At 63.2% G+C, this 44,563-nt stretch carries 46 protein-coding genes and 3 pseudogenes; 18 read left to right on the plus strand and 31 right to left on the minus strand.

The window, feature by feature from the left end:
- The first annotated feature begins 134 nt into the window (after positions 1 to 134).
- Positions 135 to 581: a ribose 5-phosphate isomerase B gene (gene rpiB, locus AC0L3C_RS25570; RefSeq protein WP_473409256.1), complete on the plus strand. Its 447-nt coding sequence runs from the start codon at positions 135 to 137 to the stop codon at positions 579 to 581.
- 13 nt (positions 582 to 594) lie between these two features.
- Complete coding sequence (locus AC0L3C_RS25575) at positions 595 to 1,515, plus strand: ribokinase (RefSeq protein WP_473409257.1); 921 nt, start codon at positions 595 to 597, stop codon at positions 1,513 to 1,515.
- A gap of 682 nt (positions 1,516 to 2,197) precedes the next feature.
- On the opposite strand, the gene AC0L3C_RS25580 is transcribed toward AC0L3C_RS25575, so the two are convergent.
- Positions 2,198 to 2,614 carry a hypothetical protein gene (locus AC0L3C_RS25580; protein WP_473249108.1) on the minus strand — a complete coding sequence of 139 codons (417 nt, stop codon included), beginning with the start codon at positions 2,612 to 2,614 and terminating at the stop codon, positions 2,198 to 2,200.
- Between the two features lie 329 nt (positions 2,615 to 2,943).
- On the opposite strand from AC0L3C_RS25580, the gene AC0L3C_RS25585 reads away from it, so the two are divergent.
- The 4 genes from AC0L3C_RS25585 to AC0L3C_RS25600 all read left to right on the plus strand — a co-directional run bounded on the left by AC0L3C_RS25585 (position 2,944) and on the right by AC0L3C_RS25600 (position 5,547).
- Entirely contained in the window at positions 2,944 to 3,153 is a 210-nt protein-coding gene (locus AC0L3C_RS25585) for a hypothetical protein (RefSeq protein WP_204512971.1), read from the plus strand.
- A 131-nt stretch (positions 3,154 to 3,284) separates the two neighbouring features.
- A complete protein-coding gene (locus tag AC0L3C_RS25590; protein WP_473409258.1) occupies positions 3,285 to 4,325 on the plus strand; it encodes a glycosyltransferase family 4 protein in 1,041 nt (346 codons plus the stop codon).
- Between the two features lie 260 nt (positions 4,326 to 4,585).
- A complete protein-coding gene (locus AC0L3C_RS25595; protein ID WP_456766533.1) occupies positions 4,586 to 5,029 on the plus strand; it encodes a low affinity iron permease family protein in 444 nt (147 codons plus the stop codon).
- Between the two features lie 2 nt (positions 5,030 to 5,031).
- Positions 5,032 to 5,547, plus strand: a complete 516-nt coding sequence (locus AC0L3C_RS25600) for a DUF1003 domain-containing protein (protein WP_473295215.1) — start codon at positions 5,032 to 5,034, stop codon at positions 5,545 to 5,547.
- Between the two features lie 106 nt (positions 5,548 to 5,653).
- Here AC0L3C_RS25600 and AC0L3C_RS25605 read toward each other — a convergent pair whose 3' ends face one another.
- Positions 5,654 to 7,006, minus strand: a complete 1,353-nt coding sequence (locus tag AC0L3C_RS25605; protein WP_473409259.1) for a carbohydrate porin — start codon at positions 7,004 to 7,006, stop codon at positions 5,654 to 5,656.
- A gap of 226 nt (positions 7,007 to 7,232) precedes the next feature.
- Here AC0L3C_RS25605 and AC0L3C_RS25610 point away from each other — a divergent pair, with 226 nt between their 5' ends.
- Positions 7,233 to 7,433 carry a hypothetical protein gene (locus AC0L3C_RS25610; protein WP_473249104.1) on the plus strand — a complete coding sequence of 67 codons (201 nt, stop codon included), beginning with the start codon at positions 7,233 to 7,235 and terminating at the stop codon, positions 7,431 to 7,433.
- 15 nt (positions 7,434 to 7,448) lie between these two features.
- On the plus strand, positions 7,449 to 7,871 hold the full coding sequence (locus tag AC0L3C_RS25615) for a hypothetical protein (protein WP_473249103.1): 423 nt from the start codon (positions 7,449 to 7,451) through the stop codon (positions 7,869 to 7,871).
- A 376-nt stretch (positions 7,872 to 8,247) separates the two neighbouring features.
- On the opposite strand, the gene AC0L3C_RS25620 is transcribed toward AC0L3C_RS25615, so the two are convergent.
- Entirely contained in the window at positions 8,248 to 9,351 is a 1,104-nt protein-coding gene (locus tag AC0L3C_RS25620) for a DNA topoisomerase IB (RefSeq protein WP_473249102.1), read from the minus strand.
- Positions 9,352 to 9,610: 259 nt separating this feature from the next.
- Here AC0L3C_RS25620 and AC0L3C_RS25625 point away from each other — a divergent pair, with 259 nt between their 5' ends.
- The gene (locus AC0L3C_RS25625) at positions 9,611 to 10,435 is read left to right on the plus strand and encodes a ribonuclease HII (protein ID WP_473409260.1); all 825 of its coding nucleotides are present in this window, start codon (positions 9,611 to 9,613) and stop codon (positions 10,433 to 10,435) included.
- Positions 10,436 to 10,466: 31 nt separating this feature from the next.
- Here the strand turns inward: AC0L3C_RS25625 and ligD (AC0L3C_RS25630) are convergent, their stop codons facing one another.
- The 8 genes and pseudogenes from ligD (AC0L3C_RS25630) to AC0L3C_RS25665 form a co-directional block, all read right to left on the minus strand.
- Positions 10,467 to 11,414: a non-homologous end-joining DNA ligase gene (gene ligD, locus AC0L3C_RS25630; RefSeq protein WP_473409261.1), complete on the minus strand. Its 948-nt coding sequence runs from the start codon at positions 11,412 to 11,414 to the stop codon at positions 10,467 to 10,469.
- 12 nt (positions 11,415 to 11,426) lie between these two features.
- Positions 11,427 to 11,990, minus strand: coding sequence for an MOSC domain-containing protein (locus AC0L3C_RS25635; RefSeq protein WP_473409262.1), 564 nt, complete (start codon positions 11,988 to 11,990; stop codon positions 11,427 to 11,429).
- The gene (locus tag AC0L3C_RS25640) at positions 11,990 to 13,672 is read right to left on the minus strand and encodes a helix-hairpin-helix domain-containing protein (protein ID WP_473409263.1); all 1,683 of its coding nucleotides are present in this window, start codon (positions 13,670 to 13,672) and stop codon (positions 11,990 to 11,992) included. The genes AC0L3C_RS25635 and AC0L3C_RS25640 overlap by 1 nt, the downstream gene beginning before the upstream one ends.
- Before the next feature lie 480 nt (positions 13,673 to 14,152).
- Positions 14,153 to 14,491, minus strand: coding sequence for a hypothetical protein (locus tag AC0L3C_RS25645; protein ID WP_473409264.1), 339 nt, complete (start codon positions 14,489 to 14,491; stop codon positions 14,153 to 14,155).
- 62 nt (positions 14,492 to 14,553) lie between these two features.
- The gene (locus AC0L3C_RS25650) at positions 14,554 to 14,817 is read right to left on the minus strand and encodes a GlsB/YeaQ/YmgE family stress response membrane protein (RefSeq protein ID WP_473409265.1); all 264 of its coding nucleotides are present in this window, start codon (positions 14,815 to 14,817) and stop codon (positions 14,554 to 14,556) included.
- Between the two features lie 24 nt (positions 14,818 to 14,841).
- The gene (locus tag AC0L3C_RS25655; RefSeq protein WP_473409266.1) at positions 14,842 to 15,300 is read right to left on the minus strand and encodes a YidB family protein; all 459 of its coding nucleotides are present in this window, start codon (positions 15,298 to 15,300) and stop codon (positions 14,842 to 14,844) included.
- A gap of 74 nt (positions 15,301 to 15,374) precedes the next feature.
- Positions 15,375 to 15,994 (minus strand): annotated as a pseudogene (locus tag AC0L3C_RS25660) (hypothetical protein).
- A gap of 30 nt (positions 15,995 to 16,024) precedes the next feature.
- Entirely contained in the window at positions 16,025 to 16,345 is a 321-nt protein-coding gene (locus AC0L3C_RS25665; protein WP_473409267.1) for a hypothetical protein, read from the minus strand.
- A 385-nt stretch (positions 16,346 to 16,730) separates the two neighbouring features.
- On the opposite strand from AC0L3C_RS25665, the gene AC0L3C_RS25670 reads away from it, so the two are divergent.
- Positions 16,731 to 16,913, plus strand: a complete 183-nt coding sequence (locus tag AC0L3C_RS25670) for a DUF3606 domain-containing protein (protein ID WP_456654279.1) — start codon at positions 16,731 to 16,733, stop codon at positions 16,911 to 16,913.
- A 38-nt stretch (positions 16,914 to 16,951) separates the two neighbouring features.
- Here AC0L3C_RS25670 and AC0L3C_RS25675 read toward each other — a convergent pair whose 3' ends face one another.
- Positions 16,952 to 17,851: a 3'-5' exonuclease gene (locus AC0L3C_RS25675; RefSeq protein ID WP_473409268.1), complete on the minus strand. Its 900-nt coding sequence runs from the start codon at positions 17,849 to 17,851 to the stop codon at positions 16,952 to 16,954.
- Positions 17,852 to 18,153: 302 nt separating this feature from the next.
- Here AC0L3C_RS25675 and AC0L3C_RS25680 point away from each other — a divergent pair, with 302 nt between their 5' ends.
- A complete protein-coding gene (locus AC0L3C_RS25680; protein ID WP_354161648.1) occupies positions 18,154 to 18,315 on the plus strand; it encodes a hypothetical protein in 162 nt (53 codons plus the stop codon).
- A 219-nt stretch (positions 18,316 to 18,534) separates the two neighbouring features.
- On the opposite strand, the gene AC0L3C_RS25685 is transcribed toward AC0L3C_RS25680, so the two are convergent.
- The 4 genes from AC0L3C_RS25685 to ligD (AC0L3C_RS25700) all read right to left on the minus strand — a co-directional run bounded on the left by AC0L3C_RS25685 (position 18,535) and on the right by ligD (AC0L3C_RS25700) (position 23,929).
- Positions 18,535 to 18,789: a hypothetical protein gene (locus AC0L3C_RS25685; RefSeq protein WP_473409269.1), complete on the minus strand. Its 255-nt coding sequence runs from the start codon at positions 18,787 to 18,789 to the stop codon at positions 18,535 to 18,537.
- Between the two features lie 582 nt (positions 18,790 to 19,371).
- Positions 19,372 to 21,342 carry a methyl-accepting chemotaxis protein gene (locus AC0L3C_RS25690; protein ID WP_473409270.1) on the minus strand — a complete coding sequence of 657 codons (1,971 nt, stop codon included), beginning with the start codon at positions 21,340 to 21,342 and terminating at the stop codon, positions 19,372 to 19,374.
- A 266-nt stretch (positions 21,343 to 21,608) separates the two neighbouring features.
- Complete coding sequence (locus tag AC0L3C_RS25695; protein WP_473409271.1) at positions 21,609 to 22,106, minus strand: hypothetical protein; 498 nt, start codon at positions 22,104 to 22,106, stop codon at positions 21,609 to 21,611.
- Between the two features lie 5 nt (positions 22,107 to 22,111).
- Positions 22,112 to 23,929: a DNA ligase D gene (gene ligD, locus AC0L3C_RS25700; protein ID WP_473250459.1), complete on the minus strand. Its 1,818-nt coding sequence runs from the start codon at positions 23,927 to 23,929 to the stop codon at positions 22,112 to 22,114.
- Positions 23,930 to 24,427: 498 nt separating this feature from the next.
- On the opposite strand from ligD (AC0L3C_RS25700), the gene AC0L3C_RS25705 reads away from it, so the two are divergent.
- Positions 24,428 to 24,892 carry a hypothetical protein gene (locus tag AC0L3C_RS25705; RefSeq protein WP_473409272.1) on the plus strand — a complete coding sequence of 155 codons (465 nt, stop codon included), beginning with the start codon at positions 24,428 to 24,430 and terminating at the stop codon, positions 24,890 to 24,892.
- A 33-nt stretch (positions 24,893 to 24,925) separates the two neighbouring features.
- On the opposite strand, the gene AC0L3C_RS25710 is transcribed toward AC0L3C_RS25705, so the two are convergent.
- Complete coding sequence (locus tag AC0L3C_RS25710; protein ID WP_473409273.1) at positions 24,926 to 25,153, minus strand: hypothetical protein; 228 nt, start codon at positions 25,151 to 25,153, stop codon at positions 24,926 to 24,928.
- 23 nt (positions 25,154 to 25,176) lie between these two features.
- Positions 25,177 to 25,389 (minus strand): hypothetical protein, encoded by a 213-nt coding sequence (locus AC0L3C_RS25715; RefSeq protein WP_473250460.1) that lies wholly within the window; start codon positions 25,387 to 25,389, stop codon positions 25,177 to 25,179.
- 180 nt (positions 25,390 to 25,569) lie between these two features.
- On the opposite strand from AC0L3C_RS25715, the pseudogene ku reads away from it, so the two are divergent.
- The 5 genes and pseudogenes from ku to ccoG all read left to right on the plus strand — a co-directional run bounded on the left by ku (position 25,570) and on the right by ccoG (position 30,368).
- A pseudogene (gene ku, locus AC0L3C_RS25720) lies at positions 25,570 to 26,493 on the plus strand (non-homologous end joining protein Ku).
- A 272-nt stretch (positions 26,494 to 26,765) separates the two neighbouring features.
- Positions 26,766 to 28,103, plus strand: coding sequence for a hypothetical protein (locus AC0L3C_RS25725; RefSeq protein WP_473409274.1), 1,338 nt, complete (start codon positions 26,766 to 26,768; stop codon positions 28,101 to 28,103).
- A 10-nt stretch (positions 28,104 to 28,113) separates the two neighbouring features.
- Positions 28,114 to 28,623, plus strand: coding sequence for a DUF2249 domain-containing protein (locus AC0L3C_RS25730; protein WP_473409275.1), 510 nt, complete (start codon positions 28,114 to 28,116; stop codon positions 28,621 to 28,623).
- Entirely contained in the window at positions 28,620 to 28,934 is a 315-nt protein-coding gene (locus tag AC0L3C_RS25735) for a metal-sulfur cluster assembly factor (RefSeq protein WP_473409276.1), read from the plus strand. Before AC0L3C_RS25730 ends, AC0L3C_RS25735 begins: the two co-directional genes overlap by 4 nt.
- 9 nt (positions 28,935 to 28,943) lie before the next feature.
- Positions 28,944 to 30,368: a cytochrome c oxidase accessory protein CcoG gene (gene ccoG / locus AC0L3C_RS25740; protein WP_473409277.1), complete on the plus strand. Its 1,425-nt coding sequence runs from the start codon at positions 28,944 to 28,946 to the stop codon at positions 30,366 to 30,368.
- A gap of 341 nt (positions 30,369 to 30,709) precedes the next feature.
- Here ccoG and AC0L3C_RS25745 read toward each other — a convergent pair whose 3' ends face one another.
- The 10 genes and pseudogenes from AC0L3C_RS25745 to AC0L3C_RS25790 form a co-directional block, all read right to left on the minus strand.
- On the minus strand, positions 30,710 to 30,973 hold the full coding sequence (locus AC0L3C_RS25745) for a hypothetical protein (RefSeq protein WP_473317913.1): 264 nt from the start codon (positions 30,971 to 30,973) through the stop codon (positions 30,710 to 30,712).
- A gap of 100 nt (positions 30,974 to 31,073) precedes the next feature.
- Positions 31,074 to 31,304 carry a hexameric tyrosine-coordinated heme protein gene (locus AC0L3C_RS25750; RefSeq protein WP_473409278.1) on the minus strand — a complete coding sequence of 77 codons (231 nt, stop codon included), beginning with the start codon at positions 31,302 to 31,304 and terminating at the stop codon, positions 31,074 to 31,076.
- Positions 31,305 to 31,334: 30 nt separating this feature from the next.
- A pseudogene (locus AC0L3C_RS25755) lies at positions 31,335 to 31,673 on the minus strand (c-type cytochrome); the annotation flags it as partial.
- Between the two features lie 87 nt (positions 31,674 to 31,760).
- Complete coding sequence (locus tag AC0L3C_RS25760) at positions 31,761 to 32,756, minus strand: FAD:protein FMN transferase (protein ID WP_473409279.1); 996 nt, start codon at positions 32,754 to 32,756, stop codon at positions 31,761 to 31,763.
- Positions 32,753 to 33,325: a nitrous oxide reductase accessory protein NosL gene (locus tag AC0L3C_RS25765; protein ID WP_473409280.1), complete on the minus strand. Its 573-nt coding sequence runs from the start codon at positions 33,323 to 33,325 to the stop codon at positions 32,753 to 32,755. Before AC0L3C_RS25765 ends, AC0L3C_RS25760 begins: the two co-directional genes overlap by 4 nt.
- The gene (locus AC0L3C_RS25770) at positions 33,322 to 34,149 is read right to left on the minus strand and encodes an ABC transporter permease subunit (RefSeq protein ID WP_473409281.1); all 828 of its coding nucleotides are present in this window, start codon (positions 34,147 to 34,149) and stop codon (positions 33,322 to 33,324) included. The genes AC0L3C_RS25765 and AC0L3C_RS25770 overlap by 4 nt, the downstream gene beginning before the upstream one ends.
- Positions 34,146 to 35,066, minus strand: coding sequence for an ABC transporter ATP-binding protein (locus AC0L3C_RS25775; RefSeq protein ID WP_473409282.1), 921 nt, complete (start codon positions 35,064 to 35,066; stop codon positions 34,146 to 34,148). The genes AC0L3C_RS25770 and AC0L3C_RS25775 overlap by 4 nt, the downstream gene beginning before the upstream one ends.
- Positions 35,063 to 36,403: a nitrous oxide reductase family maturation protein NosD gene (locus AC0L3C_RS25780; RefSeq protein WP_473409291.1), complete on the minus strand. Its 1,341-nt coding sequence runs from the start codon at positions 36,401 to 36,403 to the stop codon at positions 35,063 to 35,065. Before AC0L3C_RS25780 ends, AC0L3C_RS25775 begins: the two co-directional genes overlap by 4 nt.
- Positions 36,404 to 36,435: 32 nt before the next feature.
- Positions 36,436 to 38,382: a TAT-dependent nitrous-oxide reductase gene (gene nosZ, locus AC0L3C_RS25785; RefSeq protein ID WP_473409283.1), complete on the minus strand. Its 1,947-nt coding sequence runs from the start codon at positions 38,380 to 38,382 to the stop codon at positions 36,436 to 36,438.
- Between the two features lie 23 nt (positions 38,383 to 38,405).
- Entirely contained in the window at positions 38,406 to 40,664 is a 2,259-nt protein-coding gene (locus AC0L3C_RS25790; protein WP_473409284.1) for a 4Fe-4S binding protein, read from the minus strand.
- A gap of 255 nt (positions 40,665 to 40,919) precedes the next feature.
- On the opposite strand from AC0L3C_RS25790, the gene AC0L3C_RS25795 reads away from it, so the two are divergent.
- The gene (locus tag AC0L3C_RS25795; RefSeq protein WP_473409285.1) at positions 40,920 to 41,795 is read left to right on the plus strand and encodes a ferritin-like domain-containing protein; all 876 of its coding nucleotides are present in this window, start codon (positions 40,920 to 40,922) and stop codon (positions 41,793 to 41,795) included.
- 142 nt (positions 41,796 to 41,937) lie between these two features.
- Here the strand turns inward: AC0L3C_RS25795 and AC0L3C_RS25800 are convergent, their stop codons facing one another.
- The 3 genes from AC0L3C_RS25800 to AC0L3C_RS25810 form a co-directional block, all read right to left on the minus strand.
- Entirely contained in the window at positions 41,938 to 43,332 is a 1,395-nt protein-coding gene (locus tag AC0L3C_RS25800; protein ID WP_473409286.1) for a cytochrome P450, read from the minus strand.
- Positions 43,314 to 43,625 carry a hypothetical protein gene (locus tag AC0L3C_RS25805; RefSeq protein ID WP_473409287.1) on the minus strand — a complete coding sequence of 104 codons (312 nt, stop codon included), beginning with the start codon at positions 43,623 to 43,625 and terminating at the stop codon, positions 43,314 to 43,316. The genes AC0L3C_RS25800 and AC0L3C_RS25805 overlap by 19 nt, the downstream gene beginning before the upstream one ends.
- 166 nt (positions 43,626 to 43,791) lie before the next feature.
- Entirely contained in the window at positions 43,792 to 44,325 is a 534-nt protein-coding gene (locus AC0L3C_RS25810; RefSeq protein ID WP_473409288.1) for a cytochrome b, read from the minus strand.
- Between the last annotated feature and the right edge of the window lie 238 nt (positions 44,326 to 44,563).

The raw sequence follows: 44,563 nt of genomic DNA on the forward strand, positions 1-44,563 counted from the left end.
CCCCCCCCCCCACCCCCCACCCACCCCCCCCCGCCCGCCCCCCCCCCCCCCCCCCCCCCCCACCCCCCCCCCCCCCCCCCCCCCCCCCCCCCCCCCCCCCCCCACGACCCATGCAAAATCAAGAAGGGCATCACATGCGTCTCGTCATCGGATCCGACCACGCCGGCTGGCCGCTCAAGCAGACCGTCATCGACCACATCCGCAACCTCGGCCATCACGTCCTCGACGTGGGTTCCTATGACGACAAGCCGGTGGATTTCCCCGACATCGCGCGCGCCGTGGCGCAGAAGGTGACATCGGGCGAAGCCGCGCGCGGCATCATGGTCTGTGGCACCGGCGTCGGCGCCTCGATCGCCGCCAACAAGATGAAGGGCATCCGCGCCGCGGTCTGCCACGACATCCATTCAGCCCATCAGAGCGTTGAGCATGACGACGTCAACGTGATGTGCATCGGTGCGCAGATCGTCGGCGCGTGGCTTGCCGTCGATCTCGTCTCGTCCTATCTCTCGGCCGAATTCTCCACCGACGAGGATTTCCGCCGCCGCGTCGAGAAACTGCGAGTCATGGACGAGCAAGGGTGACGGCTTCTCCGCCATGATCCTAGTGTTCGGATCGCTTAACATCGATCTGGTCGCCCATGTCCCGGTCATTCCGGGCCCCGGCCGCACCGTGCTCGCGCCCTCCTATCGAACCCATTTCGGCGGCAAGGGCGCCAATCAGGCCGTGGCTGCCGCGCGCATTGCCGGGTCGGGACGCGTCCGAATGGCCGGCCGTATCGGACGCGACGGATTCGGCGACAGAGCGGTAGAGAATCTCCGAGCAAACGGCGTCGACACGGATCTCGTCGTCAGATCGGACCAGCCGACCGGCTGTGCCTTCATCACGGTCGATCAGACCGGTGAAAATGCAATCACGGTGGCAAGCGGCGCCAACATGACCGCGAGCGCCGATGACCTCCCCATCGCGCTATTCGGCCGTGACACAATCCTGGTGCTTCAAATGGAAGTGCCTTTCGCAGAAGCGCTGGCGGCCGCACGCAAGACGAAATCCGTGTCCGGTACTGTCATCTGGAATCTCGCACCCGTGCCGGAGTTGATGACCCGCGAGATGGTGGTCGAGCTTCTCTCGGTGACCGATTATCTCCTCGTCAACGAGCATGAGGCTCTGGATGCAGCCAGGGCCATCGGCTTCGCCCCGTCGCCGGATTACGACGCCGCAGCCGCCGAACTTGCCAGGGCCGGTGACCTCAACTGCATCGTAACCGCTGGCGCGCTAGGCGCACTCGCCTTCACCGCCGATGGCAAGCGTCTCCGCGCGCCTGCTCCCTGCATCACCCCCATCGATACAACCGGGGCCGGCGATGCCTTCGTCGGCGCCTTCGCGTCTATGGTAAGTGAGATAGTGCCGTTGCAAAAGTCTTTGGAAATTGGATGCGAGGCTGCCGCATTAAATTGCCTTAAAGAGGGCGCGCAGGACGGAATGCCGGTCAGAGGTGCGGTAAAGTCGATCGCCTGACCATCAGAGATCGTTCACGCACGATGGCTGGCAGCAGGATTCTTGGCTTGCGGGGGATCGCCTTCGCCGACGAGAGCACCTGTCGTTTGAAGCCGTTCTGAACAAGGGGCCGTTGAGAACACACGGCGTCCAGATTTCGGTCAGCTCGATATCGCCATGGGTCCGAGCTAGATGATCGTCCCGACGGCATTCGTTCGCGGTCCAGACCAGCAGATGTTCTCGCCCAGCCCCCGCCGCACTCTCGGAGCCAGCTTCAATCAGGGACGAGAATAGCTCGGATGGGATCAGGTGGATTTGGTGCAGATTGAGGAGGGAGGCTGGCGACGGCTCGATAGCGTTGCCGGACGAACGCGCCGGCTTGGACGTTGCCTTTGACGCGATCTGATCCGGCGACGGCTTGCTGATGTGGTGGTCGAGATCGTGGCTACAGCCAATCCTTTCGCTAGGCCAACAGATCCTGTGTCGACGGCATCAGGCGGCCCGGGCGAGCAATCACCGCTCCCGAGCGGAATGGCGAAGGACTCCGAAACAAGCCCACGAGCAGGGCCTTAAGCTAGGGGTAGTGGGACGCCCGTCAGCCGCCCTTGGTCGACACGAACCCTTTCTCGGCGAGTGGTGGTAAGCGCTTGACCGAGGAAAAGCCGCGCCCTCGACGAGCGCGGCTTGTTGCTGTCGGGGCCTGTCACCAGCGGTGATGGTGCCAGCGGTGCCGCACGACCGGATATGATCCGCGGTAATAGGCGTAAGCAGGCCGCACGGCTCGGCGGTACCGGTAGCCGTAAGACACGGGCGCCGTGTAGTAGGTCGTGGTGGCGTAACCACCACCCCAGCGATAGGGCTCGTCGTAGCCGTAGTCGTAGGCGTAGGGTCCGCTGTAATAGCCCGCTCCATAATAGCGGGGGCCACCGTAGTAGCCGTAGCCAGGTCCCCATCCATAAGCCGACGAGGCAAGTCCACCGATTACGGCGCCGGCCAACAGACCGCCGGCGATGCCCGGTCCCCAGCCACCTCGCCAGTGGGCTTCGGCAGGAGAGGTGGTGGCCACCGAGGACAGACCAAGAGCGCCGACCATCAGCGCCGACATCGCGATCTTCTTCATCGAGATTCCTTTCACATTGCTCGCGCCCTACCGATAACGGGAAAAAGAGGCAATGGTTGCAGCTGCCCGGGCGGCGCGGGCAATGGAATCCTCGCCGCCGGAGACGGCGCGCGATGCGCCAGTACGGAGCCCGCCGCCGTGACCGCGACGGCCGCCCCGCTTGCATCCAGAAGGTCCGGCCGAAGCCAACGCCTGCAGCTCGGTCGGACCGCGCGAAAGAGCCGAGCAAAGGCTCCTTCTCGAGCGGCTAAGCCAGCGGGAATAACCGGAAACTTTCCGGAGTGCCTTGAGTTGGGAGCGACTGGGTTCGGTCTCCGGAGGGAGTGAGTATGGTCGACGAAGTCGTCTTGAAGAACGCCATGGAGACCGCCTGGACGGTGTACCGGGCGCAGCACCCCGAGGTCGATCCGCACGACAGCCGGCGCTGCCTGCTGGAGCGCCACCTCCACAGCAGGTCGGAAGCGCGAGAGAGCGATACCGAAGAACTCGCTGGCTTCGGGATAGCCTATCTGCAGCGGCTTCCTCGAGACGAATGTTGACGGCCATGAAGACGCTTGCAGCGCGAGTGGCCCGCGGAAGCACGAGGCCTGATTGGACGCTGCTCGCGATTTCGGCCCTCATTTCCGCGACGATCGTGACTGTCCTGCGGTTCGTGTTCGGAGCCTAGCCGATGCGGATTGCGCAGCTTGCTCCGTTGGCCGAGAGCGTACCTCCAAAGCTTTACGGCGGCACTGAGCGTGTGATCGCCTGGCTCGTGGACGAACTGGTCGAACTCGGACACGACGTCACCCTGTTCGCCAGCGGGGATTCCAAGACGAAGGGAAAGCTCCACGGCGTGTGGCCGCGCGCGCTGCGCCTGGGGCGGAAGGGTGCCGATCCGAATGCCGCCTGCGCGCTTCTGATCGAGGCCATCGCCGAGCGCGCAGGCGACTTCGACGTGATCCACTCCCACATCGACTGGTTGCCCCTTCCGGTGCTGAGCCGAACCGGCGTGCCTTTTCTGACCACGATGCACGGCAGGCTAGACCTTCCTTGTCTGCCCGAGGTAATCGGCATCTTTGCAGACGCTCCATTCGTCTCCATTTCCGCCGACCAGCGTCGGCCACTTCCGGAGGCGAACTGGATCGCGACGATCCAGCACGGACTGCCGAAGGATCTGTTTCGGCCGTCCTACGAACCGGGTTCCTACCTGGCCTTTCTGGGGAGGCTGACGGCTGACAAGGGACCGGAGGACGCCATACGCATCGCGCGCGCGGCGCGAATGCCGCTGCGAATTGCCGCCAAGATTCCTCGGTCGGAGACGGCCTACTTCAAGAACAAGCTCGAGCCGAACATCGATGGCCAGACGGTTCAACTCGTCGGCGAGGTCGACGACGCGAAGAAGCAGCCTTTCCTCGCAGACGCAGCGGGCCTGCTATTTCCGATCGATTGGCCCGAGCCGTTCGGTCTGGTGATGATCGAGGCGATGGCGTGCGGGACGCCCGTGATCGCTTATCGATCAGGGTCGGTGCCTGAAGTTGTGGAGGACGGCGTCACCGGCTTCATCGTCGACGGTCAGGAGCAGGCGATCAGGGCGGTGAAAGAACTGGGCCGACTGGACAGACGAGTGGTCCGCGCCCGGTTCGAAGAGCGCTTCGCCGCAAGCCGGATGGCGCATGAATACGAGACCCGATATCGCAACCTGATCGCTCGTGGAGGACGCTGCGGGTGAGAGATCCGCGGCTGGCTTGTGGCACTGGCGTGAATGGAATCCTTGGCCATGCCGTTTTCGAATCAGGAGCAAGTTGAATTCTAGAGTTGAGGTCGGCATCCGAACGGGCGTGGCTTGGACGTACTCTGCGATCGCTCTCAATACGTGCTCTCGGGAGCTCCCGCGCAAAGCATGCCTCGGTTTGCTGCCAATGTATGTCGGTTCCTGAGGCGGAACTTTCGCCCCGAAACAACATTGTGGTTGGTGGCAAAGGCTGAGTCATGAAAAACGAACCATCCCGGATCTCAAAATTCTTCGGTGATTTGGCTAACAAGACCTCGCTTGCGGCTGGGCGCGCCTCGACCTTCCTGTTAGCTGCGGGTGTGGTGGTCGTGTGGGGCATAAGCGGCCCGCTCTTCCAGTTCTCGGACACTTGGCAGTTGGTCATTAATACTGGGACCACAATCGTAACTTTCCTTATGGTATTTCTGATTCAGAACTCTCAAAACCGTGACAGCGCCGCCATTCAGGTAAAGCTGGACGAACTCATTCGCGTGAGTGCGGCGCGCAATAGTCTCGTGGGAATTGAGCACCTCACAGACGATGAGATTGAGGAGCTTCGCTCAAAATGTGAAGCGCGTGCCAAGGCCGAAAAAGCCGGAGATGAGACACTCGACCGGACCCGACAGTCAGCGCGGCGAGCCGCCGAGCAGATCGCCAGCTGACGATGTCAACGCCGACATCATCGAAAAGACCGGTAGAAAATATCGACGCCATCCTGCGGCTTGAAAAGCAGGATGAGGAAAAGATCGCTCTTCATCATCGTGTTTTTCATGCAATCGGATCGTTTGCGGGCACTCCGCAGTTCGTGGTGCTGCAGTGCGGGGCGGTGGTGTGTTGGATTGCCTTCGGCCGGGTATTCCCCGATCGCGCGCTTGATCCATTCCCGTTCCCGCTGCTCGGGACATTCCTCGCGCTGGAGGCGGTACTTCTCACCTCCTGTGTCCTCATTCGCCAAAATGCGACCGACCGCATTTTGGAGAAGCGAGATCGTCTAGAACTTCAGATTAATCTGCTCTCTGAACGGGAGGCGACGCGGTCTTTGAGAATATTGCAGAAGCTTGCCAGGCGGCTGAATGTCGATGACGAGGATTGCCAACAAGACGAATTGGCGCAGGAGACGTCTGTTGATCAACTTGCCCGAGGCTTGCGCGAGCGCGAGCAGGCTGAAAAGGCTCAATGAGATGTCCGCCCGGAGGACGACATGGGGGGCGCTCTGATGCCACCTGCGCCATCGTGTTCATCTGCACGAGCTCTTCCTGAGCAGAGTCCGTGCGATGCGCACGGTGCTAGAATTTGAGCGTCGTCCTGAGGCCGAATACCGACGCATTTTTGAGGGCCTTGCCGGCGAATGGCGTCGCCTGCCCGGTGGCGCCCCCGCCCGGGTGGATGATGTATTGGAAGTTTGGCTGCAACGACCAGCCCTCCTTTATCTGGTATTGGTAGACCGTCGTCAGCAACCCCTCGAAGTTTCGCGAGGGCCAGTTGGGATTCACCAGCATGCGGTAGTCGGCGTCGAGCGCCTGCGCCCGTTTGGACAGATGGGCATAGCCCGCGGCGATCCCGAACTTGTCATCGGGCCGGCCATCACGAAGCCCAATGAACTCGACGCCGGCATCAGCGTAGAGATCGATCAGGTTGCGATCAGCGGGCGCGCCGGCGGCCCTTGCGAACACACCGATCCCGCGATTGTCGCTGTGAGGCACGCGGTAGATCTGTTGCTCGAAGACCGCCCAACCACCGATGTCTCCTGCGAGCAATAGCGGCTCGCCGCTGCTACCGGGAGCGGCGAGCGAGCTGCCGTTCGACGCGAGCTGTTGATCCGCGAAAGAGCCAAAGTGCCGCCAGCCGCCGAACTTGATCTGGCCGGTCAGGTTGGGATCGCCCTTCTTGTTGTTCCAGGCGTACTGGATCTGACCCAGTAACAACGGCGGATCGTTGACGCGGAAATTCACGCCGTAGCGATTGCGCTCCTGCGGGTCGCCCGATCCGGGGCCGGCTTGGTCGCCGTCGAAGATCCCGCCCAGAACGGAAAGCTGGTCGGTCACGTTGACCAGTAGCCTTGCGCCCATAGCCGCCAAAGGTGGCGAAGGTCCGCCGCTGGGAAGATCAAGCGACGTGATCGCGGGCCAACCCATTGAGGCGTTGGTGAACACGTCTGTATATCTGGTGTTGAAGAATTCGCTGTCGGCGGCGAGCTGACCCACTTTCAGCGAGATCCTCTTCGCGCCCCACTGCTTCTCGAAATACGCTTCGTAGAGACGCGTTGAGGGAAGGGCCTCGATTCCGCTGACGACGAAGAAGTTCTGAAGATTGCTCCGGGACAGGCCGTCGCCATGGATCTGGAACATGTTGGCGTGAAAAGTGAGTTTGTCGATGCCGACGAGCTTCTGCAGATCGACATCCACTGCGAGGTTGAGACGGCCTTCGTAGATAGCTCCCTGTTTCAGGCCGCCGGAAGCGTTACCAAACGCCTCGCCTATGTAAGTGGCCGCGAACTTCACGCCGTACTTCTGCAGCGGATTGGGCAGAATGCCGAGCGTCTTTTCCTCCACGGTGCTCTCACCCGTGTCCGGATCGGCCGGCTTGTCGTCGTCGGTCTTCTTATCCTCCTGGGCCGCGGCGCCGGCTGCCAGGAGCATGACTACCGACATCGAAAGAACGACCTGCCTATAGGCTCGGTGGGGTCTCGACACGCGACTTCCTGATCTCGAAGATAGCCTTACGAATTGCCTGATCTTGCAAGGCAAGTCCACCGTGGAGGCAATTTCCAAAAGGTCGGTCAGACCAGCTGGCCTATCGCAATCATTTTTGAATCGCGGCACGCGAAATGTTGGCTATGATAGGTTTTCCCTTCTGGGGGCATTCATGTTCGATCCGTCAACTAGTGCGCTATTGCGCGCGGTCTTAAACGAAGTTTCCGAGAGCGTTTCGCACCGCGAGATCGGAGCGCGTACCCATGTCGCCTCAAAGATACTGGAGGCTGCTACCAAAGGTGAGGTATCACTAGACGAACTCAGGCAGGTAGGCCGTGATGCCCTTTCGCGTGCACCCACGATGTGGCGCTGATCGGTCGAGGCGGGCGTGAATTTCCAGGTCACGGTGCTGAAGATCCTGGTGAGCTATCCGGACGGCTTCGCCGTCATGGAAGACCTCAAGCGCGACATGGCCATCCTGGCGACCAGTGGCCGTGAGTGGGCGAATCGGACCAAGCGCCTCGCCGCGCGGGTACCCGATCTCGATATCTTTTCTCAAGGCTTAGTCGAACGCATCAGCGGGGGCTGGAAGATTACGGCAAAGGGTCGGGCAGTGCTTGAATTCATGGAAGCCCGCCCGGAGGCATCCGAGCCGGCCCAACAGGCCGCAGCCGATGAGGCTCCCAAATTGGTATCCGACACAGCGCCCGTTCCTCCGCTGCGACAGCCCGCCGACCGTGCCAAGCGGCGGCGCGAACGCCGTGAACGTCGTCGGGAGGCGCGCGAACACGCGAGAGCAAACACCTCTTGAGGTAGATCGAAGTCCAAGAAGAAGCCGCAGCCTAGGCGCGGCGGCTGAAATAGTCCCAAACTGTCCATTACGCCTCCCCAGCCCCAAGCGCACCGCCCTTACGTTGCTTGCGGCCAGGCCGATGCGACCTAAGAACGGTTTTGCTTCGGGTATCGGGACGGGGACTTGTGCACGGGTCCATCTACCCAGCCGGCAGAGCCGCGAATGGCAAGGACGGAAGCGGAACCGAACGGTAAACGACCGTCCCGCCGGCCCGCACCACGCCCAGCATCCCGGCTTTGAATGGAAGGCCCCTTTTTGCCGACGAGAGCCCCAGCCGAGGTGTGCCTGGAGACATCGAGGAGGACGCAGGCGTCCGGAGACCGGCTAGGCCCGGCTAGGCGGGCTCCGTCAGAGAATCGAGACGTTTCCGGAGAAATGCCAGCACCACGATCTCGTCGGAAGTGAGCTTGGCGTACTGGCGCTTGAACTTCTGCGCGATCTTGGTCTCAATCATCTTCACGAGGTCACCTGACAGGTAGGCGTTCAGGACTTCCGGGTGCACGTAGCACTTGCGGCAGATGGCCGGTGTGTTGCCGAGCTGCTTCGAGACGCTTTCGATCGCGGTGACGACGTTGCGCTTCGCCTCGGCCTGGCTGTCGTACTTCTTGAATTCGGCAAGCGCCAACGCCGCCAGAACGGTTCCCGCCCAAGTCCGAAAATCCTTGGCGCTGAAGTCCTCGCCCGTGATGTCTTTGATGTAGGCGTTGACGTCGCCGGAATCGACGGTGCGGGGCTGTCCGTCGTCGTCCAGGTACTTGAAGAGCTCATGTCCCGGGATCTCCGCGCAGCGCTTCACGATCGCGGCTATCCGCTTGTCCTCGACGCGAAGCTTCCATTGTTTGCCCGACTTGCCCGTGAAGTCGAAACGAAGGACGCCGCGCCCGACCGCGACGTGCTTGCGGCGCATGGTGGTGAGCCCGTAGGACTTGTTTTTCTCAGCGTACTCGGCGTTGCCGACCCGGATCAACGTCTTTTCCAGAAGACTAACGATCGTGGCCAGCACCTTCTCGCGGGGCAGTCCGTCCCGCTTCATGTCGGCAGCGACCCGTTCCCGCAGCGCGGGCAGCGCGGCAGCGAACAGGACGATATGCTCATACTTGTTCTGGTCTCGGAGCTCGCGCCACTTCGGATGGTAGCGATACTGCTTGCGACCCCGCGCATCGAGCCCGGTTGCCTGGATGTGGCCGTTCGACGACGGGCAGATCCACACGGACTCGTAGGCCGGCGGGATGCCGATTGATTTGATGCGTCGGATGACGGCGGCATCGGTGATGCGCTTGCCGTCCTTGTCGTAGTAGCTGAAAGTGGTTCCAGTCCGCTTGCGCGTGTACCCCGGCGCGGAGTCGCTGACGTAGCGGAGGCCTTCTTCCGCGATGGTGGCCGCGACCTCGGCGGTGCGGTCCAGAACCTCTTCTTCGTTGCTGGCTTGGCGGAGCATGGGCCGGCCCCCTCGGAAGCACCCGGGAATCGAGGCTCCACTCTTTCTCAAGGGATGAAGACACCGGTTGGTTCCGCTCTGAGGTCGAACGCGAGGTCTGGATCAGTGGCCCTCCAGAATAGCGAGACCTCAGATGGCGAGCCGGTCCGGTTCCTTTCGACAAGGCGCTGCGCAGTCGATGACGGCATGGTCTAGCTTCAGACAATCGCCACAAATTTCACCGACACGCTTCCCACAGTCAGTCTTCACGAAGGCCACTATGCCCCAGTATTCGCTCGATGCGTTGCGCCGGCGCTATGTCATCGAGAAAAGACCGCTCGAGGCCGGCGTCGAGCAGATCTTGCGGGCCGACACCCGCGCGGGAGCCCGTGCAATCCTGGCTTCAATCGACAAGCGGCGCTCCGAAAATAGGTCGGAAGGGCAGCGCCTCCGCAAGATGCTCCGCTTCGAGACCTCTCTCTGGGAAAGCGGCCATCATGCGGTGGCAGGCGTGGACGAGGCGGGAATGAGCCCTCTCGCCGGGCCAGTTTCCGCTGCCGCCGTGATCCTGAAGCCCGGGACGCGGATAGTTGGAATCGACGACTCGAAAAAACTCGACGCCGCCGCTCGCGAAGAACTCGCGAAGGAAATCAAGGAAAAGGCAGAGAGTTGGTGTGTAGCATTCGTCGAGGTCGAGGAGATCGACGAAATCAACATCTATTGGGCAGGCATCCAAGCGATGCAACGTGCGGTCCGGGGGCTCGGGTTGGCACCGCAGCACTTGCTGATCGACGCGAAGCGGTTGAAGGAAATCGACATCCCTCAGCAGCCCATCATTAAAGGTGACGCCAAGTCCGCCAGCATTGCGGCCGCCTCCATCCTCGCGAAAGTCGAGCGCGATACGGTCATGCGGACACTCGAGGTGCGTCACCCCGGCTACGGCTTCGCGGATCACAAGGGCTACCCGGTGCCGGCTCATTATGAGGCGCTCGCCAGGCTTGGTGCATGCGCAGCTCACCGGAGGTCGTTTGGACCTGTACGCAAAGCCCTCGGATTGCCGCCCCTGCCGCCGTGGCCTTCGGCATCCGAGCGCGCCGCCAGCTGAACTCCAGGTCGTACTCTGCGTCTGGGGAGCATTATTTTCGCGACCACTTCTTTTCGCGAACGACGTCCTTGGCATTTTTGTCGGACCTCAGGCCGAGATAGACCGGCTGGCGCAGCTCGCCCTTGCTGGTCCACTCTGCGAATTTCACTTCCGCAACCAAGGAAGGACGCACCCAGGTCGTAAACCGCTCGTTTTTCACCTTGCCAGGGAAGGGCGACTTGGCTGTCTTCAGCCTCACGAGCTTGCGGTGAAGCTCTTCGAGAACTTGGTGGCTGAAGCCGGTGCCGACGTGGCCAATGTACCGCCATGCATCGCCGTCGCGTACCGCCAGCACGAGGGCGCCGAAGAAGGGCCGGGTTCGCCTCGGCGCGGTGAAGCCGGCGATCACTACCTCCTGCCGCTGCGCGGTCTTCACCTTCAGCCAATCGGCGGTCCGGCGTCCGGACGCGTACGGGCTGTCGGCGCGCTTGGCCATGATGCCTTCGAGATGTCTGAGCTCGGCTTCTGCAAAGAACCTTGTGCCGTTGCCCTTCCGGTGGTTGCTGAACGCGATCAGCTTATGGCGCGGCAGGAGGGCCTTGAGCCGCTTCTTCCGTTCGAGGAGCGGCAGCGCGCGCAGGTCCTCGCCGTCCGCGAACATGAGGTCGAACGCGCAGTACAAAAGCTTAGCCTCGTGGCGCAGGGCGTTTTGAAGCAACTGGAAATGGGATACGCCGTCTTTCCCGATCGCGACGAGCTCGCCATCGATCACGGCGTCCGCCTTCACTCCCTCAAGTGCTTTCGCGACCTCGACATAGGAGTGGCTGATGATCTTCCCGTTGCGGCTGTAGAGCGCGACCCGACCACGCCGGATTTCCGCGACCATGCGGAAACCATCGAATTTGTCCTCGAAGACCCAATTGGGATCGTCGAACGGCGCATCCGTGAGCGTGGCCAACATGGGCTGCAGTCGATAAGGCAGGGTCGATTTGCGGGCCATGGTAGGCTCTTTCTACACGGCCGGCAGAGGCCGAAACGGGGAGGACGGAGGGCGAGCCCGCGCGGTATCACCAGCCGCGACCATCCCGCCGGCCCGTACCACGCCCAGCACCCCAGCTTTGAACGGAGGGCCCGTTTTCGCCGACGAGAGCAACTGTTGCTTAAGGCCGGGCTGGAAGCGGTCGATCAGAACGCAAGGCGTCCGGAGGCCGGTCAGCTCCACGATCGCCATTGGTCCAAGCTCGATGAGCGTCCGGAGAGGCATCCGCTCAAGGTCCAGACCGGCAGTGGTGATATTTTCACCCAGGTCCCCCGCTGCGAGCTGGAAGCCGGCATCCGAAAGGGATGCAAAGAGCTCGGTCGGGATGAGGTGCACCTGCCGGAGATTGGGCAGGCCTGGCCGGCGGCGGGCGAGATAGCGGTGCCGGACGAATGGGCCGGCGTGGGCGTCGCCTTCGACGCCGTGGCCTTCCACCAGGACGATGCGGTCCTGGAGCGGTTTGCTGAAGTTGTGCCCCGGGTCGGCGGCGACCGCCACCACCCTTCCCTGCAGCGAGAAGCCGTGCCCTTGGAGCATCAGGCCGCCCGGGCGAACGAGCGCCGCTTCTGGCGGAGGTAGCGCGTGATCTCCGGAAGAGCCATCGCGTTCAGGACCCGGTCGGCGGGGACGCCGCCCTTCCGGGCCATCTCGACGCCCCAGTGCATGTGGTCGAGCTCGGGGACCGAGTGCGCGTCCGGATTGATGCTCATCATGCAGCCGAACTCGAGGGCAGCCTGATGCCAGCGCCAATCCAGGTCGAGGCGCCACGGGTGGGCGTTAATCTCGACGACTACGTCATGCTTGGCGCATGCCCGCAGCACCTTCTCGATGTCGATTTCGTAGCCCGGCCGCCGCTGCAGCTGCCGCCCGGTCATATGGCCTATGATGGTGGTGTGGGGATCGGAGATGGCCCGAAGCAGGCGCTGCGTCTGCGCCTTGGGGTCGAGTTTGAATCGGCCGTGGACGCTCGCGACCACGAAGTCGAAGCGCTGCAGCACGTCGTCCGCATAGTCGAGCGAGCCGTCGGCCAGAATGTCGGACTCGATGCCTTTCAAGATCCGGAAATCCTTGCCGAAGCGCTTGTTCAACCGGTCGGCGTCCCGGTGCTGCTGCCTGATCTCTTCCTCCGAGAGACCGCCCGCGTAGTGCGCGGACTTGGAGTGGTCGGCGACCCCGAAATACTCGAAGCCGCGCTGGCGCGTGGCCTTGGCCATCGTGTCCAAGCTCTCCGTGCCGTCGGAGGCATCGGTGTGGCAATGAAGGATTCCGCGCAGGTCCTTGTCGGTGACGAGCTTCGGCAACTTGCCCTTCAGGGCGAGCTCGACCTCGCCGCGGCCCTCACGGAGTTCAGGATCGATGAACGGCAGACCGAGGGCACTATAGATCTGGGCCTCGTCGCCGGCGATCAGGGTGCGGCCCTTGTGCAGCCCGTCGCTCTCTAGCCGCATTCCTTTCTCCGCGGCCAAAGCCTGGAGCCTCTCGATGTGAGCGGCTGAGCCGGTGCCGAAAAGAAGGGCGGCGCCGAAGTGGTTGCAGTCGGACAAGCGGATTTGCAGTCCGTCGGTCGCCGAAGCATTCGCCGCCTTCTCGATCTTGGCAGCCTCCGCAACGATCGTGAGGTCGCCGACGAGTTCGCAGCCGCGGCGGAAGTCGCCTGCGATCGTCACGCGCTTGAGCTCCGGCCGAGCCTTGCGGAGCGAATCCTTGGCGTGCGCGAGCAGGGCGGCGGCACGGTGCAGATGGAGGCGACCTTCTCCACTTTTGGCGATGGCCAGGTTTTGCAGGATCTTGGTCTGCAGCGCGGCGCCGAGGCCTTTGGCCTTCTTGATACGGTCGTCCTTGGCGGCGGCCTCCAACTCGGCGAGCGAGGTGATGCCGAGATCCTTGTAGAGCCGCAGCACCTTCTCGGGGCGGAGGCCGGGAACGGCGAGCATCTCGAGCACGCCCTCGGGTATCTCCTTCCGGAGCTTCTCAAGGGTCGGATGGGTGCCCGTCTTGTGCAGCTTGGTGATGATGTCAGCAATGGCATCGCCGACGCCGGGGATTTCGGTCAGTCGGTCTTCGGCGATGAACACGTCCAGAGGGACGGCAAGGGCCGCCAGGCTGTCTGCGGCCCGCGTGTAGGCTTTAGCCCTGTAGGGATTGCCGCCACGCAATGCCGTCCGCTGTGCGTATTCTCGCAGGAGACTGACGATCGTGCGTAAGTCGACGGAAGCCACTCAACGAGCCTCCCGTTCCGCGCCCGGCCTCGCCGGAGCAAACGCTCCTTTAGCGGGTGGGCCGTGATCGCGGCGATCGAGAGATGCCTCAAGTTTTTGCGCTGCCCGGAAGTCCTCAAGGTGCTGCGTGTTCGGGCTGTAAGCGGCCTCCTTCTTGAGGAGATTGTAAATTCGCCCCGCAACGAGCTGCAGATGCTTCATTCTGCCGCGCGGCAGCGATCGGGCTTTGCAAAGAGCCCGGACGGCGTAGGCGCGGAAGTAATCGAAGGCGTCAGACATGGTCTGGGTAAACGCCCATTCTGGCCTATAGTTCGGTCGACATCGTCAGCCCCGCAGGACCGCTATGGGCGACATTTGGCGTGCACCTATAATCGTCAGCAGGCTACAGCTCAGCGCGTGGCGAGAACAATCAAGGCAGGGGCGATGAAAGCGCGGCTGCGACCTTCGTTTGCGGCCGGGCCTGTTCGAAACGTTCGGACGTCACGTTTTGGGACTTGGCTGCGGAGTGGGAAGACCTTGGGGAGGCTGAGAAGGTACGGGATTACTCTGCTGCTGAGGCGCTGCGGCTTCGCCGCCTGCGTGAGGAACGCACGTACCGATGTTGCTGAGCAGGCGTTTGGCCTGGAGATCGCGGACCTTCGAGTATTCGCGCCGTCGCTCGATATTGGCCGCGGCCCATCTGTCCCAGGCCTCGAAAGCGTCCGTATAGTGCTTTCGCATCTGCTCCTCGGCGGCGAGGCAATCGGCAAACTTGTCGAAGACCAGGTCGGTGTTAACCGGTGTCATCCCTCCCGCCAGCACAACGAGCATCCATTTCATCTTGCTTCGCCTTTCGCGCCGGGCGAATTCTCCGCTAACCCGCAGAATTCCGCTCGCTGTGGTTAGATGGCCCGACGGCTGCGACCGGCCACAAAACCGTAGATGAAAAGCACGATGATGGCGCCTACCACTGCCCCCACTAGCCCCGCGCCTTGTCCTGGCCGGTACCAGCCGAGAGCCTGACCAAGATAGGTCGCAACGAACGCCCCTACTATTCCCAGGATTGTGGTCAGGATGAAGCCCGACGGGTCGTTATCGCCGGGCATGATGAACTTCGCGATGATGCCTGCGATGAAGCCAATGATGATCGTCCAGATAATGCCCATGTCTCTCTCTCTCGATCGCTGTGATTATCCCGCCGATGGAGCCGGAAGACGTCCAGCAGGTGTGTATTTGTCCACGGCTGCCGGAAGCTCTCGGGACAATCGGTCGAGGATCTCCTGCTGCGACAGGCCGGTCTGCTGCTCCAGCTTTTGAAGGACGTCCGGACCGATAGCCTGCTGGAGTTCGGGCGGGGTGACTTCCCGGTTTGGCCCCTGATTGATCCAGGATTGAGCCGCCTCGCCCTGTCCGTTCTGCCTGAAGTGCTCGAGCAACTCGCCGATCCCGCCGTTCAGGAGCGAACCCACGCCGCCGCCCCCCACAAGGCCACCAAGGTTGCCGAGCATGCCGCTCAGGGAATCCTTGGCACCCGCCGGCTGACCGGAGGTCGCACTGCGAAACATGTCGGCCAACTTGTCACGATTCTGGTAACCGGCGATTGCGAGCATACCCAAGAGGGCGGTCATCGATGGCATTCCGCGGCTCATATTCGGCTCCTCAGTTCGATCATTGGTAACGTGCAAGAAAAGGGCGGCCCGCCTAGGGCGGGCCGCCGGCTAATTCATCGCACTCCGGTGCCGTAAAGTTGGCGCTCTCTGCGGACCTCATCCGCGCCATAAGGCTGGGCGGAGGGATCGTAGCTCTTCCACCCGGCCTTCTGCCAGGCTGCGCTCCGTTCGCGGAGATTGACGGCGGACTGGTTCAGGATCGCTTCGTAGCGCGCGCGGTCCGCATCAGGTACACGAGCCGAAACCAGGGTGCCGCCGCGCCTAACACCTTCGGCGTAGAGTGGTGCTTCCTCATCGGATACGCCGGCCTGCGTCAACGCTCCCACGACCCCGCCCGTCGCGCCGCCGGCAACGGCACCGAGCGCGGTCGATGCGAGCCATCCGGCCGCCACGACCGGACCCAAGCCAGGTATCGCCAACAAGCCAAGGCCCGCGAGCAAGCCGGCCGCGCACCGAGGCCTGCGCCGACGCCCGCTCCCGTGGCCGCACCTTCAGCCCGATCATCAACCCCATCTCGATCTCGATCGACCTTCTTGTCGGTGCTGTACCAGTTGTCGGAATTGTTCGCGACGATGCTCAAATCCGAATGCGGCACGCCCGCAGCCTCCAGGCTCGTCACCGCGCGCTGCGCATCGGAGTAGTTATCGTAGAGACGTGAAATCGTGACGGTCATCTTGAATCCCTCAATTTTGTTGGGCGCAGGTTATTTCGCCGCGTTCACGTTGCCTTGGAAATCCAGACTCACATCGGTCGAGGCGCCGCCTTTGCTGGCCTTTCCGCGCCAGACGCCGTTGTCGTCCTTCTTCAGGGATGTGACGTTGGTGTAGCCCGCGTCCTCAATCTTCGATTTCGCCTGACTCTCGGTGAAGCTGTTGGCCCCTGCGACCGGCTTGTTGGAATTGTTCTGACCGGTACTGCTGACCGCGTTATTGTTGGGCCGATCAGTGGCCGGCGGGTTTTGCGCAAACGACGGACCCGCCAGAAGCGAACCAGCCGTTAGCAGAAGAAGCAGTCTCTTGTTCATGTCGTCCTCCAGAAGTGGCACGGCACAAACATGCGCTGGACTGAGAAGTTCCAAGTTTTCCCGGTCCGTGGGTTTGGAATGGAGGATGTAGAAAAGGATCTGCAAGAAAACGGGAGCGGGCTCAGGGCGCGTACTTCAAGGTCATTCGGGCGGACCGTTCGGAGCTGGCCAACCCGGGCGACGTACGCCAAAGGGCCGCTGTAGTCATGCGGTGCGACGAAGCCTTCGTGCAGGCGGTCGAGCAAACGAAATGGAAAGGCCAACAAGGGTGAAGCCGAGATGCTGCCGGCGCTCGTTCGGCTTCAGCCCGCAACAGCTTCTTTGAGGGAACCCCGCGATTCCTTGAAGCATTGCACTGCCATCAGTTTCGCAGACGGAGGAGCAGATGGCAGGGAAGAAGAAGACCGCACGGGGACGCAAACAGGATCGCGCCCGCGTGGCTAAAGGCCAGGACTACGAATTGCGGTACGAGGCAAAGAAGACTGGCCGCTCGGCCTCGGCGGTGAAGAAGGCCGTGAAGAAGGTCGGCAACAGCCGCAAGCGGGTCGAGAAACGTCTCGGCCGCTGAGGGCAGGTTCGCGCGCGTAGCATGGCCGTTGGCGGCCATCAGATCCTGCAGGAGAAGCGGGTGAAGGCGGTCAGCGTCTGCAGGCGCGGCTCCACGTCGCGCAGGTAGATCTCGGTCCGGAGAAACGCGAGCTCGGTGTCCAGCGCCGACTCGCAGACGTCGACGTACCAGGACTTTGGCCGACCGTCCCTGCCGTCGCTCCAGCGATAGCCGCGCCGCTTCAGCGAATCCTTGAGTTCGAACGGCGACTGTTCGGCCCAGATCCGGATGGTCTTCTGTCGTGCGGTCTCGAGCAGGACGGCGAGCGCGGGCGCGCCGGTCGTTGGTAGGTCGAAGTCCAAGATCTCGAGCAGCGCGTGACAGTCGTCAACCGCGCGGTGCGCCTGGTGAAAATAGCCGGCGCCATTCAGAAGGTAGCCGAGCTTCGCTCCATCGAAGCCGTGCTGCCGCCACTGGACCTCGGTCGCGGAGCATGCCCACGCCTTCCGCTCGAAGACGGGCCAGTAGCGTTCGGAAAACTTCCGATCGAATCCACTGTTATGCGCGATGACCAGGACCACGGAATCATCGACGAAGGCGTTCACGGCGGCCTCGTCGGTCCTGTGGCCGGCCACCATTTCGTCGGTGATGCCGGTAAGCGCCGTGATCTCGGCCGGGATCGGCTCGGACGGCTCATTGAAGGCGGAGAACGTGTCCCTGACATCAATGATGCGCCCGTCCGGCGTGTAGCCGAACTTGACCATGCCGAGTTCGATGACTTCATCTTTGCGGTGGTCGAGGCCGGTGGTTTCGGTGTCGAGCAGGATGCCAATCCTCATTTCCTGTCCGGAGGCGGGCATCGACGTTGGCCGTGGTACCAGGCGCCGCAGCACCCGGTAGTCGCTCGATCGCCCTAGTACCTCGGCCATCGCGGCCAGATCCGATGCGTCTTGAAACATCTCTTCTCGTGGTGAGCCGATGAGGTAGTCCAGTCAGGCCCCACAATATCGGGAGCTCCCGGCACGAGATATCCGAAAGACAAGCAATTCACGGGCTTTTCGGGAGTGTCGGTGCAGTTGGATTCGCTTGCGGGGAGTTCGCGCAGGCCTCGATCGCTCCGGAGGCCCCGCCTATGAATGGGGGCGGATCGGGCGGGGCATCTGCGGACGGCTCGACAGCATCTGCGTATGGTTGCCGACCCCGGATTGCTACGGTCCCACTGGTGCGTGATCGTTTACGATCTGCAGCTATATTTGTATCCATGGATCTCGAGTACGACCCCAAGCGCGAGGCCGCCGCGGCGATGAAGCTTGCCGCCGAAGCAAAGGGCGCAGAGCGGCAGAGATGGATCACTGCCGCGCTCGCGTGGTCAGAACTCAGTTCCCTGCGCGGGGCTGCCGAGCACAACGTGCCGGAAGGGTAGCCTACGCGGCAGCTCGTTACCGGTGCAAGGCGCAGCACCTTCCCGGACCCCCTTCCAGGGCGCTAGGATCGCGTTCAGGGGGAAACGCGATGCCGCACCCGCTCACGGCATCAAATCCTCGCAGGTGAGGCCAGGACCACCGGCTGGGTACGCGACCTTGGTCCTGGGGAAGCGTCTGTCGGCAGATCCCTTCGCGCACTGCGGGACGGCCGCCAGGCTTCATCGGCTGCGCGCTGCCGCACCATCGAGAACGACACGGGTGTGGGCATCATGCCTCGCCGGCCCAGAGAAAATCGCTGCAGGCGGCGTCGTGCGAGGCGTCGGCAGTTCGGTCGGTCCGGATGCCGAGGGCTGACCGCCCCTGCTGTCATACTGTTTGGCGAGATCTAGGAGACGACGCCGGGTGAACGGATCGGCTTTCTCCGCCATACCTCGGCCCCTTTGGGCCAGACCTCGGTAGAACTCCTGCTCCATGACACGCCCCTCAACATCACTGCCCAGAGTTGAGTGCTGTGCGGCGGCGGAGTCAAGAAGGCGCGCAACAGTGCGTGAACCCGACCTAATTTTTATCGGCCAGCTTGAGCTCGCGATCTCGGCTGAACTAGAGTGCCATCGCAGGGGGAAAACAGATGGCCATGCTCTATCCGGTCCGGAAGGCGTGCCCGGGGTGCGGCAAGCCGATGAAAGCTGTGTCCGACGAAGCTTCGGAACGGCGGCCGCGGTACGTGTGCACCAATTGCAACGATGACCCGCTACACGACCCGGATGCCCGCAAGTGGGCGGATGGCCCGCTGCGGCCTCCGGACCCCTAGGTCTTCGCTGCGCGCGGGCTTGAGTCGAGCATGGAACGGGCTCGGCCGGATACCGTTGATATGGCGGGCCGGCGCGAATGCACGGCCCGCGTGGCTCCGCCATCAAGCCCCCCAGCCCCCAAAAGGCGGGGCCACGCTCATTCTTCACGTTCCGGCGGGATTTTTCGGCACGTATCTCAGACGGGCGGGTTCAGCAGGACGGCTGGTCGCCGCCATGCAGACGTGAAGTCGATGGGGAGCAGGGTCAGGCCGCTCGCACAGTGAGCAGGAAGCGATCGAGTTCGCTCCTCAGCCGGTTGCTCTCAGTCGACAAGGAGCGTGCTGCCGCAAGCACCTGTGTAGATGCAGAACCGGTCTCAGCTGCCCCGTGCTCAACTTCTGTAACATTTGACGAGACCAGTTGCGTGCCCTGCGCGGCCTGTTGGATGTTGCGTGAAATCTCTTGGGTCGCGGCGCCTTGCTCCTCGACGGCGGCGGCAATGGTCGATGACACCTCGGACAATAGCTCAATGGTGCCCGAGATTTCCTTGATGGCCTGCACGGATTCGTCGGTGGCCGACTGGATGCTGCCGATCTGCTGACCGATCTCGCCGGTTGCCTTGGCTGTCTGCTCGGCCAGCGCCTTAACTTCGGAGGCGACGACGGCAAAACCGCGGCCCGCGTCGCCGGCGCGCGCAGCCTCGATGGTCGCGTTGAGGGCCAACAGGTTCGTCTGCCCGGCAATGGTGTTGATCAGCTCTACTACGTCTCCGATTTTGGCGGCGGCCTTCGAAAGCTCGCTGACCTTTGCTGTTGTAGTCCTGGCTTGGCCCACGGCTGCAGTGGCCATACGTGCTGAAGACTGAACCTGCCGGCTGATCTCGGTCACTGAGGATGTCAGCTCTTCTGTTGCAGAAGCGACCGACTGGACGTTGGTTGAAGCTTCCTCCGAAGCGGAAGCGACGTTGGTTGCAAGATCCTGGGCGTGCTCCGCCGTCTTTGTCAGCGTTGCTGCCGATGCTTCGAGCTCGGTGGATGCCGAGGACACGGTTTCGACGATCTCGCCAACCGCCGCCTCGAACTCGCTCGCCAAACGGTTCATATCCGCCTTGCGCTGCTCGGCCTGGCGTCGCGCACTGTCCGCTTGTTCCGCCCGCAGGCGCTCGGCTTCGATCATGTTGGATTTGAAGACGTCGACGGCACCGGCCATTTCGCCGATTTCGTCATGGCGGCCGACGCCGGGGATGGCGACGGTCATATCACCCTTCGCAAGTCGGACCATGGCTTGGACCATGGACACGATGGCTTTGGTGACCGCCCGGGAGATCGTCAGCGAGAGGCTCGAGACGACCAGTACCATGAGGGCCAAGGTTATCAGCATCCAGCGCTTGATGCTCGCAATCGTTTCCGTCTCTTTGGCCTGAGCCGCGTTGTACCGGTGCTCGATGTCGGTTGCGATCTGTTCGATCCGCGGCTCCATCTGTGCATAAGCTTTGGACATGGCGATTGCACTGGCGGCCGCCTGCTGTGCGCCGTCGGCCCAGGCATTGAAGTCGGCCCGATACTTTTGAAGTTTACTCTCGATGTCACCCTTCATCGCCGGAGCGAGATCGGATGTTTGTACTGCCTTGGCAAATTCGTTGGCGCTTTTCTCGAATTGATCGACATAGACGCGGTCGCGACGGAGCATGAAATCCTTCTCATGCCTACGCATCATCAGCATGCCCGCGGCCAACTTCGAGTTGTCCAGCTGCGTCAGCTTCGCCTCAATATCATGTACCGAACTGCGCAGCGCTCCACTGAGCCCCAACTTTTCGTTCAAACCAAGCTTGCCTTCGTGCTGCTCCAGCGCAGAAAATTGCTTGGTATATTCGGTAAAACCTTGCGCAAGCACAGCAATTGTTTCGGCCAGAGCGGCGAACTCGCCAATCCTGACGGCCTTGCCGAGGTGATCGATGTCGCTGTTGATGGTCGTCGTCAATGCGGCGTGGCGCTTGGAGGTCTCCTCGTCGCGCCGAAGCAGAAAGTCCTTCTCGGCCCGGCGCGCATTTAACAAGTCCCGCCCAAGTTTATCGTTCAGCGTGGAAACCTTACGAGCCTCTTCAGCGACCGTTCGCGCTGCTTCCTGCGAAGCATTACCGTTCAGATAGATGCCGCCGAAAACGATTAGTCCGGCGATGCCGACGATCCCGATGAGCAATATCTTATGGCTCAGTCGCAGCGAGAGACCCGTCATGAATACACCCTAAAGTAGCCGGAAATGAGAGCAAGTATCTGGTTTCCCTTGTAAAATGCGGTGCCTTCCAGAAAGGAAGCGTAAACGAAAGCGGGCTGCCGTACTTCTACGGATGATCTCGCGACGTTGCCCTGCCTGGCTTGGCACCGACAGACGGCATGAACACACTCGCCGGTTCCGCTCATAGTCGGAGCTTCCGCTTTGCGCTGGTAAGCCGGGGTGAGTACAGGTCCTAGCGTAGGCTTACGCGTGGACCGACATCCGCGTCACTCCTGAACAGGGTACTCCCAAATGTCGCGTTTGGGCTCGTCGGCCTCAACCCATTTCTTCGCACTCTCTTTGGAAGCAAAGAGCCTGACCCAATCGACGTCCCCGACGTCCCGGGAGGCCGGATCCGGCGAGTAGAGCCAAACCGATCCTGCGGCTGGGCCGCCGTTCACTTCGTATTCCCAGGCCACGCCTTCAGGGTCATTTTCCCTGAACCACCTGTCGGCGACGTCGGCAGACGCAAATACCTTTATCCATCCGGGCTCGCCTGCCGCGTGCGTTCTGCCGTCCTGGTAATCGTCGAGGTAGAGCCAAACGGTTCTTCCCTCGCGGCGAGCCTCGTCATGGTGGCGGACGGCCTCGTTCACCCTCTGCCGGTCGGAATGATCGGCCTCAGGCAGGGACATCACCGCGGCGTAGAGTTCGGCAGGAATGCCGCGCCTGTCGCCCGGCAGCTTTGAGCACCATTCCACCCATCGATCAAATGCATCCGACATGTGGCTCACCTCCTCGACCTGGCGCGGAATGGACTGTCCATGGTGAAGGCGTTCGGCGCGATCCCGCTCTCGATCCGCTTCCAGGTCACGGGCGCAGCGATCGGAAATCCCTCTCGGACTCGCGGGGAATACGTCCCGATCGCGGTGGTGCCGCGGCCGTTGCGCAGATAGTCGAGGAAGATGCGATCGCGACGCTTTGCCTGGGCGGACAGCAGGTAGCGGCCTGGATGGCGCGCCGCGAAAACTGAGACCAGCTGATGCGCAACCCGATGCGCCTTGTCGTGCAGCACCGGGTGATCCAGAGGTGCCATCAGGTGGATGCCTTTACCGCCGCTGAGCTTGGGCCAGGTCTCAAAACCTTCTCGTTTCATCAGCGTGCGCAACTCGAGCGCGGTCTCCACGACGGCCTCCCAGGTGACACCCTCGCCGGGATCAAGGTCGATCACGATGCGGTCGGCATGTTCGAAGTCTTCGACGGTCGCATTCCACGGATGCAGCTCGACAGCCCCGATCTGGACCAGCCCAAGGAGGCCATCGAGGCTGTCGACCCACAGGCGAGTGCCTTGGCCGCCCTCGCGCTTCTGAATGCGGAGCTGGTGCACGGCGGCCGGGATGTCCTTCGGCAGCGGCCCCTTGTGATAGAAGGTCGTGCCGTGCACGTGACGCACCAGCTTGAGCGGCCGCTGCTCGAGGTGCGGCAGCGCCTTCTTCCACACCCTGCGCCAGTAGTCGGCGAGTTGTTCTTTCGAGGGCGCAACCGCTTCGGGCAGAAGCTGCAGAATGTTCTCTCGGGGCACGCCCAGCTTCGGCCGGCCGGCCACGGAGGGCACCAGTCGCGGCGCCCTAACCTTGCGCACCGCAAGATCATCGCGAAAGCCCTTGAATACTGCCTCTCGGAGCAAGCCATCATCGGTCCGCGCGCCATATTGAACCTCGATTTCAAGGGTCGGCTCTACCCAGGTCGCCTTCGGCTTTTTGACCGCCAGATCGAGCGGAGAAGCCTTGCGGATCAATGGATCAAGCCGCTCGCGCAGTTCGCGCGCCGTCGTCTCGGTGTAGCCGGTACGCACCTTGCCGGCGTAGAGCAGCTTGCCATTCTCGCGCCGGCCGATGTAGAGCGAGGCCACCTTGCGCGGACGCGCGCCTAATTTCTCCACGAACGCGACGACCGGAAAGGTCTCGCTCTTCTTGCACTTGAGCTTGATCCAGCTCTCCTGCCGCCCTGAGCGATAGGGTTCACCGAGCCGTTTGGCGACCAGGCCTTCGAGCCCCAGTTTGCACCCTTTCTCGAAGACCTCGTTGCCGTCCGCCGCCAGTGCTTCAACGTACATAAAGGTTTCGGGTGCGTCCTTCAGGAGCCGCTGCAGCAGGCGCTTGCGGTCCTCGTACGCGGCGCCACGCAGATCGTAGCCGTCGAGGTACAGGAGATCGAAGGCGTGGTACCGCACACGCTTGCTGCGCTTTCGGCCGAGCTCTCTCCTGAGCTGCTGGAAGTCTGGCAAGCCGCCACTGCCGTACACCACCGCTTCGCCGTCGATGATCGCGCTGTTTGCCTTGAGCAGCTCGGCGCTCGCTGCGATCGAGGAGAACTGTTCGGTCCAATCTAGGCCCGTGCGCGAATAGACTTTGATGTCGCGAGCTTCAAGATGCAGTTGCGCACGGTAACCGTCGGCCTTGATCTCGTAGACCCACTCTTCGCCGCGAGGCGGCTTCTCCCGCAATGTGGGATCACACGGCTCGATGTAACCAGGGATAGCAACTTTGATGGCGCCGTGGACACGCGATACTCCCGAACGAGACTGACGCAACGCCACGGCACACATGCCGATTCAACGCCGTCGCCCTGATTCGTTCCGTGTCTCGCTGAGGACCCGTTCGGAACGCGGGTTGTCTCCGAGCGTTGGCGGCTGTGGGCGCGGGTAGGAGCGGTGCGATGATAGAATCGGAAGACCCTGCTGGAGAAATGTCCCCAATGCGGTGCATGGCCTATGGCGGCAAACATCCAAAGGTCTGCTTTCGCGCTACGCGAAATCCAGTCAGGTGTCCGAGGTGCCAGGCGGAGGAGGCCGGCCGGCTCCGTCGACCAACGTCCCTGCTGCGCGCTGCCTGACACAACGCGGCCGAAGCAGCGGGGGTCCTATCACCGTCGCCTTTCGAGGTGCCGGGTTCTCGCCCGGCGGCGAGATCAGACTGACCAGGCTCGATCCCAATGATTGCCACGAGCAAGGTGAGTAGCTCGCGCGCTTTCAATCCACAGCATCGGGCGACTGGAACGTAATTGACTTCCGGCTTTTGCTCCCTGGTAGTCGGAGGGAAGTGCGATGAAATCGACGAGCGCTCTCGCATTGGCACTTGTCGTCTCGACAGCGACGGTCTCGGCGCAGCCGGTGCGATGGACCAAATACACCATTCCCCAGACCGGCACCTCGATGGATTTCCCATCTTCAATATTCACGGAAGAAGCTGGCCGACCCGACGGCTACGGGCAACGGTTCCGAACCGCCGACGGGCGTGCCGACATCACGATCCAGGCCGCGCCCAACGTCGAGAACGATTCACCCGCGGCCTTTCTCGCGAAAAAGCACCCGCCTTCACGCATTCAGTACAAGCGAGTGACACCACGGTTCTTTGCGGTCTCCAGCTACAAGGGCGACAAGGTCTGGTACAACCGCTGCAACTTCTCGGGGCGGCTGATCCATTGCGTGTTGATCGACTATCCCGCCGAGGAAGAGCACGCCTGGGACAACATCGTCACTCGAATGAGTCTGTCGCTCAGCGGAAGGTAGTTGGCTCGCGCGGCACTTCCTCCGCGCATCCCTTCACAAGGTGCTCAGGTCCTCCGGCACGTCGCCGAACTTGCGGATCACGGTTGCGTCTCCGAATTCGCCCGTAGCCGGATCCCCGCTGCGGCTGAAGGCCACCGCGCCGACAATGCCGGGCTTTCGCGAAAGCGCCGCGGCTTTCATCACGGCGGCGTTGGGATCGAAGCATTCGACGGCTTCGCCGGCAGCGACACCGTCATCCGAAGGAATGAACGGCAGAGCCACATAGTAGGGTCACCGCGGGCATGTCAGTCGTACCAATCCTTCCGGTCGCGCGGTACGTCGAACCGGCCGCGCGAATAGCCGGCAGAAATCGAAGCCCGCAGCTCTTCGACCTGCGCCTCCAGGAAGCCATTCGCGATGATGAGCGCCTTGAGAGCTTCCCGGGCGTCGCCCCCACAGGCCGCAATCGCCTGGTCGGCGGCGTCCTCCAGGTCGAAGCTGGCCGGTTCGGATGCCATGGGTTGGGTCATCGCGGCATGTTCTCATTTTGTTCGTAAGAGTCAAGACTGCCCGCCACGTCTGCCAGGCGCTTGACCGGGTGGCCTCAATTTGGCGGTGGACGCCTGCGGGCAGTGTCGGAACTGTGTCGCGCCGTTCGTCTTGACTCCAAGTCCCCGTACCTGGAGTGTTGCTTAATCATGGCCCCCCGCGCGAACTGGAAAGGCTTCCTTCGGCTGTCTCTCGTCACCTGTCCGGTGGCGCTCTACCCGGCGACGTCGGAAAGCGAGAAGATCTCCTTCAACCAGCTCAACCGGCAGACCGGCCATCGTATCAAGTACCTGAAAGTCGACGCCGACACCGGCGACGAGGTCCCGAACGAGGACATCGTGAAGGGCTACGAGCTCGAGAAGGGCCAGTACATCGAGGTCTCCAAGGAGGAGCTCGAGGAGATCGCGCTGGAATCCGCGCGCACCATCGAGATCGACGAGTTCGTCGCGCAGCGACATCGATCCGCGCTATCTGGTTAGGCCCTACTACATCCGTCCGGACGGCAAGGTCGGGCACGACGCCTTCGCCGTGATCCGCGAGACCATTCGCGAAATGGACAAGGTCGCCATCGGCCGGGTCGTGCTGACCAACCGCGAGCACATCATCGCGCTGGAGCCGATGGAAAAGGGTCTTGTCGGCACGCTGCTCCGGTATCCGTACGAAGTGCGCAGCGAGCAGGAGTATTTCGACGAGATTCAGGATGTGAAGGTCACGAAGGATATGCTCGATCTCGCCAGGCACATCGTGAACCAGAAGCGGGCAGCTTCGAGCCGGAGAAGTTCGAGGACCACTACGAGTCCGCGCTGATCGAGCTCATCAACCAGAAGCGCGCCGGCGAGGCGATCACGCCGAAAGACAAGCCGGCGGCGACCAACGTGGTCCATCTGATGGAGGCGCTGCGCCGAAGCGTGGGTCAGGACGCCGCGCCGGTGAAGGCGAGCAAGGCCGCCAAGAAGCCGCGGAAGGCGGCGGCCGGCCAGAAGGAAATGCTCATGCCGATCGCGGGCAAGAAGTCGGCGAAGGAGATCGCAGCGAAGAAGCCGGTCGCGGGAGCGCGGCGGAAGTCGGCCTAGTACGTCCGGTCGGCCGCAGGAGTTCGAGCTCGTGAAGATCAACCTCGTTCACGGGAACTCGGACGCGTGTCCGAAGTCTCTCGAAATTCCTCATCCATCGTACTCCGATATTTCGACATGCGCATATTGCGCTGCGGAACCTTCGCGGTCTTTGCGACATCGCAAAGATCTGCGCGGGGCTTCGATTAGCTTACCGCCATCGCTTACACCGGATGCGCCGGGCTCTTGAGGCGCGCCGTTCCGCGCCCTACCGAGCGGATGAAGAGACGATCATGATCGGCGGCAATATCTCCCGGTGGACCATGGCCTACTTCGCCGCGGCGTTGACCTGGTTGCTTGCCGCGCTCGCGCTGATGACTCTCGGCATCGGCCATCCTGCGACGGACGTCGCGGCACCGGACACGCTGATTCTGGTGCATGTGATCTGCGTCGGCTGGCTCAGCACCGCGATGTGCGGAGCGCTTTTTCAGTTCGTTCCCGTCCTCCTCGTCAAGCCCCTCTTCTCCGAAAGACTGGCCTTGCCAGCATTGGGCTTGCTGACCGCGGGGCTTATCGCGTTGCTCGCCGGGTTCATGGCGCTGAGTGGCCGCCTGCCTTCCGCCCCTTGGCTTCTACCGCTCGGGGCCGTGCTGCTAGTCGCCGGCTTCGGGCTCGTCGTTGTGGATCTCGGCTTGACGGCTTGGCGGCGCCCGACCGGGCCGGCTCGGTTCGTCCTCGCGGGCCTCGCGTCTCTTTCCGCGACCGTCGCGTTCGGTGCGGTGTTCGCGTTCGCGCTGGGCGGATCGGCGGGAAGGATTGGCGAGGCCGTCATGGAGCGCGGCATCCCGCTGCACGCGATCGCCGGACTGGGCGGTTGGCTTACGTTGACGGCCATGGGCGTCAGCTATCGACTGCTCTCCATGTTCATGTTGGCTCCGGACGTGGAGGACCGCCAGAGTCGCCAGACGCTCGCGGCCGGCGGGCTCGCGGTCGCAGCAGCCGTTGGTGGCGGAGCGTTCGCGATCGGGCTCGGGATAGGACTGAATGCCGTGCTTTCTGTCGCCGCACTTCTCGGCCTGACATGCGCCGCGCTCTACGGGCGCGACGTTGCCGGTGTCTTCAGGAGCCGCAAGCGACGTCGCCTTGAGCTGAACATACGGATGGCAATGCTGTCGTTCGCAAGCCTGGGAGGGACGGCCGTGCTGGGGATCGCGCTCGCTTCGATAGGGACGCTGCCCCTGCATTTGGGCGCGTTCGCGTTCCTCACGGTGTTCGGCTGGCTGTCCGGCCTGGTGCTCGCCAAGCTCTACAAGATCGTCGCCTTTCTCACCTGGCTCGAGACCTACGGCCCGGTGATGGGACGAGCGGCGACGCCCCGCGTCCAGGATCTGGCCGCAGAGCAGAGGGCGACGAAGTGGTTTGCGATCTACTATCTCGCCGTCTGGGCAGGAACGCTCGCCCTTCTGACGGGGGAACCGAGCGCGTTCCGGATAGCCGCGGCCGCGATGACAGTTGGCGTCGTCGGCATCATTCACGAAATCATTCGAATTCGGCGACTGGAAGATGTGGCATTGCCGCTGCGCCTGCCGGCCGGCGCTGTCGCGCCGCATCTGTTGTTCGCCAAAACCTGAGGAGATCGCAATGACCGCTTACCTGGAAGTCGATGTCCGTCCGATCCTGCGCGCCGGGGGCGAGCCGTTTTCGGCCATCATGGCTGCGCTCGAGCGTTTGGAAGAAGGGCAGGGCCTGCGCCTTTACGCCACCTTCAAGCCGGTCCCGCTGTTCGCCGTGATGGCCGACAAGGGCTTCGCTCATTCGGCGAGCGCGATGGAAGGCGGCGAATGGGAAGTGCTGTTCACGCCTGCGGCAGCGAAGCCGGCCCAAGTTGCTGCCCCCTCGAATGGCTTCGACTTCGGTGCCTGGCCTGATCCCCGCGTCAAACTGGACAATCGCGACCTCGAGCCCCCAGAGCCGATGGTCCGGATTCTGGCCGCGGCCGATCAGCTCGGCCCCGGCGAGACGCTCGCGGCGCTGCTGCGGCGAGAGCCAGTGTTCCTGTTTCCACAGCTCGAAAAGCGCGGCTTCCGCTGGCTCGGCGGATTCACACCCGATGGCGCTACCTACGAGCTCACGGTGAGGGCGCCCTCGTGACGGACCAGCTGGTCGAACGCGTCCGCGAGGCGCTACGCGTCGTGATCGATCCCGAGTTGGGTGAAAACATCGTCGATCTCGGTTTCGTCTACGATATTGCAGTCGCAGGCGGTGCAGTCCGCATCACGATGACGGCGACAACGCCGGGATGTCCAGCGACCTCCTTCTTGAAGGAGGGGGCGCAGGCGGCGGCATCCGCCGTCCCAGGGGTCGTCTCCGCCGACGTGACAATGACGTTCGCGCCGGCCTGGACGCCTGACCTTATCGCGCTGGCAGTCCGGGCCTCGCTCGGCTTTGCGGCTGTGAACTGAAGGCGGGCCATGGCGATCACCATCGAGATCGATCACGCGAAGACCAGGGCCAGGGCCGCCGCGGCAGCCGGACTGCCGGTCGTGCCGCAGGCCGTCAAGGGTCCGATCCGGAGGCTGAAATGGGCCATCCTGCTGCTGACGCTCTCGATCTACTACGTCACGCCGTTCATCCGCTGGAATCGCGGGCCGAACGCGCCCGACCAGGCCGTGTTGCTCGATTTTGCGAATGGGCGGCTCTACGCGTTCTTTGTCGAGATCTGGCCGCAGGATCTTTATCTTGTCACCGGCCTTCTGGTGCTCGCGTCGACCGTCCTGATTCTTGCGAATGCGCTTGCGGGCCGCCTCTGGTGCGGCTTCGCATGTCCTCAGACGGTCTGGACCGACCTGTTCCTGCTTGTCGAGCGCTTAATCGAGGGCGACAGGCGCCAGCGCCTCAAGGACATCGGAGCGCCTCTCACGGCGAAGCGGACCCTCCAGACCGTCGCCAAGCACGGGACCTGGCTTCTGATCTCGCTGGCGACGGGCGGCACACTGATCTTCTATTTCACCGACGCGCCCGATCTGCTCAGCGGTCTGATCGTGGGCGAGGTATCGGCCAACGCCCTCACCTGGATCGCGGTGTTCGCGGGTACGACGTACGGACTGGCAGGCTTTGCGCGCGAGCAGGTCTGCACGTTCATGTGCCCATGGCCACGCCTGCAGGGTGCGATCTGGGATCCCGAAGCCTATACGGTGAACTACCGCGATTACCGGGGCGAGCAGCGGACTTCCGCGAAGAAGGCGGCCGAGTTGCGCCTCCGGGGGGAGCCGGCAGGCGATTGCGTGGATTGCGGCCAGTGCGTGGCTGTCTGCCCGATCGGGATCGACATACGGGAAGGCCCGAACTTCGCTTGCATCAACTGCGGTCTCTGCGTCGATGCGTGCGACGGCGTGATGACGAAGCTCGGGCGCCCGCGCGGCCTGATCGACTACGAAAGCTGGACCAACATCGAGCGGGGGCGCAGCAAGGAGGCTCCCCGCAACCGCCTGCTGCGGCCGAAGACGATCGGTTTGACCGCGGCATGCATTGCGCTGGCGGGCACGATCGGCCTTGCGTTCGCCACGAAGACCACCGCAACGCTCTCGGTCCAGCACGACCGCGATCCGGTCGCAGTCCGCCTGTCGGACGGCTCGGTGCGCAATGCCTACACGGTGAAGCTGCTCAACAAGTCGGCGAGTGCCCATCGGTACACGCTGTCCGTCGCCGGCATAGACGCGAAGCTGTCCATCGTCGGCAACGAGGGCCTCTCTCCCGTCGAGGTAGCGCCGGATGCCTCGGAGCAGTTGCGAGTGACCTTGACGGCTCCGCAAGCGGGGCAGCTGGATGTCGTGTTCACCGCGCGTGACGAGACCGGCGGCGCGCTCTCGGCAACGGATCGATTCGTCGAGCGGTAGGCTCGACGGTCCTGCCACAGCGCGGCACCCGCCCTTAGGAGATCTGTGCGTCCATTTCGCATGACGGCCTTCGGCGAAGGCCTTGTGCCGGAGGCTGGCGCGCAACTAAGCTGAATGGCAGGGGGAAGACAAATGTCTGTGCTTCAGGGGATCCGGAAGGCGTGCCCTTCGTGCGGGAGGCCTATGCAGCTTGCCCCCGGCGCGGGCGGTCGCGATCAGTACGTCTGTTCGCGCTGCGAAGACGATCCGCTGCACGACCCGGCCGCTCTCAAGTGGGCAAATAGTCCGCTGAAGGCGCCGGTGGGCCCCGAGACATGAGCGGCCCTCGGCGGCAACGGCTACTACGGGTCGCGGCGCTCCCGGTGCCGGAACGGATCGGCGGCGTCGTCATGACCTGAGCGGCTGCTGAAGAACATCAGGGCCATGAGCCCGCACCCGACGAGAAGCGAGAAGAAGGTGCCTAGCCCCAACGCGATCCACCCGTGCTTGCCCATCTCGACGCCGCTGCTCGCACTCCACACCGACACGGCCCAGACGCCTGTGAGGATCAATACGGCGCCCAGGGCGACCAGCAGGACGATTTGACCGGTACTGAGACCTCTCATCGCTGCACCTATTCGTGCCTGGACTGGGTGAACTGCGAACGCGAGCAGGCGTTCCGGTGTGCGGTGCGGGCGGCTCCCGAGCAGGCGGGATGGCCGCGTCTCATGAGCGCCACCAATTGTTGGCGGCGGCGACCGTCTGGAAGTGGACCGCCACCACGTGGGATGTTGCGATCAGTTGCTCCGAGTCCTGCTCATATGCCGCGCGCAGACGCGTACGGACCTCGTCCGATGGCTGCGTGATCTTCACCGCCATTCGTGAGAGCTTTACGGCCAGTTCGAAGCCGGCCTGGGGTGTATCGGTCTTCAATGACGGTAGCCAATTTTCGCTCATGTGCCGCATCCTTTGTTGGGGCTGGAGTGCTCACTGCGTCAGCTTGACGGGCGCCTTGTCGAAAGTGTGCAGGTAGGCGATCAGGTCCTTGATCTTCTGCTCGTCCTTGATGCCGGCGAACGCCATTTTGGTGCCCGGGATCTTGGCCTTGGGATCCTTGATGTATTCTGAGAACGTCGCCTCGTCCCAGGTGATGCCCGACTTCTTGTTGGCTTCGGAATAGTTGTAGCCATCGACGGATCCCGCTTTCCTTCCGATCAGCCCGTTGAGCACCGGGCCGACTACGTTCTTGGCGGTGTCGCCGACCTGGTGACAGGCCTTGCAGACGGCGAAGACCTTCTCGCCCGCGGCGGCGTCCTGGGCGCCGGCTTAGCCGAGACCCGCTGCGAGAAACAGGGCCACAAGTGCTGTCCGGTTCATCAAGTTCTCCTTTTCCTTAGGATTGAAGTCGATCGATCAAGCGGTGATTTCGGATGACACGCCCGCAGCATCGATGAGATGCACGCGATCGACGCCGACGTATGGCAGCAGCGAACGGATTCGCTCCTCCGGCATCAGGCTGAACGCGGTCGAGAGTGCATCGGCTGCAATGGCGCTTCGAGCGACGGTCGTCACGCTTTGATAACGATGGGCGCTGCCTCCGGTCGCCGGATCGAACAGGTGGTTGAAGCGGCCTTCGGCATCGAACCGGAACCCGTAGCTCCCCGAGGTGGATACCGCCCGGTCGACGATCGGAACGATCGTGGCGGTGCGGCTCGCGACCTCCGGATCGGCGACGCCCACTTCCCAGGGGCGGCCGTCTGGCCGCGCGCCGATGGCGCGGGTCTCGCCCATGTCCACCAGACTCTGCGAGATGCCCTGGGCCTGTAGCAGCTCGACGACCTTGTCCGTCACGTAACCCTGCGCGATCCCGTTCAGGGTCAAGGTCATTCCGCGAGGCATCGCGATACGGTCGCGGCTGACCGACAGACGGCGGTGGCCCACGCGCCGGAGCGCGGCCTGGATCGCCGCCGGCGGCGGACCGGCGGGATCCGCCCCTTTTTGCGCAAAGTGGTCCTGATAGACCTCCCACAAGGGCTGCACCGTCGGATCGAACGCGCCTTCGGTCAGCGCCGAGTAGCGCTGCGAGGCCGTCAGCAGTTCGACCATTTCGGGGGTGGGGCCGACGAGGATGCCGGTCCGGTTCAGTTCGGCGAGAGCGGAATCCTTCATGTAGAGACTGAACTGCCGCTCGAGCCGCCGCGCCTCGGCGCACGCCAGCGCGATCAGCCGCTCCGCCCGGCTGCGGTCTTCGTCGTGGATCTCCAACGTCGCAACCGCGCCCAGCATCGTGCCGCGCCAGGTGACCGGCGCGACCTCTGCACGAGCGGGATGACTTGAAGACAGCGCGCCGAAGCCCGCTGCCGCCGCGCTGATCCGGATGAAGCGTCGCCGCGTCAGGGTTGGCATCATGGCGTCCTCCTCGATCGTTCGCCCGACGCCGCTTCCGCCGCTTCGTCGGCCGCAATGGCGCCTGTGACATTCGCGGACGCCAAGACATAGTCTCGCGGCACCTCGTCGAAACCGACGATCCTGCCGCCGTTCTGAGCAGCGAATTTCTCCGCCGCCGCCCGCTCGGAAAATGGAACGGCCTCGTCTCCGCCCATGCCGCTCTTGGCCCCGCTCTCGATCACGAACAGCGCCTTGCGCGCCTCGATCCAGTTGTCTGCGCCGGGCTTGTGCCAGTCGGGCGCCTTGCCCATGTCGGACACGTAGATCGCCAAAATGTCCTTGGGCTCATCGGGCAGCATGGTAAAGGCGATGGTGTCTCGCACCGACGAGAACCACACGGGCTCGATGAGCCTCGCGGCAAAGATATGGCCCTTCGGTCCCGGGTGCTCGAGCACGTTCATGCCGCAGTAATGGCCGATGTCCTCCGCCGTCATCCGATGCGGCGGCGGGATCTTGGCAGTCTGCTTGTCGTTGCAGCCCGCGAGCGCGAACGGCACGAGCAAGGCGAGAAGTATCGTTCGGCGCCTCATAGCTCCCTCCGCGAGAAGGCGAGCGCGGCCAGCCCCAGTGGCAGCAGCGTCCAGCAGAGCAGGGCGGTCAGAAGGACCGGTATCGTCAGGGATGTGCTTTGAGCGAGGCCCGCCATGCCGGCGAAGGTGCTGACATTGGCGAATCCGGTAAGGTTGATCAGCCGGTAGGCGTCGGTTGGATTCGACAGGAGCATGGCGTTGAGCGCGGCCGCGGAGATGCTGCGTCCCTGATCGAGCGCAAGCACGCCCAGCAGCGCCATGTCGTAGATCAACACCAGCAGCAGCCACAATCCGATGCAGACGCCGGCAGCCGTTCCCCGGTCGCGCACCAGCGCGCTGACCAGATATCCGATCGCGACAAAGGCGGCGCCCAGCAGCACCGAGGAGCCCACCATCGCCGCGAAGGCCAGGAGACTGTCGCCGTCGATCGGGCTGCCCGTCGCCGCCAGCGCGCCGACCGCTGCGCCGTAGCCGAGGCACGTCGCAAATGCGAGGACGGCGAGGTGGCCCAGGAACTTGCCGAGCAGCACCTGCCATCGCGCGACCGGATAGCTCAGTAGCAACAGCATCGTCCCCCGTTCCATCTCGCCGACGATGGCGTCGTGCGAAATCAGCAGCGCGATGAGGGGAACGAGAAAGATGGTCAGGCTCGACAGGCTGACGACGACCACGTCCAGCGTGCGGACGCCGACGTTCCCGATTGGTGCGCTGCCGAGAAAGGACAGTGACAGGGCGAGCCCGGCGAGCAGGAGCGTTGCGGCAAGCACCCAGCGATTGCGGATGGCCTGGTGGATTTCCTTGGCGGCGATGATCAGGACGTTCATGGCGCCTGCTCCGATTGCCGAAGGAAATGAGCATAGAGCTCGTCGAGGGTCGGCGGGACCACGTCGACGTCCTCGACGGAATTGCCGGCGGCCGTCGCACGATGCAGAAGCTCGATCTTCCGCTCCGGCGCGGCGTCGATCTCGACGATGTGACCGTTCAGACGGCGGCAGGTCGCGTCTTGCGGAGCCCAGCCCGGCATCTCGCTCGGCGCGAGGCCCGCCACCTTGAGGCGGATCCTGGTGGGCAGCCGGGCGAGACGACGCAGCTCGTCGATCGATCCGTCCGCGACCTTGATGCCGCGATTCATGATGATGACCCGGCCGGCGCGCTCCTCGAGCTCGGTCAGCGCATGTGACGACAGCAGCACCGTGGAGCCGCCGGCCGCGAGCCGCGCGATGATGTCGTAGAAGGTCTGTCGCAGCTCCGGATCGAGGCCTGTGGTCGGCTCGTCCAGCAGCAGCACGCGCGGCTGGCCAAGCAGCGCCTGCGCGAGCCCTAGGCGCTGACGCATGCCCTTCGAATAGGTGCTCACCCGGCGGTGGCTGGCGGCTCCCAGCCCGACGGCGTCGAGCAGCTCCAGGCCCTTGGCAACCGGCTCTCGCTTCAGCCTGGCGTAGAAGGCCTGCGTCTCGCGGCCGGTCAAAGCGGGATCGAAGGAGACGTTTTCCGGCAGATAGCCGAGCTGTCGGCGGCCTGCGAATTCGCCGGCGGCGGGATTGTCTCCGAGAACCTCGATGGCGCCGCTGGTCGGCCGGATCAACCCGAGCATGAGCTTCATGAGCGTGGTCTTGCCGGCGCCGTTGTGGCCGATCAAGGCGACCAGCTCGCCTCGATCGAGCGTGAACGAGGCGTCGCGTACGGCCTTGATTTGGCCATACGCCTTGGTGACGCCGCTGATGCGTACCGTGCTGGTCATCGCGCTTCCTTCGGCGCAGCGCTCTGCGGTGGCGACACCAGCGGATGGCTGTCGACCACGCCGCCCGGCAGCAGTGCCGGAAACTGTGCCTGCGCCCAGCGGATCACCTGGACGGCGGGGCTGTTGATCAGGACCTTGGCAGCGGGCGCAGTCCACAGCACGCGGTCGATGAGGTCGTTCGGCCGGTACGCCATGTCGGCGATACCATCTCCGTTCAGGTCGAATGCCGGGTTATCGCTCCAGTAGTTGCCGCGCCCCCCGATCGACCAGTCGAGGTGCCGGGTGCCGACATATTTCACCTGGTTGGCGTTGCCGACGAAGGCGTTGCCCGTGATTTCGTTGCCTTCGGAGCCGGCCGTGAAGTGCACGCCGATGGCGCAGCGTTCGAACCAGTTGTTGCGGAATTTGTTGTGATTGGTGTTGTAGATGAACACGCATTTCTCCGGGCCGCTCTTGAGAGCGTTCTCCCGTTTCGGCTGCGGAAGCATGCCTCGCTCGTCGTCTGGACTGTCCTCCGTCCTCTGTATGATCGGGCTCAGCGGGCCGCCCGTGACCCGGTTATCGTTGATCTGGGCATAGTTCGCGTAGTTGAAGAGAAATCCATAGTCGCGATCATGATCGGAGGAGTTGCCGCGGATCACCAGGCGGTTCGAATACATGATGGCGTAACCGACGTGGTTGCCGATCGAAACGTTGCCGCTGACTTCGCTGTCGTTTGTGTACATGTAGTGGACGGCGAAGCGAACCTGCTCGAAGCGATTGTCGAGGAAGCGGTCCTTGCTGCTGGAGATCGAGAAGATGCCGTCGCGGCCGTAGCGGAACGTGTTGTTTGCGATGGTGACGTCGGGCGCATTCCACAGCGAAACGCCGTTGCCCGCCTCGCTGAGACGTCCGCCGCGCAATCCCTCGATCTCGTTGCGGACGACGCGGGAGCCGCGGGCGCCATGCACATAGACGCCGAAGAGGTTTCCGACCAGCCGGTTGTCCTCGATCTTCGCACGTTCGGCTGTCTTCTGCAGGAAGATCCCGGAGTTCATCGCCTGCAGATCGCGGCCGGAGCCCCGGACGGTCACGCCGCGGATGGTCACATCCGGCGCGGTTACCGTGACGACGTTACCGGCACCGCCGCCGTCGAGCACGGCGCCGGGGTGTCCGGCCAGCACAAGGGGACGATCGATCCGGATCGCACCGCTGTAGTCTCCCGAAGCAAGTTCGATCACGTCACCGTCGCGGGCACGATCCAGCAACGCTTGCAGCGGCTGGCCTGGCACAGCCGTCAGCATCTCCGCATTGGCAGAGCCGGCCAATCCGGCGGCGACGAGCGCCGCCGGAAGCATGTGTAGCGAAAGACGCACGGCGTCGCTCCCGATCAGACCGATTTCGGCTCGACGAACATGCGGCCCTTCATCTCCATGTGCATGGCATGACAGAACCAGGAGCAGTAGTACCAGTACACGCCGGGCTTATCGGCACTGAACGTCACCGATGCCGTCGCCATCGGTGCGACCTCCATCTGGATGCCGTAGTTCACGACACTGAAGCCGTGGGTCAGGTCTTCGACCGCGTCGATATTGGTGATGTAGACGGTGACCTGATCGCCCTGCTTGACCTGGAACTGCTCGAGCCCGAACGCCGGAGCCGTCGAGGTCATGTAGACCCGCACTTTGTTGCCGTCGCGGATGACCTTGGAGTCACCTTCCAGGTCGATGCCGTCAGCCTTGGCCTGCTTGACTGCATCCGCAAACATCGGATCGGCGCGATCCCAGATCGAGATCGGATTGATCTTGGAACGGTGCACGATGGTGGCGTCATGGGGCTCCGCAAAGCTCGGACCATCGTGGACCAGCTTCATCTGGTCGCCCGAGATGTCGATCAACTGATCGTTCTCCGGCTTCAGCGGGCCCACGTTGAGGAAGCGATCCTTCGAGAACTTGTTCAGCGAGATCAGCCATTTTCCGTCGGCCTCCTTGGTCTGCCCCATCGAGGAGTGGTTGTGACCGGGCTGATAGTGCACGTCGAGCTTCTGGATGATGGGATCGACCTTCTCGCCCTTGAACGCACGTTTGGCCAGGTCGATGTTCCACTTGCAGACCTGGCTGTCGAGGAACAGGGTGGTGTAGCCGTTGCCCTTCCCGTCATAAGCTGTATGCAGCGGTCCGAGGCCGAGTTCGGGCTCGGCGACGACGACGTCGCGCGGCTTGATCTTGTCGTCGAACAATTGATCGAACAGCCGCACGTCCATCACGGTGACGGTCGGTGAGAGCTTTCCGGCCGCAACGATGTGGATCCCGTCAGGAGCGGTGTTCATGCCATGCGGATTGTTCGAAACCGGAACGTAGCGCGTGTAGGGTGAGCCCTTGCGGCCGTCGATGACCGGCACGCCTTTCATTTCCTTGAAGTCGCCCTTTTTCACGGCCTCTTCGATCCGCTTCAGGTTGAAAATGACGACCCAGTCCTGCTCGTTGGCGGTCATTTCGGCGAGGGTGACGCCTTCCTCCGCGTTATAGCAGGTCGAGAAGGCGTATTTGCCCTGGTAGTCGGCATCGACGTTGTCGAGATTACCGTCGACGATCACCTGCCAGGCGACCTTCATCGTATCGCCGTCGATCGCCGAGAAGATCGAACGGTACTGCTTCCTGTCGTCGAGGATCTTGCCGTCGTTCGGCAACGGAACGGCGTCCTCGCCGTTGGCGAAGACATAACCCGTGCGCGGATATTTCTGCACGCGCAGGCCGTGCACGGTGTGCTGGTTTGGCAACTCGATGATCTTGTCGCACTTCATGACGTCGAGGCGCACCCGCGCGACGCGGCTGTTGGCCTTGTCGTTCATGAAGGCGTAGCGGCCGTCATAGGTTCCATCGGTGAACGAGATATGGGGATGATGCAGATCGCCGTTCATGTAGGTGCCGCCGCGGCTCTTGAGAAACTCGCGCGTCTCCGGCTGCAATCCTTCTGTCAGAACCTTCAGGCTTTCATTCGTCTGTCCCCAGCCGGTCGCGCTGCAGCGGTTGAACACCGGGACGCGCATCAGTTCCCGCATCGACGGCAGGCCGACGATACGCATCTCGCCGGACTGGCCGCTCGAGAAGAAGACATAGTATTCGTCGAGTTCGCCCGGCGCGACTTCCGTCTTCTGCACAGCCGGACGCGCCGGCGGCGCCTTGGGCGCGCCAGCTTTAGTCTGCGCGTCGGCAACCGAGACGAAGCCGCCGTCCTTCATCACAGCTCCGCCGGCGAGTCCAACGCTTGCAGCCGCGGCCGTGGTCCCCAGCAGGGTTCGTCGGCTGACGCCCTTTGCGTTTTCGTTGTCGCTCATGATGGTCTCCTCGGCTTTCGGTTTCAGGTTGCAGGTGGACTGATAGCGTCGTGGGGCGACGCGCGGACGGGTTTCCCGCCGGCGGTGATGACCGTGTCCGGACCCTTGCCGCCGGAGCGCATCGATGGCGACGACATCGCCTGGCGCTTTTCCCGCTTCAGCCGCACCTGGATCATGTGCGGGCAGCGGTGGTCGTCGAAATAGAGTTCCTGGCAGTGCATGCAGTAGATGCACTCATTGACGTTGATGTGACCTTCCGGATGGATCGCCTGCACCGGACACTCGTTGGCGCAGCGCTGACAGGGCGAGCCGCATTCCGGCCAGCGCCGCAGCCATTCGAACATGCGGATACGCCCCGGGATCGCCAGAGCCGCGCCAAGGGGGCACATATAGCGGCAGAAGAAGCGCTCGACGAACAATCCGGCGGCGAGCAGGGTCAGCGCATAGAGGACGAATGGCCACTCACGCGCGAACTTCAGGATGATGGAGGTCTTGAATGGTTCGACCTCGGCGAGTTGCTCGGCGAAGGCGGTAGAATAGAGGGACATGCCGAACAGGCCGAGGAAGATGATGTACTTGATCGGCCAGAGACGTTCGTGAAGTCCCCAGGGAACGCGGAATTGAGGCACCTTGAGCGCTTGCGCAACGTTGTTGAGCAATTCCTGTAGGGCGCCGAACGGGCAAAGCCAGCCGCAGAACGGTCCACGGCCCCAGAACAGCAGTCCGGCCGCAATCGATGCCCAGAGGATGAAGATCAGGGGAGCCGAGAGGAAGTAGTCCCAGCTGAATCCGGTCAATAGGGAATTCGCGAAGGTCAGGACGTTGACGACCGAGAGCTGAGCGTTCGCATACCAGCCAAGCCAGACAAGGATGAAGAGCAGGTAGCCTCGGCGCACCCAGACGTACACCGCGGGACGCCGAACCAGCACGTTCTGAAAAAAGAAGATGAGGGTGAGCGCGCCGAGCGCCACCACAGTCAAGCCGACCTTGACGGTGTTGGCGCGCCAGATCCGCATCCACAGCGGCTCCTCCTCGGACGCGGGCGGCGGCGTGCCGACTTCACGCGACTGGGCGACGGAAGCCGTCGATGGCTTCGAAGCTGCCGCCTGTCGAGGCTGCGCCGGGGGCGCCTGGCGCTTCAGGTAGGCCTCAGGAAGGGTATACCCGAGATCGAAGGTGACCAACGCCTTGTCCCGGGCGCCGACCACGCGCTGCACCAGGAGCCGCAGCACCCATGGTTCAATCGGATCGAACGCGAGTTCAGGCGGCACCGTGAATAGAGCGATTTCCGGAAAGTCGGGCGCACCCTCGGCGGCAAGGCTGCCGAGCCGCGTGTGATCGCGGTCGCGGAAGCGGACGCTATTGGTGTCCTGAACCAGTTCGATACGGTCGAAGATTCCGCCGCGAACGTAGGCGGCTCCCTTGAACGAGTAGCGGCCGGTTCCGGCGACGACGAGCGCCTGCTGGCCTGGCTTGAGGCGGGCCGCGAGCCGTTGATAGCCGTCGTCTCCGAGCAGACTGCGTCCGATCGTGGAAACGGCGACGTCGGCGACGTAGAGATCTATGAATGTGTCGTCGGGATCGCCTGCCTCCGGATGCGCGGTGGCGGCGGCGCTGCCGGTGTTTTCGAATGCCTTGTTGATATCCGCAAGCGAGAGGAAGAGCCGCCGGACCGAGCCGTCACCGAGGAGCGTCTGCCAATCGCGAACCTCGCTTATTCCGGGATCAATCACTTTCGACGCTTGCGGCGCTGCGCCGGCGGCTACATCGCCTTGGGCGCCGAGCCGGCCGCTCTTGATCAGCTTCGTCGCGGAACGGACGATGCTGTCGCCGAACACGAGGACGGTCACCGTAGCCCCGCTGACGATGTCGACCTGGGGCGCCTGCGCGGCACCGCGCGCCACCTCGCCCATGTCGGCGCCGATCAGCTTGTTGACGGCGTCCAGGATCCTCTTCTCCGGAATCCCGACGAGAACAATCGGCTCCTTGTGCTCGACGAGCTTGAACCCCTTGAGCACGCCCTTGGTGTCGATGCCGATCAGAACCTGGATCGGCTTGCCGGAATAGCCCGTGGCGTTGGCGAACTGAGAATTGAGGTAGACGAATCCCTGCAGCTGCTCGCCGCGATAGACCGGAACAATCGGCGGATCTCCCTGCGGCGGACCGAATCGGTCGGCGCCTTGGAAGAAGTCGGCGGGCGCGACCTTCGGCAGATAGGTTGCGAGATCGCCGGCCGCGAGCGCCGCATGTGCCCACAACGTCGCGCAGATCGCGACAATCACCGCGAAGGCTGCTGCAGATGCAGGCCGTCTGTGGGCGAAAAAACTCCGGACGATGGAGTACCTCAAAGCGGAACGGTTCTGCCCGAGCACGCTCATTCCATTCGAATTTTGATGTTTGATGTCCCGGGGTCGTCGTTGACGCCGGACAGGAGGATCGATTGAGCCAACGCAAATCGTGCTGCGTCAAGAGGGTCTATGTAATGATAGGAATGGCCTCGCAACTTGCGCTGCATCAAACAGCCGAGGAATATGATCATGCCGTTGCTGCGAACGACGCTCCTGAAGATGGAACCGGCAGGGACCCTGCAGTCGCTCGACGAACTGTTCGCGCTCGCTAACGCTATGGAGCAGGAAGCCGCGACCAAGTACGGGGAACTCGCCGAAGAGATGCGACGTCAGCATCGTGTCGACCTGCTGACGGTCTTCTCCGATTTGGCGGCGGCGGAGCGCGAACACGTCGATAGCGTGCAGCGCTGGTCGCAGTCGCGGCGAGGGAAGCGGCCGGATCCCGCCCTCGTTCGCTGGGAGGCGCCCGCAACGTTCGACAGTGACACCGCAGCCGAAATCAAGGCTTCGAACCTGATGACCCCTTACCGCGCGCTCGCGATGGCCGTGCGCAACGAGGAGCGCGCCTTCGCCTTCTGGTCCTATCTGGCCGCGTATTCGAAAGATCTCGAGATCAAGAAGGCTTCGGAGGCGATGGCCAAGGAGGAGCTCGGCCACGTCGCGACCCTGCGGAAAGAACGGCGCCTTGCCTATCATCGAGAGCCTGACGGGGCGCGGCCAGACGAAGCGCGCCTGCACGCGGAGCGGATCCAAGCGCGAAGGCTTGAGCTTTGTCTCGCGACGCACCTTGAGTCTCTCGAGCGGCGTCTGGAAGGCGCGGCTGCGGTACGCACGCGCGAGCTCCTCGAAAAGACGATGCGGATGGCAGACGAGGTTGGCGAGTTTGGAAGCCTCCCGGGCGCGCTCGAGCAGCGGGACGCGCAAACGATCGCGGAGGCGCTGGCCGACGCCTATCTCGAAGGCGCGGAGCGCTCAGACGGCGCCCGGCCCGTCGAAACCTTGCACCACCTGGCGGAGAGAGCAATCTCGAGGTTGGCCTGGCTGCGTTCGCTTGGCTCCGAGTGAGGCGCTTCCCCAGCACGCAGCAACTGCAGAAACTCGCCTTCTCACCCGCTATCGGCCAGAAAACCTCGCCAGTGCCGGCCGTAGGACCGGCGGACGACCTCCCGGCGGAATACTGGCGGGCACCCTTCGAGGACGCTCTACCTCACGGACACTTCCGGAGGCGCATAGGTAGGGCGTTCGTTGGCCTTAACGTAATCCCCTGCAGTGGCCAGACTTTGGTGCCCGGGAGAAGGTCCAGATCGAAGCGTCGCATCAGCGCCGCCAACACGATCGTCGCTTCCTGCAGTGCAAAGGATGATCCGATGCAGGTGCGGGGACCTGCGCCGAAGGGCAGGTAGGCGAAACGAGGGACTTCGCTTCTTGCCGGCGGCAAGAAGCGCGACGGGTCGAACATCTCCGGCCGGTCCCACAGGCGCTCGTGCCGATGCAGCACGTAAGGTGCGATGACGATCAGGGACCGGGCGCCGATCTCATGAGATCCCAGATTGTCCGGCCGTTCGGACATTCGGCTGAGCGCGGTGATCGGCGGATAGAGCCGCAGGGCCTCTTCCACGACCGCCCGCGTCACCAGGAGCCGATCGGCCAGCCCGGCCGTCGGGCCGCTCAATTCGCGCTCCGCTTCCTCTCGAACGCGCGCCCGCCACGCAGGCGCCTGCGAGAGCAGAAAGATCGACCACGCCAGCGAATTGGCAGTCGTCTCATGGCCGGCGGAGAGGAACGTGAGGATGTTCGACCTCACCTCGGCGACGCTCATCGGCTGTCCCGTCGAAGGATCGGGCGTGCGGAGCAGCAGTGTCAGGATGTCGTTCGGATCGTCCTTGCCGGCCGAGCAGGCAAGTCGACGGCGCCGCGCTTCGATGATCTCGTCGATTACGCGCTCGAAGTAGCTCATCGTCCGGCGCAGCCTCGCCCGCCCTGGGCGCGGCACGAATTCCGGAACGCCGAATAGATCGAGCGCGCCGATGCGTCCGATGACCCCGAAATAGGCGTTCATGGCCAGGCGAAATTCTTCAAAGTCTCCGCCGATCCCATCGGAGAAGATGGTCAGGGCCAGGACCTTGAGCGTGAGCAACGTCATCTCGGCGGCAGCGTCGACCACGGTACCGTAGCCGAGGCGGCTCCATTTGCCCGCGAGCTCGTCCGCCGCGGTTAGCATCGCCTCGCTGAAGGAGGCGACGGTCCGCTTTGCGAATAGCGGTGCCAAAGTCCGGCGCTGCACCTCCCAACGCCTTCCTTCCACGCTCAACAGGCCATCGGCGAGGCCCGAGGATAGGATGCGCCGCTGGATTGGGTCCTTGCGGTAGTTGTCCGCGTTGTCGAGAAGAACGCGCTTGATCGCGGCCGGGTCGTGAACCAGAAATGCCCGGGCAAAGGGCAGTCTGATCTTCGCAATCGGTTCACGGAAAAACTCGGCGCTCCAGCATTCGAGAGGGTTCCTTCTCAGGGTCTGGATGATCTCGATCAGCCCGAGCCGCCTCGGCGGCGGCACGGGAGCCGGCGGTCGATAGTCACTATCGGTCAGACTGCGATCCAGCATGGGCGCGGGCCGGTTCGGCGCCCGGGTCGGGCGAAGGTGGACGCCTCCGGGCGATTGTCCATCAGTTGGATGAACAGACCTTGACCGTCTTCATGCCGGTCCGCTTCCGCGCGTGTCTTGTAAATGGTGCCAGACCGGCTGACGACGATCATGGAGGTAGCGGTCGGCTTCTTGTCGAGGATCGTGCACTTCTTCGTCTTCATATCCTGAGCGATGTAGAATTCGTTGGCCGCTAGGGTCGGAGCCATGGAAGCTAAAACGAGACCTGCGGCAGCAAACGGCCTGAGCTTCATATCTTCCTCCTTGCGAACGCCGGCAGTTAGGCCGACAAGGAACAACAGGAAAAAACGGCAACTTGTTCCTAACCCGGAACACTGCGGGCACTCCCGCGGTTCCAGATCGAGCCGCCCGGACCCGCATCGTCGTCCCCCGCACGCTTTCCTCGCGAGCCGCTCCATCTCACCCGGGGAGCATCCGTTGCATCACGCGGTCGCGGTAAACGAAGATGTGCGCCAGCGCGGCAGCCACGTGGATCCCTATCAGCGCAAGCAACGACCACTCCGCCGCTTGGTGCAGCCCGTCGATAGCCTTTCCGGCGGCCGCGTTGTCGGACGCGAGCATCGGCAGCGGAACGAGGTAAAATAACTTCAGCGACCAACCGCGGTAAGACGCGAACAGCCAGCCGGTGAGGGTCGTCGCCAGCACTGAAATGTAGAGCATCCAGTGCACGACCTCCGAGCTCAGGCGCTGCCACGCCACAAGCGAGGTTTCCGGCGCAACCGGATGTGTCAATCGCCAGACGAAACGCACAACGATAAGCGCAAGGATTACGATGCCGATAGAGACGTGGAAGGTCATCGGAGCCCCCGGTCTCTGGCCGCGGTGGACGTCCGGCATCAACCAGCCGATCGGATACTGCACGGCCAGGAGACCGACGATCGTCCAGTGCAGGATTTTTGCGGTCCTCCCGTAGCGCAAGCACAGGGTGGTCATTCTAGGGTCCTCCGGTCGGTTTGGCCGTGCCAACAACGCCGGCTCTTCGGTGCCGTTTCTCGCTATCCGAGGAGATCGACGAGGAGCAGCGAAACCGTCGTGAACAGTCCCGCGACCGGCACCCACATCGGAACGAAGAATACGCCGGCAGGACGAGTCACTTCGGCTGCCTTGATCCGAAGCAGCGCCAGATTGACCAAGGCAAAGATTCCGAGCGTCAGGCGCGAAGTCCACTCGG

Source organism: Bradyrhizobium sp. WSM4872 (assembly GCF_055811715.1).

Excerpts from the sequence above, each read along its gene's own strand:
- AC0L3C_RS25600 (WP_473295215.1), top strand. The coding sequence starts at position 5,032 with ATGTCAACGCCGACATCATCGAAAAGACCGGTAGAAAATATCGACGCC.
- AC0L3C_RS25725 (WP_473409274.1), top strand. The coding sequence starts at position 26,766 with ATGATCGGCGGCAATATCTCCCGGTGGACCATGGCCTACTTCGCCGCG.
- nosZ (WP_473409283.1), bottom strand. The coding sequence starts at position 38,382 with ATGAGCGACAACGAAAACGCAAAGGGCGTCAGCCGACGAACCCTGCTG.
- AC0L3C_RS25760 (WP_473409279.1), bottom strand. The coding sequence starts at position 32,756 with ATGATGCCAACCCTGACGCGGCGACGCTTCATCCGGATCAGCGCGGCG.
- AC0L3C_RS25575 (WP_473409257.1), top strand. The coding sequence starts at position 595 with ATGATCCTAGTGTTCGGATCGCTTAACATCGATCTGGTCGCCCATGTC.
- ccoG (WP_473409277.1), top strand. The coding sequence starts at position 28,944 with ATGGCGATCACCATCGAGATCGATCACGCGAAGACCAGGGCCAGGGCC.
- AC0L3C_RS25655 (WP_473409266.1), bottom strand. The coding sequence starts at position 15,300 with ATGAGCCGCGGAATGCCATCGATGACCGCCCTCTTGGGTATGCTCGCA.
- AC0L3C_RS25610 (WP_473249104.1), top strand. The coding sequence starts at position 7,233 with ATGTTCGATCCGTCAACTAGTGCGCTATTGCGCGCGGTCTTAAACGAA.
- AC0L3C_RS25595 (WP_456766533.1), top strand. The coding sequence starts at position 4,586 with ATGAAAAACGAACCATCCCGGATCTCAAAATTCTTCGGTGATTTGGCT.
- AC0L3C_RS25765 (WP_473409280.1), bottom strand. The coding sequence starts at position 33,325 with ATGAGGCGCCGAACGATACTTCTCGCCTTGCTCGTGCCGTTCGCGCTC.
- AC0L3C_RS25605 (WP_473409259.1), bottom strand. The coding sequence starts at position 7,006 with ATGCTCCTGGCAGCCGGCGCCGCGGCCCAGGAGGATAAGAAGACCGAC.
- AC0L3C_RS25780 (WP_473409291.1), bottom strand. The coding sequence starts at position 36,403 with ATGCTTCCGGCGGCGCTCGTCGCCGCCGGATTGGCCGGCTCTGCCAAT.
- AC0L3C_RS25775 (WP_473409282.1), bottom strand. The coding sequence starts at position 35,066 with ATGACCAGCACGGTACGCATCAGCGGCGTCACCAAGGCGTATGGCCAA.
- AC0L3C_RS25695 (WP_473409271.1), bottom strand. The coding sequence starts at position 22,106 with ATGTCGGATGCATTTGATCGATGGGTGGAATGGTGCTCAAAGCTGCCG.
- AC0L3C_RS25810 (WP_473409288.1), bottom strand. The coding sequence starts at position 44,325 with ATGACCACCCTGTGCTTGCGCTACGGGAGGACCGCAAAAATCCTGCAC.
- AC0L3C_RS25795 (WP_473409285.1), top strand. The coding sequence starts at position 40,920 with ATGCCGTTGCTGCGAACGACGCTCCTGAAGATGGAACCGGCAGGGACC.
- AC0L3C_RS25590 (WP_473409258.1), top strand. The coding sequence starts at position 3,285 with ATGCGGATTGCGCAGCTTGCTCCGTTGGCCGAGAGCGTACCTCCAAAG.
- AC0L3C_RS25805 (WP_473409287.1), bottom strand. The coding sequence starts at position 43,625 with ATGAAGCTCAGGCCGTTTGCTGCCGCAGGTCTCGTTTTAGCTTCCATG.
- AC0L3C_RS25670 (WP_456654279.1), top strand. The coding sequence starts at position 16,731 with ATGGCAGGGAAGAAGAAGACCGCACGGGGACGCAAACAGGATCGCGCC.
- AC0L3C_RS25680 (WP_354161648.1), top strand. The coding sequence starts at position 18,154 with ATGGATCTCGAGTACGACCCCAAGCGCGAGGCCGCCGCGGCGATGAAG.
- AC0L3C_RS25635 (WP_473409262.1), bottom strand. The coding sequence starts at position 11,990 with ATGCTCCAAGGGCACGGCTTCTCGCTGCAGGGAAGGGTGGTGGCGGTC.
- AC0L3C_RS25585 (WP_204512971.1), top strand. The coding sequence starts at position 2,944 with ATGGTCGACGAAGTCGTCTTGAAGAACGCCATGGAGACCGCCTGGACG.
- AC0L3C_RS25665 (WP_473409267.1), bottom strand. The coding sequence starts at position 16,345 with ATGAACAAGAGACTGCTTCTTCTGCTAACGGCTGGTTCGCTTCTGGCG.
- AC0L3C_RS25625 (WP_473409260.1), top strand. The coding sequence starts at position 9,611 with ATGCCCCAGTATTCGCTCGATGCGTTGCGCCGGCGCTATGTCATCGAG.
- AC0L3C_RS25620 (WP_473249102.1), bottom strand. The coding sequence starts at position 9,351 with ATGCTCCGCCAAGCCAGCAACGAAGAAGAGGTTCTGGACCGCACCGCC.
- AC0L3C_RS25745 (WP_473317913.1), bottom strand. The coding sequence starts at position 30,973 with ATGAGAGGTCTCAGTACCGGTCAAATCGTCCTGCTGGTCGCCCTGGGC.
- AC0L3C_RS25715 (WP_473250460.1), bottom strand. The coding sequence starts at position 25,389 with ATGGCATCCGAACCGGCCAGCTTCGACCTGGAGGACGCCGCCGACCAG.
- AC0L3C_RS25730 (WP_473409275.1), top strand. The coding sequence starts at position 28,114 with ATGACCGCTTACCTGGAAGTCGATGTCCGTCCGATCCTGCGCGCCGGG.
- AC0L3C_RS25705 (WP_473409272.1), top strand. The coding sequence starts at position 24,428 with ATGAAATCGACGAGCGCTCTCGCATTGGCACTTGTCGTCTCGACAGCG.
- AC0L3C_RS25675 (WP_473409268.1), bottom strand. The coding sequence starts at position 17,851 with ATGTTTCAAGACGCATCGGATCTGGCCGCGATGGCCGAGGTACTAGGG.
- AC0L3C_RS25750 (WP_473409278.1), bottom strand. The coding sequence starts at position 31,304 with ATGAGCGAAAATTGGCTACCGTCATTGAAGACCGATACACCCCAGGCC.
- AC0L3C_RS25770 (WP_473409281.1), bottom strand. The coding sequence starts at position 34,149 with ATGAACGTCCTGATCATCGCCGCCAAGGAAATCCACCAGGCCATCCGC.
- AC0L3C_RS25580 (WP_473249108.1), bottom strand. The coding sequence starts at position 2,614 with ATGAAGAAGATCGCGATGTCGGCGCTGATGGTCGGCGCTCTTGGTCTG.
- AC0L3C_RS25800 (WP_473409286.1), bottom strand. The coding sequence starts at position 43,332 with ATGCTGGATCGCAGTCTGACCGATAGTGACTATCGACCGCCGGCTCCC.
- AC0L3C_RS25645 (WP_473409264.1), bottom strand. The coding sequence starts at position 14,491 with ATGAAATGGATGCTCGTTGTGCTGGCGGGAGGGATGACACCGGTTAAC.
- rpiB (WP_473409256.1), top strand. The coding sequence starts at position 135 with ATGCGTCTCGTCATCGGATCCGACCACGCCGGCTGGCCGCTCAAGCAG.
- ligD (WP_473250459.1), bottom strand. The coding sequence starts at position 23,929 with ATGTGTGCCGTGGCGTTGCGTCAGTCTCGTTCGGGAGTATCGCGTGTC.
- AC0L3C_RS25650 (WP_473409265.1), bottom strand. The coding sequence starts at position 14,817 with ATGGGCATTATCTGGACGATCATCATTGGCTTCATCGCAGGCATCATC.
- AC0L3C_RS25690 (WP_473409270.1), bottom strand. The coding sequence starts at position 21,342 with ATGACGGGTCTCTCGCTGCGACTGAGCCATAAGATATTGCTCATCGGG.
- AC0L3C_RS25685 (WP_473409269.1), bottom strand. The coding sequence starts at position 18,789 with ATGGAGCAGGAGTTCTACCGAGGTCTGGCCCAAAGGGGCCGAGGTATG.
- ligD (WP_473409261.1), bottom strand. The coding sequence starts at position 11,414 with ATGGCCCGCAAATCGACCCTGCCTTATCGACTGCAGCCCATGTTGGCC.